General features: G+C 68.6%; 25 protein-coding genes and 4 pseudogenes. 11 read left to right on the top strand and 18 right to left on the bottom strand.

What is annotated here, in order from left to right; all coding sequences use genetic code 11:
* Both ASG51_RS25040 and ASG51_RS11545 read right to left on the bottom strand, forming a co-directional pair.
* Nucleotides 1-95, bottom strand: a pseudogene (locus tag ASG51_RS25040) (CsbD family protein); the annotation flags it as partial.
* Nucleotides 96-152: 57 nt separating this feature from the next.
* On the bottom strand, nt 153-353 hold the full coding sequence (locus ASG51_RS11545) for a CsbD family protein (protein WP_056216500.1): 201 nt from the start codon (nt 351-353) through the stop codon (nt 153-155).
* A gap of 707 nt (nt 354-1,060) precedes the next feature.
* On the opposite strand from ASG51_RS11545, the gene ASG51_RS11540 reads away from it, so the two are divergent.
* The 8 genes from ASG51_RS11540 to ASG51_RS11510 all read left to right on the top strand — a co-directional run bounded on the left by ASG51_RS11540 (nt 1,061) and on the right by ASG51_RS11510 (nt 9,668).
* A complete protein-coding gene (locus tag ASG51_RS11540; RefSeq protein ID WP_244476337.1) occupies nt 1,061-1,543 on the top strand; it encodes a sigma-70 family RNA polymerase sigma factor in 483 nt (160 codons plus the stop codon).
* An 866-nt stretch (nt 1,544-2,409) separates the two neighbouring features.
* The gene (locus ASG51_RS23395; RefSeq protein ID WP_056216496.1) at nt 2,410-2,709 is read left to right on the top strand and encodes a hypothetical protein; all 300 of its coding nucleotides are present in this window, start codon (nt 2,410-2,412) and stop codon (nt 2,707-2,709) included.
* 288 nt (nt 2,710-2,997) lie between these two features.
* Complete coding sequence (locus tag ASG51_RS11535) at nt 2,998-4,104, top strand: BMP family ABC transporter substrate-binding protein (RefSeq protein ID WP_244472525.1); 1,107 nt, start codon at nt 2,998-3,000, stop codon at nt 4,102-4,104.
* Nucleotides 4,105-4,173: 69 nt separating this feature from the next.
* Nucleotides 4,174-5,298: an ABC transporter permease gene (locus ASG51_RS11530; protein ID WP_056380950.1), complete on the top strand. Its 1,125-nt coding sequence runs from the start codon at nt 4,174-4,176 to the stop codon at nt 5,296-5,298.
* Nucleotides 5,299-5,308: 10 nt separating this feature from the next.
* On the top strand, nt 5,309-6,229 hold the full coding sequence (locus tag ASG51_RS11525; RefSeq protein ID WP_056216489.1) for an ABC transporter permease: 921 nt from the start codon (nt 5,309-5,311) through the stop codon (nt 6,227-6,229).
* A gap of 23 nt (nt 6,230-6,252) precedes the next feature.
* Nucleotides 6,253-7,281 carry a formamidase gene (locus ASG51_RS11520; RefSeq protein ID WP_056380948.1) on the top strand — a complete coding sequence of 343 codons (1,029 nt, stop codon included), beginning with the start codon at nt 6,253-6,255 and terminating at the stop codon, nt 7,279-7,281.
* Nucleotides 7,278-8,036, top strand: a complete 759-nt coding sequence (locus ASG51_RS11515) for an isochorismatase family cysteine hydrolase (RefSeq protein ID WP_082513979.1) — start codon at nt 7,278-7,280, stop codon at nt 8,034-8,036. Before ASG51_RS11520 ends, ASG51_RS11515 begins: the two co-directional genes overlap by 4 nt.
* Nucleotides 8,037-8,153: 117 nt before the next feature.
* Nucleotides 8,154-9,668 carry an ABC transporter ATP-binding protein gene (locus ASG51_RS11510; RefSeq protein ID WP_244472547.1) on the top strand — a complete coding sequence of 505 codons (1,515 nt, stop codon included), beginning with the start codon at nt 8,154-8,156 and terminating at the stop codon, nt 9,666-9,668.
* Between the two features lie 54 nt (nt 9,669-9,722).
* Here ASG51_RS11510 and ASG51_RS11505 read toward each other — a convergent pair whose 3' ends face one another.
* The 4 genes and pseudogenes from ASG51_RS11505 to ASG51_RS11490 all read right to left on the bottom strand — a co-directional run bounded on the left by ASG51_RS11505 (nt 9,723) and on the right by ASG51_RS11490 (nt 16,150).
* The gene (locus tag ASG51_RS11505) at nt 9,723-11,312 is read right to left on the bottom strand and encodes an alkaline phosphatase D family protein (protein WP_056380946.1); all 1,590 of its coding nucleotides are present in this window, start codon (nt 11,310-11,312) and stop codon (nt 9,723-9,725) included.
* A 106-nt stretch (nt 11,313-11,418) separates the two neighbouring features.
* On the bottom strand, nt 11,419-13,581 hold the full coding sequence (locus ASG51_RS11500; RefSeq protein WP_056348718.1) for a malate synthase G: 2,163 nt from the start codon (nt 13,579-13,581) through the stop codon (nt 11,419-11,421).
* 392 nt (nt 13,582-13,973) lie between these two features.
* Nucleotides 13,974-14,754, bottom strand: a pseudogene (locus ASG51_RS11495) (bifunctional allantoicase/(S)-ureidoglycine aminohydrolase).
* Between the two features lie 85 nt (nt 14,755-14,839).
* Nucleotides 14,840-16,150, bottom strand: a complete 1,311-nt coding sequence (locus tag ASG51_RS11490) for a dicarboxylate/amino acid:cation symporter (RefSeq protein ID WP_056216510.1) — start codon at nt 16,148-16,150, stop codon at nt 14,840-14,842.
* A gap of 203 nt (nt 16,151-16,353) precedes the next feature.
* On the opposite strand from ASG51_RS11490, the gene ASG51_RS11485 reads away from it, so the two are divergent.
* Nucleotides 16,354-17,232: a LysR family transcriptional regulator gene (locus ASG51_RS11485; RefSeq protein ID WP_056380944.1), complete on the top strand. Its 879-nt coding sequence runs from the start codon at nt 16,354-16,356 to the stop codon at nt 17,230-17,232.
* 254 nt (nt 17,233-17,486) lie between these two features.
* On the opposite strand, the gene ASG51_RS11480 is transcribed toward ASG51_RS11485, so the two are convergent.
* The 7 genes from ASG51_RS11480 to ASG51_RS11450 form a co-directional block, all read right to left on the bottom strand.
* Nucleotides 17,487-18,164 carry a response regulator transcription factor gene (locus ASG51_RS11480; RefSeq protein WP_244472526.1) on the bottom strand — a complete coding sequence of 226 codons (678 nt, stop codon included), beginning with the start codon at nt 18,162-18,164 and terminating at the stop codon, nt 17,487-17,489.
* Nucleotides 18,154-19,308: a sensor histidine kinase gene (locus ASG51_RS11475; RefSeq protein ID WP_244480133.1), complete on the bottom strand. Its 1,155-nt coding sequence runs from the start codon at nt 19,306-19,308 to the stop codon at nt 18,154-18,156. Before ASG51_RS11475 ends, ASG51_RS11480 begins: the two co-directional genes overlap by 11 nt.
* A gap of 16 nt (nt 19,309-19,324) precedes the next feature.
* On the bottom strand, nt 19,325-19,864 hold the full coding sequence (locus ASG51_RS11470) for a methanogen output domain 1-containing protein (protein WP_244480132.1): 540 nt from the start codon (nt 19,862-19,864) through the stop codon (nt 19,325-19,327).
* Between the two features lie 168 nt (nt 19,865-20,032).
* Entirely contained in the window at nt 20,033-21,379 is a 1,347-nt protein-coding gene (locus ASG51_RS11465; protein WP_056271948.1) for an HlyD family type I secretion periplasmic adaptor subunit, read from the bottom strand.
* Between the two features lie 24 nt (nt 21,380-21,403).
* Nucleotides 21,404-24,661 (bottom strand): cadherin-like domain-containing protein, encoded by a 3,258-nt coding sequence (locus tag ASG51_RS11460; protein WP_056348724.1) that lies wholly within the window; start codon nt 24,659-24,661, stop codon nt 21,404-21,406.
* Nucleotides 24,658-26,424 carry a type I secretion system permease/ATPase gene (locus ASG51_RS11455; RefSeq protein WP_056348727.1) on the bottom strand — a complete coding sequence of 589 codons (1,767 nt, stop codon included), beginning with the start codon at nt 26,422-26,424 and terminating at the stop codon, nt 24,658-24,660. The genes ASG51_RS11460 and ASG51_RS11455 overlap by 4 nt, the downstream gene beginning before the upstream one ends.
* A gap of 61 nt (nt 26,425-26,485) precedes the next feature.
* Nucleotides 26,486-36,349, bottom strand: coding sequence for a peroxidase family protein (locus ASG51_RS11450; protein WP_056380941.1), 9,864 nt, complete (start codon nt 36,347-36,349; stop codon nt 26,486-26,488).
* A gap of 626 nt (nt 36,350-36,975) precedes the next feature.
* Between ASG51_RS11450 and ASG51_RS11445 the strand changes: the two genes are divergently transcribed.
* On the top strand, nt 36,976-38,328 hold the full coding sequence (locus ASG51_RS11445; RefSeq protein ID WP_056216468.1) for a TAXI family TRAP transporter solute-binding subunit: 1,353 nt from the start codon (nt 36,976-36,978) through the stop codon (nt 38,326-38,328).
* Between the two features lie 68 nt (nt 38,329-38,396).
* On the opposite strand, the pseudogene ASG51_RS24110 reads toward ASG51_RS11445, so the two are convergent.
* Nucleotides 38,397-38,540: pseudogene (locus ASG51_RS24110) on the bottom strand (integrase core domain-containing protein); the annotation flags it as partial.
* Between the two features lie 276 nt (nt 38,541-38,816).
* On the opposite strand from ASG51_RS24110, the pseudogene ASG51_RS23390 reads away from it, so the two are divergent.
* Nucleotides 38,817-39,085 (top strand): annotated as a pseudogene (locus ASG51_RS23390) (IS3 family transposase); the annotation flags it as partial.
* Between the two features lie 78 nt (nt 39,086-39,163).
* Here ASG51_RS23390 and ASG51_RS11440 read toward each other — a convergent pair.
* From ASG51_RS11440 to ASG51_RS11425, 4 genes are all read right to left on the bottom strand, one after another.
* Entirely contained in the window at nt 39,164-40,552 is a 1,389-nt protein-coding gene (locus tag ASG51_RS11440; RefSeq protein WP_082501204.1) for an MFS transporter, read from the bottom strand.
* A gap of 448 nt (nt 40,553-41,000) precedes the next feature.
* The gene (locus tag ASG51_RS11435; RefSeq protein WP_056380939.1) at nt 41,001-41,927 is read right to left on the bottom strand and encodes a molybdopterin-dependent oxidoreductase; all 927 of its coding nucleotides are present in this window, start codon (nt 41,925-41,927) and stop codon (nt 41,001-41,003) included.
* Entirely contained in the window at nt 41,924-42,742 is an 819-nt protein-coding gene (locus ASG51_RS11430; RefSeq protein ID WP_056216464.1) for a cytochrome b/b6 domain-containing protein, read from the bottom strand. The genes ASG51_RS11435 and ASG51_RS11430 overlap by 4 nt, the downstream gene beginning before the upstream one ends.
* Nucleotides 42,743-42,882: 140 nt before the next feature.
* Nucleotides 42,883-43,116, bottom strand: a complete 234-nt coding sequence (locus ASG51_RS11425) for a hypothetical protein (protein WP_056216462.1) — start codon at nt 43,114-43,116, stop codon at nt 42,883-42,885.
* Between the last annotated feature and the right edge of the window lie 196 nt (nt 43,117-43,312).

Here is a 43,312-nt window from a genome sequence, read left to right as displayed (position 1 = left end):
GAGTCCCGCTTCGAGCCGGTGAGATCGCCCACCGTGCCCTGAACCTTGCCGCCGAGCTCCTTGGCGGCGCCCGTGATGCGATCCGTGTCGACCATGATGATTGTCCTTGCTGTGTTCGTGGCTGGGGTTCGTCGCGCGGCGCGCGGCCGAAGCTAGGGTTTGGGGTTGGTCTTGTCCGACTTCGGGCGGGTCTTCGGGGGACCGTCGGACAGGGGGGATTCCTGCTGGGACCGACCCTCGGCCTCGACCTGCCGGTCGCCGATCAGCTTCCCGATGGCTTCCTTGACCGAGCCCTTGACCGCGTCGGTCGAAGCGGGGGCAGAACCGGGTGCGGAGGGCTTGGTGGGACGCATGGGATCCTCAGGGATGGGATGGACGGGGCCGCGGCGGGCCAACGGGCGGGAGGGACATCGCCGCGCAGGTCGCGGCCGTTCGCTGGACCCACAGATGGTCCCGGACGAACCCCCATCAATGATGCAGGCGTACCGGTAGGCCGGGTTTATCTACCTGGATGTCGGCGTTTCAACCGGGTTGCGGCGAGCGCGACGGAGGCCGCGTTCCCCGACGAAGATCCCTGGGCCGCCACGTGTCCCCGGGCTCCAGGCCCCTTCCGGGTCGGCCCTCGTCCGTACGTGGTCCTGCGTGTCGACGCCGAGTGTCACTGGATCTCCCATGGCGCACCGCGCCGCTTTCCAAGTCCCGGTCGTAACAAGTGCGTGGGAAGGCAGTTCCGCGTCCGATCCGCGATTGTCTGGTATATCTGGATCATTGACGTGAATGTGATTGCCCAATCACAAGCCTCCAGCAGCTTCGGCTTCTTCAGCGCCGAGCACATCATCGTCTGTTCCAGACCCGAGGGCGATCATCCGTGCAGACAGATGTCAGAGTGCCGAAATCCTCTTCGGACGGTCAGGGATTGCCACGACCGATTCAGGATTTGATCGGCCGGCGATTGAACGAGATTGTTCCGTTCCCCGGTGACGTCGCGGCGGATTCCCGTCTCGGTCAGGTTCTGGTTCGGCTGCGAAGTGCGCTGTGCGCGGCGCAGGCGGACGGACAGGTGCCCGATCCGTTCCGGACCGACCTGATCGCCGCCGTTCCGCGGCTTCGCCGGTATGCTTTCTCCCAGTGCCAGAACGCCGCCGAGGCCGACGACCTCGTTCAGACCACCCTCCTGCGGGCCTGGGAGAACCGGGCCCGGTTCGAGCCGGGGACAAGGCTGATCGCCTGGCTGTTCACGATCCTGCGGAACACCTTCCTCAATCAGCGCAAGCGGCTTCGCCGCGAGGTCGAGGACGTCGACGGTGCCTTCGCGGCGACCCTGCGACTGGAGCCCGAGCAGGAGCATCGTGTCGGACTGATCGAGCTTCAGGCCGCCCTGAACGGCCTGACGGCCGAACACCGCGAGACGCTGCTCCTCGTGATGGTCGACGGATTGCTCTACGACGAGGCCGCGGTCGTCCTGGGATGTCAGACCGGCACCGTGAAGAGCCGCGTCAGCCGCGCCCGCGAACGCCTGGCCAAGGCCATGGGGGCGGCATGAGCGACTCGGACTCCTCCGCATCGCCGTTCGAACCCGACCGCATCGGCGCGCGCGCCCAGGCGGCCATCGCCCGGCCCCTCGCCTTTCGACCCGGGGCGCCGGGTCCCGCCGTCTTCGCGAGGCGCGGCGGCTCATCGGCATCATGCCTCATCCGCGGCACGAGGACAGCAAGCAATAAAACTGCATCTGACCCGGTAAAATCCGAGCAAAATGATGCATCTGCACCATTGAGCACACCGATGGCGCGCATATCTCGACGGCATCGCCGATCGTCGACGTAACAACTGTCGCGTCCCAGATATTCGCAGCGTTGTGCCGGGCCTCATGAGTCCCCCGATCAGGTTCGGCATGGCCGCAGGGCCGGGCATCGCGCCACTCCGGGCGCAAGGCCCGGCCCCAAGGTCCCGTCCGGGTTCGAGACCGCTTCCAACGCTTCGTGAAGACCGTCTTGCGGCGATCATGGGACGACCGATCATGGCAGAAGCACCGGAAGGTCGCATGGCCGATGTCGACAGGCCTCAGCGCATCCCGGACGACACCCCGCCCGCGATGCCGCCTCGTCCCGGAGGGCCGCATCGTCGGCCGCGGCCTGACGCGCGCGGCCGTCCAGGCCCGGCTGCGCGGCTCGGAGGGAACCGGTGTCTGGATTTGTCCGAACCGGTGACGGGCTCTGTCCGCGGGACGTCCCGCAGGACCGGCTGACGAGACGGTCGGCCGGCGCTGATCTGTCTTCGATCGGGATCGGCCGGATGCGCGCCCGGTCTGATCTGAGCGGAGATACAATTCGTAACATATACCAGGCTATAAGTGCGCAACCGTCGTGACGGGGCGTGTGTTTATAGGCTACCGCAACAGAGGAGATGCGAATGCGACTGAAACTTGCTGGCGCAGCCGTTCTTGCACTGGGTACGATGGCCGCGACCGTCGGTGCCGCCGAGGCTCGTGACGGGTGTGGACCCGGGGGGCATCGCGGCTACTACGGATATTGCCGTCCGAACGTAATCTATCGCCCCATCCTGGCCCGCCCCATCGTCTACGGCTACCGCCGCGTCGGCTGGTATGGCCCGCGGTGGCACCGCTGGGGCGGCTACCGCCCCGTCGGATATCACCGGCCCTGGGGCTGGCACGGCGGCTACCGCCACGTGGGCTGGCATCACCGCTGGTAAGGCGCGGTCGGCGTGAACTGGGCGCCCGGTTCGAACCGGGCGCCCTTTTCGTTCCCAAGGCCGGCGTCATCGGCATGCCCCATGGGACACGTGCCGCCGCGCTCCGCGGGGATGCGTGGGCCGCGGCCGGGTCGGCCGGGTCGCCCATCGGAGCACCGTCGCCCTGGCCCGGACGGTGGCATCCGACGTCCGACCTGATGGAAAAGTCCAGGGTCCGCGCGCCCGCACTGCGGCCCAGACCTTGCAATGGTCTCCCCCATCGCTCGCCAAACGATGGAACGAGGCCCCGTGGCTCATCAGTCGATCTCGCGCAGAACCCTCCTGGGCGGCACCGCCGTTCTCGGCCTCTCGGCCCTGGCGTCGACGGGCGCCCGGGCGGCCGGGCCGATGACCGTCGGCGTCATCTATGTCGGCCCCAAGGACGATTACGGCTACAACCAGGCCCATGCGAAGGGCGCGGCGGCCCTGAAGGGGCTGCCCGGGGTCGAGGTGGTCGAGGAGGAGAACGTCCGCGAGACCAACGACGTCCAGAAGACCATGGAGAGCATGATCAACATGGACGGGGCGAGCCTGCTCCTGCCGACCTCCTTCGGGTACTTCGATCCCCACGTGCTGATCGAGGCCAGGAAGAACCCGACGGTGCAGTTCCGCCATTGCGGCGGCCTCTGGACCGAGGCGAACCCGAAGAACGCCGGCTCCTATTTCGGCTACATCGCGCAGGGCCAGTACCTGAACGGCATCGTGGCGGCGCACGCCACGAAGTCGAAGAAGCTCGGCTTCGTGGCGGCCAAGCCGATCCCCCAAGTCCTCAACAACATCAACGGCTTCCTGCTCGGCGCCCGCAGCGTCGACCCGTCGATCACCTGCCAGGTCATCTTCACCGGCGAGTGGTCGCTGGCGGTGAAGGAGGCGGAGGCCACCAACGCGCTGATCGATGGCGGCGCCGACGTCATCACCTGCCACGTCGACAGCCCGAAGGTGACGGTGGAGACCGCCGCCCGGCGCGGCGCCTACGTCTGCGGCTACCATGCCGACCAGTCGGCCCTCGCCAAGGACCGGTACCTCACCGGCGCCGAGTGGGACTGGGCCCCGATCTACAAGGGCTTCGTCGCCGACATGCAGGCGGGCAAGGCGCCCCCGAATTTCCTGCGCGGCGGTCTGGCGGACGGTTTCGTCCGGATGAGCCCCTACGGCCCTGCCGTCTCGGAGGCGGCGCGCAAGAACGCGGATGCGGTCAAGGCCGAGATGATGAAGGGCGGGTTCGCCATCATCCGGGGGCCGCTCAAGGACAACAAGGGCAACGCGATCGCCGAGGCCGGCAAGGGTTTTGCCGAGAACGCGCCCGAACTCGAGAGCACCGGCTACCTCGTCGAGGGCGTGAAGGGCTCGGCCTGAGGGACGTGTCCGTCACGCACGCCACCAGCGGGAGGAAGAGCCGTGGTTGCCGAGACTGCTCCGTCGGACATGGTCGTGGCAGGGTCGCGCCCCTCGGCCAGCCTGCCCCTGCGGGCTTGGGGCGCGCGCCGGGCGGAGGCGCTCGCCATCCCGCTCGGGGCGCTCGCCCTCGGCTTCGGCCTGTTCAGCCTGTTCCTCCTGAGCCTCGGCAAATCGCCGGCGGCCTTCCTCGACCTCGTCTACCGGGGCGGCTTCGGGTCCGCCTTCGCCCTGCAGAACAGCCTCCAGCGCGCCGCGCCCCTGCTGTTCGCGGCCCTCTGCGTGGCCCTGCCCGCCCGCCTCGGCCTCGTGGTCATCGGCGGCGAGGGCGCGATCGTGCTCGGCGGCCTCGCCGCGGCGGCGGTGGCCGCGCCCCTGTCGGGCGCAGCCTCCGGCCTCGGCATCGCCGCCATGGCGCTGGCCGCCTTCCTGACCGGGGCGCTCTGGCTCGGGGCGGTGGGCGCCCTGCGGGCCTGGCGCGGCGTCAACGAGACCATCGCCAGCCTGCTGATGTCCTACATCGCCATCGCGCTCGCCAACCACCTGATCGAGGGCCTGCTGCGCGATCCCGGCAGCCTCAACAAGCCGTCGACCCGGACCATCGACGAGGCCTTCCGGGTCGGCCCGATGCCGGGCCTGGAGGTGCATTGGGGCCTCGGCGTCGGGGTTGTGGCCTGCCTCCTCGCCTGGCTCCTGACCGAGCGCACCACCCTGGGCTTCGCCGCCCGCATCGCCGGCGGCAACGTGCGCGCGGCCCAGATCCAGGGCCTGCCGGTCGGGCGCCTGATCGCCGGATTCACTGCCCTCGGGGGGGCGCTGGCGGCCCTGGCCGGATTCTTCGAGGTCGCGGCCGTCCACGGCAACGCCAACGCGTCGCTGATCGCCGGCTACGGCTATACCGGTATCCTCGTCGCGTTCCTGGCCCGCCAGAACCCCCTGGCGATTCCGCCCGTCGCCTTCCTGCTCGGCGGGATCGAGGCGTCGAGCGGCCTGATCCAGCGCCGCCTGCACCTGCCGGACGCCACCATCCTGCTGCTGGAGGGCCTGCTCTTCCTCCTCGTCCTCGTGGGCGAGACGCTGTACGGGCGCTTCAAGCCGTTCAGTCCGCATCTCTGGGGCGAGAAGCGCGCCGCCGCGAGCCAGACCGTGCCATGAGCGACTTTGCATGAGCGACCTCGGCCTCTGGAACGTCCTCATCGCGGTGATCGGCGGGGCCATCCGGGTCTCGACGCCGTTCCTGTTCGTCAGCCTCGGCGAGACGATCACGGAGCGCTCGGGCCGGATCAATCTCGGCCTCGAGGGCACACTCGTGTTCGGGGCGATGTCGGCCTACGCCACGGCGGTGCTGACCGGCTCGGCCTGGGCCGGCGTCGCGGTGGCGGGCGCGGCGGGGGGGCTGTTCGGCCTCGTCCATGGCTGGATCTGCCGGCTGCCGCGGGTCAACGACGTGGCGCTCGGCATCGCCCTGATGCTGTTCGGCTCGGGCCTCGCGTTCTTCTTCGGCAAGGCCTTCATCCAGCCCTCGGCGCCGCAGCTGCCGGCGATCCCCTTCGGCAACTGGTCCGACCTGCCCCAGATCCGCGCCGCCCTCCAGGTCAACGTTCTGTTCCTGATCGGGGCGGTGCTCAGCCTCGTCCTGTGGTGGGGGTTCCGCAACACCCGCACCGGCCTCGTGGTCCGCATCGTCGGCGACAGCGCCGAGGCGGCCCGGGCCATGGGCTACGACGTCGACCGTGTCCGGCTGCTGGCGACCGGAGCCGGCGGGGTGCTCGCCGGCATCGGGGGCGCCTACCTGTCGCTCTATTATCCGGGCTCGTGGAACGAGGGCATCTCCTCCGGGCAGGGCCTGATGGCCGTCGCCCTCGTGGTCTTCGCCCGCTGGAACCCCCTGGCCTGCTTCGGCGCGGCGCTGCTGTTCGGCGGGGCCGGGGCCCTCGGCCCGGCGCTCCAGTCGGTGGGGGTCTCGCAGGGCTACTACCTGTTCTACGCCGCGCCCTACGTCCTCACCCTCGGCGTCCTCATCGCCACCTCGTCACCGAACCACGCCCTGGCGGGAGCGCCGGGCGAACTCGGCCAAGCGAAGTAAACCTCAGCAATCAGGTATCTCCGATGAACGGACTTGGCGGCCTCAACAAATCCCCGAACGGCGTCGTGCTCGGGCTGGTGCAGCTGCAACTGCCGACCGTCGCCACGCCGGCGGACCTCGCCGCGCAGACGCAGCGCATCGTCGACATGGTCGGCAAGGCCCGGCGCAACCTCGCCACCATGGACCTCGTGGTCTTCCCCGAATACGCCCTCCACGGCCTGTCGATGGACACCAACCCCGACATCCTGTGCCGGATGGACGGCCCGGAGGTCGCGGCCTTCGCGAAGGCCTGCCGCGACAACCGGATCTGGGGCTGCTTCTCCCTCATGGAGGTCAACCCGCACGGAAACCCGTTCAACACCGGCATCATCATCGACGATGCCGGCGCGGTGAAGCTCTCCTACCGCAAGATGCACCCCTGGGTGCCCGTCGAGCCCTGGGAGCCCGGCGACATCGGCATCCCGGTCATCGAGGGGCCGCGCGGGGCCAAGATCGCCCTCATCATCTGCCACGACGGGATGTTCCCCGAGATGGCCCGGGAATGCGCCTACAAGGGCGCCGAGATCATGATCCGCACGGCCGGCTACACGGCGCCGATCCGCGAGTCCTGGCGCTTCACCAACCAGTCGAACGCCTTCTGCAACCTGATGGTCACCGCCAACGTCTGCCTGTGCGGTTCGGATGGCTCGTTCGACTCCATGGGCGAGGGCATGATCGTCAACTTCGACGGTCAGATCATCGCCCACGGCACCACGGGGCGCGTCGACGAGATCATCACGGCGGAGGTCCGGCCCGACCTCGTGCGCGAGGCGCGCCTGCATTGGGGCGTCGAGAACAACATCTACCAGCTCGGACACCGCGGCTACACGGCCGTGAAGGGCGGCGCCGGGGACTGCCCCTACACCTACATGCAGGACCTCGCCGCCGGCCGCTACCGCCTGCCGTGGGAGGACGGGGTCAAGGTCGTCGACGGCACCTCCTGCGGGTTCGCCGCGCCCACCCGGTCCTACGGCGCCGGACAGACCCCGGACGCCCGGGAGGCGGCGGAATGAGCGCGGCGCCCCTCACCGTGCCGGCGACGCCCCTTACCGTGCCGGCGGCGCCCCTCGCCCCGACGGCGGTGGACGCGGCGCGCTACGCCGCCGCCGAGCCCTATCCCTGGCCCTTCGACGGGGCACTGAGGCCCGACAACACCGCCCTCGTCATCATCGACATGCAGATCGATTTCTGCGGTCCCGGCGGCTACGTCGACGCCATGGGCTACGATATCGGCCTGACCCGGGCGCCGATCGAGCCGATCGGCCGCCTGCTCGCGGCGGCCCGGCGCCTCGGCTACCCCGTCATCCACACCCGCGAGGGCCACCGCCCGGACCTGGCGGACCTGCCCGAGAACAAGCGCTGGCGCTCGCGCCGGATCGGAGCCGGCATCGGTGATCCCGGGCCCTGCGGGCGCGTGCTGGTGCGGGGCGAGCCGGGCTGGGAGATCATCCCCGAACTGGCGCCCATGCCCGGTGAGCCCGTCATCGACAAGCCCGGCAAGGGCTCGTTCTGCGCCACCGACCTGACGCTGATCCTCGGGCGGCGCGGCATCCGCAACCTGATCCTCACGGGGATCACCACGGATGTCTGCGTCCACACCACGATGCGCGAGGCCAACGACCGCGGCTTCGAATGCGTGATCGTCTCCGACGCCTGCGCGGCCACCGACCGGGGCAACCACGAGGCCGCCCTCAGGATGGTGACGATGCAGGGCGGCGTCTTCGGCGCCGTGGCGACCTCCGAGGCCCTCCTGGTGGCGATGGGATGATCCGCGATGGTGCCCTTCCCGCAATCGGTTCGTAACGTGGTGCCCCGGGACGAAGACGCGGCAGCGGTGGTGCCCGAGGCCCCGCCGCCCGGTGCCATCGCGGTCGAGACCATCGGCATGTCGAAGCGCTTCGGCACCTTCGCGGCCCTCGACGACGTCTCGATGAAGATCGAGGCGGGCGGCTTCCACGCGCTGCTGGGCGAGAACGGCGCGGGCAAGTCGACCCTGGTGAAGTGCATCATGGGCTTCTACGCGCCGAGCGCGGGCAGCGTCCTGGTGGATGGCCGCGAGGTCGCGATCACCAACCCGAAGGGTGCCCAGGCCCGCGGCCTCGGCATGGTCTACCAGCACTTCACCCTGGTGCCGTCCCTGACGGGCCTCGAGAATCTCGTCATCGCCCGGCCCCGGGTGCCGGCGGTGATCGACTGGCGCGCCGAGCGTGCGGCGCTGGCCGCCTTCATGGAACGGATGCCGTTCCGGCTGAACCTCGAACGCCCGGTGGCCGAGCTCGCGGCCGGGGAGAAGCAGAAGCTCGAGATCATCAAGCAGCTCTTCCTCAAGGCCCGGTTCCTGATCCTCGACGAGCCGACCTCGGTGCTGACGCCGGCGGAGGCCGAGGAGGTGCTGGGCCTCCTGCGCGCCATGGCGGACCGGCGCGAGCTGACGGTGCTGATGATCAGCCACAAGTTCCGCGAGGTCGAGGCGTTCGCCCGCAGCGTCAGCGTCCTGCGCCGCGGCACGCTCGCGGGCGGCGGACGGGTCGGCGAACTCAGCCGGGACGACATGGCGGCGATGATGATGGGCGCCCGCCCGGTGCGCGCCGCCCCCAACCGCGTCGGTCGGCCCGACCCGGACCGGGTCGTCCTGCGCATCGCGGATCTGCGCGCCACCGATGCCTCCGGCCTGCGTCACCTCGCCGTCGACGCCCTCGCGGTGCAGGCCCGCGAGATCGTCGGCGTCGCCGGGGTCTCGGGCAATGGCCAGAAGGAACTCGCCGACGTGCTCGGCGGCCAGATCCGGGCGGCCGCTGGCCGGGTGGAGGTCGGGGGCGAGGCCTATGACGGACGGCGCGCGCAGAGCCGGGCGCGGCGGGTCCGCGTCATCCCGGAGGAGCCGCTGCGCAATGCCTGCGCGCCGCGCATGTCGGTCGCGGAGAACCTGGCCTTCCGGGCCTTCGACCGGCGCGCGGAGCGTGGCGCCTCCGAGGGGGGCGCGGTCCCGGGGCGGCCGACCGTCTGGCTCGACACCGGCGCCATGCGCCGCCGCGCCCGGGACCTCATCGCGCGCTTCGGGGTGAAGACCGCCTCCGCCGAGGCGCCGATCGCCACCCTGTCCGGCGGGAACGTGCAGCGGGCCGTGCTGGCGCGCGAACTCACCGACCCGGTCGACCTCCTCGTCGTCGCCAATCCCTGCTTCGGGCTCGACTTCACCGCCGTCGCCGAGATCCGGGCCCGGATCCTGGCGGCCCGCAACGCCGGGGCGGCGGTCCTGCTGATCAGCGAGGATCTCGACGAGATCCTGGAACTCTCGGACCGCATCGTGGTGATGTCCGACGGCCGCATCGTGCACGCGGTGAGTCGCGCCGAGGCCGACGCCCGCAGCATCGGTCGCCACATGGCGGGGCATCACTGAGGCGCGACACGGCCGTATCGGCCCGACGCTGCCGGGCGTGTCCGGTCCGGCAGGCTAGGTCCGCACGGGGTCGAGGGTCACCGACCAGAGCGCGGTATCGGCGGCGTCCTTCAGGGTGACGGTCATCTGCTCCGTCGCGCCCTCGACCGCGACATGGCCGAAGAACTGGTAGCCCGCGGCGGGCGAGAGGTTGGTCTGGCCCGGCGGGGGGGCCTTGGCGAAGCGCAGCTGGGGCCCGAAGGTGTCGTCGAGGGCGTTGGGACCGAAGGTCCCGGCATGCAGCGGGCCTGCGACGAACTCCCAGAACGGCTCGAACTGCTGAAATCGCGCCCGGTTCGGATCGTAGTAATGCGCCGCCGCGTAGTGCACGTCCGCCGTCAGCCAGACCGTGTTGCGGATGCCCGCATCCCGCAGGAAGCGCAGGAGGTCGGCGATCTCGAGTTCCCGGCCCAGCGGCGGCCCGTCGCCCTGCGCGACGGCCTCCGACCCGAAGGGCGGCTGAGAATCGTAGGGGACGACGAGCCCGATCGGCATGTCGGCCGCGATCACCTTCCAGGTCGCGCGGGAGGCGAGGAGCGCGCGCTTGAGCCAGGCGACCTGCGCCGGGCCGAGGAAGTGAGCCTCCGGTCCGTAGGTGGTCTGCCGGTTCTCGCCGTTCGGCCCGCGATAGGAGCGCATGTCGAGCAGGAACACGTCGACCAGCGGCCCATGCGAGATCTTACGGTAGACGCGGCCGGGCTCCGAGGGCGCGAAGCGCATCGGCATGTATTCGTGGAAGGCGCGCGCGGCGCGGACCTGAAGCGCCAGCACGTTCGGGTCGCGATAGGCCTTCCGCAGGTGTTCGGCCCGGGTCAGGGGCTCGCCCGGCCACCAGTTGTTGGTGACCTCGTGATCGTCCCACTGTGCGAAGATCGGGATCTCGGCGTTCATCGCCAGCACGTTCGCGTCGGTGAGGTTGTAGCGGTAGCGTCCGCGAAACTCTTCCAGGGTCTCGGCCGGCTTCGCCACCGCCTCGGTCACGCGGTTGCGCCAGAGGGTGCCGTCGGGCAGGCGCACCTCCGGTACGATCGGTCCGTCGGCGTAGATCGTGTCGCCGGAATGCAGGAAGAAGTCCGGCCGGTTGCGCAGCATGGCCGCGTAGATCGTCATCCCGCCCCGGGCCTCGTCGATGCCCCAGCCCTGGCCGGCCGTGTCGCCGGACCAGCAGAACGAGACCGAGCGGCGCTCGGCGGGCGCCGTGCGGAAGCGCCCGACCTGCGGCGCCCCGAGGATCGTCGGCGCGGCGAGATCCTGCAGGCGGACCCGGTAGAACACGTCCTGGCCCGGCGGCAGGTCCGTCAGGGCGACCTTCACGGTGCCGTCGCTCGCCGGCAGGGCATCGGCGAAGATGCCGCCGCGAATGTCCGCAAAGCTTTCCGTCGTCGACCACGCGATCATCGCCCGGCAGGGGCGGTCGGCCCGGGCCCAGACCACGGCGGAGGTGCCGTCGACGTCACCGGATTGCAGACCGTGGGTGAGGACCGGGCGGTCCGCGGCCCGGCTGAGGCCGGGCCGGACGACGCCGGTGCCGAGACCGACGAGGCCGGCGGCGGCCCCGGTCAGGAACGGACGACGGGGCAGGCTGGAACGGGACGAGGCGGACATGGCGGCGGACTCCCTTCCGGAGGCTCCGCTATGGCGCATCTGTCTGACGCCCTGACGACGCTGCCCGCGCCGTCCCTAACCCGGTTCGCGTGGATCCGATGCCGGTCTAGCGGGCCGCCTTCGCGGCGCGGCGGCGCTCGGTGAGGATCCATTCCGTGTAGCCGTTCGGCTGCGCGCGGCCCTTGAAGACGAGGTCGCTGGCTGCCTGGAAGGCCGGGCCGTCGTAGTCCGGGGCCATGGGGCGGTAGAGCGGATCGCCGGCGTTCTGGCGATCGACCACCTTCGCCATCCGCTTGAGCGCCGTCATCACCTGCTCCTCGCTGACGACGCCGTGATGGAGCCAGTTCGCGATGTGCTGCGACGAGATCCGCAAGGTCGCCCGGTCCTCCATCAGCCCGACATCATGGATGTCCGGCACCTTCGAGCAGCCCACCCCCTGGTCGATCCAGCGGACGACGTAGCCGAGGATGCCCTGGACGTTGTTGTCGATCTCCTGGGCCACGTCGTCGGGGGCGAAGTTCGACCGGGCCAGCGGGATCTCGAGGATCTCGTCGAGGGCCGAGCGCGGCCGGCGGGCGAGTTCCACCTGCCGCGCCCGCACGTCGGTCTCGTGATAGTGCAGCGCGTGCAGGGTCGCGGCGGTGGGCGACGGCACCCAGGCCGTGCTCGCGCCCGCCTTGGGGTGGGCGCCCTTCTGCATCAGCATGTCGGCCATGGCGTCGGGGGCCGCCCACATGCCCTTGCCGATCTGCGCCCGGTCGAGCAGGCCGCAGACGAGGCCGACATCGACGTTGTTCTCCTCGTAGCCCTTGATCCAGGGCGTCGCCTTCATGTCGTTCTTGCGAATGACCGGGCCGGCCTCCATCGCGGTGTGGATCTCGTCCCCCGTGCGGTCGAGGAAGCCCGTGTTGATGAACACGACCCGCTCGGCCGCGGCCGCGATGCAGGCGGCGAGGTTGACCGTGGTGCGGCGCTCCTCGTCCATGATGCCCATCTTGAGGGTGTTCGCGTCGAGACCCAGCATGGCCTCCACGCGTCCGAACAGTTCGACCGCGAAGGCGACCTCCTCGGGCCCGTGCATCTTCGGCTTGACGATGTAGACCGAACCGCGCCGGCTGTTGCGCAGGCCGGAATCCCCCTTGAGATCGTGGATCGCGATCATCGCGGTGACCGCGGCGTCGAGCATGCCCTCGGGGATCTCGCGGCCCTCGGCGTCGAGCACCGCATCGGTGTCCATGTGGTGGCCGACATTGCGCACCAGCATCAGGGAGCGGCCCGGCACCACCACCTCGCCGCCGTTCGGCGCGATGTAGTGCCGGTCGGGGTTGAGGCGCCGCTCCAGGGTGCGGCCGTCCTTGTGGAGGGAGGCCGTCAAGGTCCCGTTCATCAGGCCGAGCCAGTTGCGGTAGACAACGACCTTGTCGTCGGCATCGACCGTGGCCACGGAATCCTCGAGGTCCATGATCGTCGAGACGGCCGATTCCAGCAGGATGTCGGCGACGCCGGACGCATCGAAGCGACCGATCCGATGCGTCCGGTCGAGGACGACCTCGACGTGCAGCCCGTGGTGCCGCAGGAGCAGGGAGGCGGGCATGCTGGCCCGGCCGCGATAGCCCACGAAGAGATCCGGTCGCGCGAGCGGGACGGTCTCTCCGGTGTTCATGTTGCCGACGAGCCCGCCCTGCTCGACCGCATAGGTGACCACGTCGGCATGGCGGCCGCCGGCCAGCGGCACGAAGCGGTCGAGGTAGCTGCGGGCGCGGGTCACGACCCGGGCGCCGCGGGCGCGGTTGTAGCCGCCGCTGCGGATCGCGCCGCCCTCCTCCGAGACCGCGTCGGTGCCGTAGAGGGCATCGTAGAGCGAGCCCCAGCGGGCATTGGCGGCGTTGAGGGCGTAGCGGGCGTTCGAGACCGGCACGACGAGCTGCGGCCCGGCGATGCGGGCGATCTCGTCGTCGACGTTCTCCGTCCGCACCGCCACCGGTCCCGGATCGGGCAGCAGATAGCCGATGTCCTTCAGGTACGCCTTGTAGGCCGCCGGATCGAACGGCTTGCCGGCCCGCTCCCGGTGCCAGGCGTCGAGCTGCCCCTGGAGCGTGTCGCGCTTGGCCAGCAGGGCCCGGTTCTTCGGCGTCAGGTCGCGCACGATCGCGCCGAGGCCGCCCCAGAACACCTCGGGCGAGATGCCGGTCCCGGGCAGGGCCTCCTCCGCGACGAAATCGTACAGCACGCGGGCGACGGCGAGGCCGCCGATATCCATTCGATCCATCTTCAATCCATTCACGGAAGGTTTGCGCTGGAATGCCACCGGCCGCGGTCGTCGCCAACCCACCGATGTCGAACGCCCGGTCTCGAGTTCTCGCGCAGGGCGTCCCGAAGCCCGACGACGTCCCTGCGACCGTCGTCTCGGCGAGGGCCGCCCGCGCCGGGGTGCGGAAAGCTCCGAGCCGGTGTCCGGAGGGCCACGCAATAGACGCGCCGACCGAGATCGACAAACCCGGAGGGTTGTCGGCCCCGGGGCCTCCCGCCCGGCCCCGGGGCGCAGAGGCGCGCTCGGGGGGGCGGCGGGCGATCGTCCGGATCGCCGCACGGGCGCGCACGATGCGGGCCCGGGTCAGCCAGGGGCGGGAGGGCGCCGCGTCGCGCTCCGCCCTCCGCCGATCATCGCCGGCCCCGGAAGGGTGAGAGGGGGGCGTGCCGGTTGACGTCCTTGTAGAGGAGGTATCGGAAGGGTCCGGGTCCTCCGGCGTAGCAGGCCTGGGGGCAGTAGGCGCGCAGCCAGAGGAAGTCTCCGGCCTGGACCTCGACCCAGTCCCGGTTGAGGCGGTAGACGGCCTTGCCCTCGAGGATGAAGAGGCCGTGCTCCATGACGTGGGTCTCCTCGAAGGGGATCGAGGCGCCGGGGCGCAGGGCGACGATGTTGACGTGCATGTCGTGGCGCAGATCGTCGGGGGCGACGAAGCGGGTGGTGGCCCAGGCCCCGTCGGTGCCGGGCATGGGCACGGGGGCGACGGCGGTCTCGTGAGTGACGAAGGCGGGGGGCACCTCGAGGCCGGGCACGGGGGTGTAGGCCTTGCGGATCCAGTGGAAGCGGGTCGGTCCGGCCCCGTCGTTGCGCAGGCTCCAGGTGGTGCCGGGGGGCAGGTAGGCGTAGGCGCCGGGGGTGAGGGCGTGGACCTGTCCGTCGCGGACGAGGCGGGCCTGTCCCTCGACGACGAACAGCACGGCCTGGGCCTCGGGGTCGGGTTCGGGCCGCTCGCTGCCGCCGCCGGGGGCGAGGGTGACGAGGTACTGGGCGAAGGTCTCGGAGAAGCCCGAGAGGGGGCGACATCACGCCCCGGGGGATGACGGCGTAGGCCTCGGTGAACACGGCCCTGCCGGTCATCAGCGCGGTCTGGGGCGGCAGGCCGCCGCAGGGCGGGTTGTMGGGCGAGGCGGTCATGAAGGCGTCTCCGATGATCCGGGTTGGACTGGCGGCAGCCCGGCTTGGCAGCCGTGCCACCGCATGGGGCAGGTGTCGGGGGGCGTCAGGCCGAACGTGGTTCCGCGATCGGCGTCTCGAGGATCGCGGCCGTGTCCGTCGTACCGTGGCCATCGAGGACACGCCGGGCCTGCGCCCGGTCGATGTCGCCTTCCCATGCGGCGATCACCACCGTCGCCACGCAGTTGCCGATCAGGTTGCCGAGAGCGCGGGCGATGCCGACGAACCAATCGATCGACAGCACGAGCACCAGTCCGATGACGGGAATCTCCGGGACCGCCGACAGGGTGGCGGCCAGCACGACGATGGCCGAGCCGGGCACCCCGTGCGCGCCCTTCGAGGTCAGGAGCGCGATGCCGAGGATCAGCATCAGGTGTCCGAAGGAGAGATCCGTGTTGGTGGCCTGGGCGATGAACACCGTGGCGAGGGTCAGGTAGAGCGAGAAGGCATCGAGGTTGAACGAATATCCGGTCGGGATCACGAGGCCGACGGTCGAATCCTTGATGCCGAGGCGCTCCAGCTTGCGCATGACCTGCGGCAGCACGCAGTCCGAGGAGGCGGTGCCGGCCACGACGGTCAGTTCCTCGCGCAGGTAGGCGAGCAGCTTGAGGATGCTGAAGCCGGCCAGGCGCAGGATGCCGCCGAGCACCACGAAGACGAAGAACGCCACGCCCGCGTAGAACAGCACCACCAGCAGGCCGAGCTGCTTCAGCGAGCCGACGCCGTACTTGCCCACCGTGAAGGCGACGGCGCCGAGCACGCCGAGCGGGGCGAGCCTGACGATGAAGCCGATGATCTTGAACAGAACCTCCGTGATGCGCTCCAGGCTGTCGGCCAGCGGCTTGCCGCGCTCGCCCAGAAGGGACAGGCCGGAGCCGAACAGGATCGCGATGATGAGAACCTGCAGGATATCGCCCTTGGCGAAGGCATCGACCAACGTGGTCGGAATGAGCTTCATCAGGAAGTCGACGGTTCCCGTGACCTGACCGACCCGGTCGGTGTAGCCGGCGATCGATTTCGCGTCCAAGGTCGCCACATCGACGTTCATGCCGTGGCCGGGGGCGAACGCGTAGGCGAGGACGAGGCCGAGCACCAGGGCGAGGGTCGTCACCGCCTCGAAGTAGATCAGGGACTTGAGCCCGACGCGACCGACCTTCCGCAGGTCGCCGGCGCCGACGATGCCGTGAACGACGACGCCGAAGACCAGCGGTGCGATCGCCATCTTGATCAGCTTGATGAAGCCGTCGCCGAGGGGCTTCAGCGTGACCGCAAAGTTCGGCCAGACCATGCCCAGGACGATGCCGAGCACCAGGGCGGCGACAACCTGCCCGAACAATGACGCGAAGAACCGCTTCATCATAACGCCTGTACCTCTTCGCGCCGTTCCGTGTCCCGACACCCCGGTTCGACGCGGTGTCGTCCGCCCTGCAGGATTCGTGCTGGCATTTTCCTGCATGGTCGTTCGGGTGTCCCCGTTGCGGCGGCACCATGTTGCCAGAAAATCTAGACGTCAAATATTTGATATGTCTTGATTGAGATCTTCTCGCTATGACTGAGCGTATGGAACTCCGGCACCTCCGCTACTTCGTGGCCGTCGCCCGCCATCTCAGCTTCACCGCCGCCGCCGAGAGCCTCGGTGTCGCTCAGCCGCCCCTGAGCCAGCAGATCCGCGATCTCGAAGCGGAGATCGGCACCGCGCTGTTCGAACGGACGACGCGTCGCGTGTCGTTGACGCGGGCGGGTACCGACTTCCTCGCGCAGGCGCGCGAGATCCTGGACAAGTCCGGCGAAGCCATCGGACGCGCGCGCGCCATCGGTGCCGGCGCGGCCGGCATCGTCAATGTCGGCCTGACGGGGTCGATGCTGGCCGGCCCCCTCGGGCGCGCCATCCGCGACTTCTCGGTCACCTATCCCGACGTCGATCTGCGGATCCACGAAATGTCGCCGGACCGCCAGATCTCGATGCTGAAGGCTGGACAGACCGACATCAGTTTCCTGCGCAGCCCACCCCAGGACCTCGACCTCGCCAGCGAACGCGCCTGGTGCGAGACCGTCACCCTCGTCCTGCCGAAAGGCCACCGCCTGGCCAGGACGGCGGCGATCGACCTCGCCGATCTGAGCCGCGAGCGGTTCGTGTTCCTGCGGCTCTCGGATTCGCTGTTCGCGAAATATCTTTGGGAGTGCTGCGTCGAAGCCGGGTTCACCCCGGACATCACGCATCAGGTCGTCGAAGCCGCCTCGCTGACGAGCCTCGTCGCGACGGGGCTCGGGATCGCCATCATTCCGGAATTCGTCGCCCGCCTGGCGCACGCGGACGTCGTCTACAAACCCATCAGGGGGAAACCGATCCACGCCGACGTCTATGCCCTGTGGCCGAGGGAGAAGGCCGGGCCTCTGATCGGCAACTTCCTGGACCGTGTTCGCTCCGCCAGACCATAGTTCGCGAAGGCCGCTGCTGGCAGTATCGGGCGTGGAGAGGAAAGGTGCGGAGGACCGGGGTTCGGTCATCGGGCCCCGGCACGACACGGTCATGGCCGTGCGCCGCGCCCTGGAGGATGACGGCGTCGAATTCACCGCCGCGGCAGGTAGGAAGCCGGGAGTACGCGAGGCCCGGTCCAAGATGACCGACCCGGCCTCGAACAACCTTCAGTTTCCCACCGAGCCTGGCCGCCCCGAACGACCGTAGAACGATCTCACCGGACGGGAATCTCACCCTGCAGCCAACCTTGCAGGATGGCGAACTGGACGATCTGCGCGCGGCTGGTGATGCCCAGCTTGCAGCATGCTCGCCCCTTCTGGGCTTCGATGGCCTTCGCCGTTGCCCCGACCTGGGATCCGATCTCCTTGCTGGTGTAGCCGTAGGCCACGGATTTCAGGATCTCCCGCTCCCGTTCCGTGAGCGAGGACTTGCCCTCGTGGGCGTGGGTCCAGGCGACCGGGCTTGGGTGGGCGGAGCCGTGCCCGGGAAGGAGCGGGTCGACGTAGGTCCCGCCGGCGCGCACGGCCTCGACGGCCTGCACGATGTTCAGGAAGGCCGAGCGCTTCAGGACGTAGGCGCAGGCCCCGGCCTCGAACGCTTGGTCGACATAGACCCGGCTCTCGTACACGCTCAGGATGATCGCCCGGGTCCTGCTCCGGCGGTCGACGAGCGTGCGGATCACCGCGACGCCGTTCATGTCGGGCATGGCAAGGTCCAGGATGGCGATGTCCGGGGATAGGTCCGCGATGGCCTGCACCGCCGCCGTGCCGCCGTCCACCGACGCGACGATCTCGACGAGGCCCGTGTTGCTGAGGAGGTCGGCGACCCCGTGGCGGAAGACGGGGTGGTCGTCCGCAAGCACGATGCGGATCGGGGCGCGATCAGGCATCATGGTCGACGTCACTCCCCAGGCGTATCCGCGCGACCACGGACGTACCCTGTCCGGGCGAGGACTCGACTTGCAGGCTGCCTCCGATGAGGGCCATGCGTTCGCGCATCCCGATCAATCCGAGCTTGCCCTGGGTGACCAGCAAGTGGGACGAGGCATCGTCGGCCTCGAAGCCCGTGCCGTCGTCGTCGACCGTGAGGGTGAGGCGTCCCGGGCTGAACAGAAGGACGACCGAGACGTAGCTCGGCAGCCCCGCGTGCTTGGCCACGTTGGTGAGCGCCTCCTGCGTGATGCGATAGAGCGTGATGGCATGCTCGGCGGGCAGGTGGAATTCCTTGCCGCTGACCTGCAACTCGGTCGCGATGCGCGTGGTGCGGCTCCACTCCTCCACGAGGTAGCGAAGCGCCGTCACGAAACCGAACTCGTCGAGCGCCGCGGGTCGTAATTCCAGGGTGACGCGACGCAGAGCCTCTCCCACCTGCTGGGCTTGATCGAGGAGGCGGTCGAGTTCGGAGCGCGCATCGTCGCTGGAGAGGTAAGGCAGCAGACGTCGCAATCCGAAATTCAGGGCGACCAGATGCTGGCCCGCATGATCATGAAGGTCGCGCGCGAGCCGACGTCGCTCGTCCTGCCCGGCGCGGTACAGCCGCGTCAGCACCTCGTCGCGTTCCCGTTCGGCCCCCACGCGTGCGGCTGCGTCCGCCTCGAGCCGAGCAAGCAGGTCTTCTCGCTCCTGAAGCAACGCCTGCATTTCCCGAGTGCGCCGCCGGCGTTCCAGCATGACGCGTCGGGCATCGTAAAGCTTCGAGGCGAGGATCCCGAACCGACGGCCGAGCCCCAGCCCGTCGAGATGCAGCACGACGAGCGAGCCGCCCTCGAAACCGCCCAATCGCGCGCGCGTGCCATGGCAGGAATGGCGCTCGAGACTTCCGTCCTCGCATTGGAGGAAGAGCGTTCCGGGCAATGTGGCGGAGGAGGAGGCGCAGCGCTCGAGATAGCGACGGAACTCCACCTCGGTGGCTTTCTGAACGGGTAGGACGTCGCCGATCCGTAGACCGTCCAACGCCTCGCGCGCCGAGGCGTTGGCGGCTTGGAGCTCCCCGCCTCGCCAAACGATGAGCATTGGAGCGGGGACGAACTCGAACAAGGCCTCGAAGTCGGACCTAGACGTCACCCGTCCCGAAGTAGTCCTGTCCTCCCTCGTCGGGGGCATCAGGGTCGAGGTCAATGACGATCCGGCAGCCCGTGCCGCCGCGGGCGATGGTATCTGCAAGCGTGATTCGCCCATATCCTTGGCTCTCCGCAACCATGTGACCAAAGACGTTCGAGGTCACCATGCACATCGAGGGGGACCTCTTCACCAGGTCGCCGAACGGGCAGCGTCGGTTGCCGAGCACGATGCGCCGGGGCGTCGTCTCGATGACGTAGAAATCCCCGCCCAGGCGTCGCTTGAGGTCGATCATGGCGTCCACGGTGGCGACGAGGTCCAGCCGACGGGGGCCCGCCACCCGAAGGTATCGCGCCTTGATCTCTTCCGAGACGGCCATGCCGACCAGGGCGATGAAGCCACTGGCCTCCGACCTGCCGACGGTATCCTCCAGGGCGCCGGCGAAGGCACCGAAAACCAAGCCGAGGAAATCCTCTCGGTCGATGCCAATCGGTGCGTTCTCGAAATCCGGGATGCCAACGGCTTCTCGGCACATCGGCGGCCTCCCCCCTCCAGACTTATTGCCACCTTCGTAGCACATCGATGCAGCGAAACCACTAAGTCTTAGTCGGTAGGAATACCGAGGGATGACATATTTTCCGTCATATTCTGACTCGATTGAAGATCGAGGCGGAATATGCAGTTATCTGCATCATATGTGTTGTCATCTCTCCCGGAAGCTGCGTGTGAACTGATCCTGGATCGGCTTCACGAGGTAGGAGAGGGCCGTGCGCTCCTCGGTCGCGACGTGGACCTCCACGGGCATGCCGGGCACCAAGCGGGCTCTCTCGCCCAGACGGTTCAACTCCCCCTCATTCAGCTCGACGTACCCGACGTAGAAGGCATCGTCCTTGCCGCCTTTGGTCGTCGACGGCGAGACATAGGTCAGCTTTCCCTTGAGTTCGGGGGTCGTCCTCTGGTTGAAGGCGGTGAACCGCAGCTTGGCCGGACGGCCGACACCGATCTGGTCGATGCTCGCCGGAGAAATGCGAACCTCGATCCGGAGCATGGCGTCCGCGGGCACGACGGTCGCGAGCACGTCCGCCGGCGTAACCACGCCGCCGACGGTGAAGGCCTTCAGCTCGTGCAGGACGCCCGTGGCCGGTGCGCGGATCTCGGTCCGCGTCAGCCGATCCTCCAAGGCGATGCGCCGATTGCCCAATTCCGCGAGCTTGGCATCGACGACGCTGAGTTCCTTCTGGGCCTCGGTGCGCGCGGTATCCGTGATGGCCAGAAGCTGGACCCGGATCTCGCTCGTGCGCACCTTGGCCCGGGCGATGGAGGCTTCCAGCGACCCCTGTTCACCGGTCAGGCGGTGCCGGTCGCGGCTGATGGGCAGGAACTTCGAACTCTCGAACAGGTGCTTGTCGACGAGGCCCTGCAGCTTGCCGTGCTCGCTCGTGAGGATCGCGAGCTCGTCCCGCTTGGCATCCTTCTGCTTGACCAGGCCTGCGACCTCCTCGGCCACCTGACCGATCTGCAACTCCAACTGCTGGCGCTGGCTGTCGCGGCTGGCGAGGTTGCCACGGAACAGGCGGCTCTCGCCATCAAGGATGGCCAGCGCCTCCGCGGCGCCGTCCGATATGCTCGCGGGGAAGGCGATGTCGCGAAGCCCGTCCCGTTCGGCCAGCAGGCGCGCCTTCTTGGCCGACAACTCCACCAGTTGCCCCCGGACGATCGCCAGTTCGGCCCGTGTCTGGGCGTCGTCGATGCGGATGAGGATCTGACCGGCCGTCACGGCCTGCCCGTCTCGGACAAGGATGGCGCCGACGACCCCCCCGTCCCTGTGCTGGACCGCCTTGGCGTTCTGATCGACGGTGACCGCGCCCGGTGCCATGATGGCGCCGTTGAGGTCGGTCGTCGCGGCCCATCCTCCCACCCCGATCAGGAGGCTCACGCCCAGCGCGAACCCGAGGGCGATACGGGGGATGACGGAGAAGGAGGGGTCCGTCCCATGGTCGATCCCGTCGAGAGGCCTGGGGCGATGGACACCGATGGTTCGCGTACTCATGGTCCGGTCCCTTCGATGGATGGATCAATGGATGGGTGTGTTGGCCGGTGACGCGGCCGTCGGCTTCTCGACGAAGAGCAGGGTGTGGTGGCCGTCGAGGACGAGGGTCGTCTCGAAGGAGTCGTTCCCGTCGAGGTCGGCCGAGATGACGGTCACGTCGCCCTCGTCGAAGAGCGCGGCCCGGTAGCGGATGCCCGACACGGTGCCGTCGTTGCGGTCCATCGCCTCGGACAGCGAGTGGCCGACGACGCCCGACCCGTTCTCGAAGAAGGACCATCTCAGAAGGTCGACGTAATCCCCGACTGAGAAGTCGGTGATCTCGACGGAACGGGTTGCCTCCGAGATCCCGGAGCGCGGGTGGAACCCGTAGCCGTCGTTGCCGCCGCCGCCCGTGAGCACGACATCGTCGTCGCCGATGATGAAGCGGTCGTCACCCGATCCGGCTACGATGCGTTCAATGGAATCGACCCTGTCCTCTCCGAGCTCGGTGCCCGAAACGACATGATTGACGAGATCGACGAGCAGGTCTCCGGTCGCGCTGCTCAGGTCCAGCGTATCCGAGCCGTCATCGCCATCGACATGGTCGTCGTCGCCATCCAACGCGAGGATGATCCGATCGTCGCCGGCGCCCGCGCGTAGGGTATCACACCCGGCTCCGTCGCGGAGCGTATCGCGACCCGAGCCGCCATCGAGGAGATCGTCGCCCCCGCGTCCCGCAATAAGGTCATCCCCATCTCCGCCAATCAGGCGGTTGCTCCCGTCACTGCCGGATAGGGTATCGTCGCCGGATCCACCGATCAGCGCCTCCAGCCCATCGAGGAGGTCCCGTCCCGTCTCGGCCCCGGTCGCGATGCCTATGAGTAGGTCGGCGGAGATGCCCGCCCGCGTCCCGGAGAGGTCGAGCGTATCCAGACCAACACCGCCGTCGAACCGGTCGGCCTCCCCGTCCGACGATGCGATGAGGATGTCATCGCCGGTGCCGCCCAGCGCGATGTCGCGGCCGTCCCCGTCGAGAATCGTGTCGTCGCCGTCGCCCCCGTCGAGCCCGTCGTTTCCGGCCCCGCCCGAAACGTGGTCGCGGCCCGCGCCACCGGAGAGGGTGTTGGCGGCTGCGCTCCCCGACAGCGTGTCGGCACCAGATCCGCCCCGGACGTCCTCGATCGAGACGAGGAGGTCATGGCCAGTCTCGGCGGCCACCGAGGTACCAGCGGTGAGATCAACCGTAACACCGGATGCGGTCGTGGAAACGTCGAACGTGTCTGTCCCGTCGCCTCCATCGAAGCGGTCGGAATCTCCGTCACGCGCAGCCATGACGATATCGTCGCCTGAGCCTCCGAGAACCGTATCCGATCCCGTCCCGTCCGCGAGGGTATCGTTGTCCGCTCCGCCGTCGACGAGATCGTTGCCGGCCCCGCCCGACACCGTGTCCCGTCCGGCTCCTCCGCGGAGGACCTCGCCCACCGAGCTCCCGGTCAGGACATCGTCGCCCGATCCTGCCCGGACAACCTCGACGGACGCGACCGTGTCGCGTCCCGACCCCTGACCAATAGCCGTGCCGGCGACCAGGTCGACCACGACATCGGTATCAAGGCTCGACAGATCGAGCGTATCCGTCCCTTCGCCGCCGTCGAAACGGTCGGCCTCGCCGTCCAGGGACGCCACGAGGACGTCGTCCCCGTCTTGCCCCAAGGCTACGTCCCGCCCCTGCCCGTCGGAGAGGACGTCGTTGCCATCGCCCCCTTCCAGACGGTCGTCCCCGAGGCCGCCGGAAACGACGTCGCGCCCGGCGCCGCCGAACGCGACGTCGGCCCCCTCCGACCCGTCGAGGCGATCATCGCCCACCTCGCCGAGGAGCAAGTCGCTCCCCATCCCTCCGACGAGGATATCGCTGCCATCTCCGCCGTCGAGCAGGTCGTCCCCGGCGTCGCCCAACAGGATGTCGTCGCCCTCCTCGCCGAAGAGGCGGTCGTTGCCGTTTCCCCCCGAGACCCGATCCGCCCCCGTCCCCGCGAGCACGACGTCGTTCCCGTCGCCGCCCAGGATCACGTCGTCCCCGGCGCCGCCGACGATGTGGTCGTCCCCGGCGCCGCCATCGATGATGTCGGCCGAGGCACGGGCGTCGATGTTGTCGTTGCCACCCCGGCCGTCGATCTCGTCCGCGCACAGCGTTCCGAGCAAGAGGTCGTCGCCGTCCGTGCCGCTCATCGGCTCGTGTTCGACGACGTTGAAGACCGCCGTCTGGGTGACGGCGAGTTCGCCATCCGTGACCTCGTACGTGATGGTGACCGGACCGAGGCCATCGGCGTCGTACACCCAGCCGTCGCCGTCGCGGGCCAGCGACCCGGAGGAGACCGTGACGTTGCGGACCGAGAGGCTGTCGCCATCGGGATCCTCGACGTTTCGGAGCAGGTCGGACAGGGCGATGGGAAGCAGCGCGCAGGCGGCCATGTCGGCGAGGTAGACCGCGCCGTTGGTGGTCGGCGCACGGTTGCGCCGGCCTGCAGAGCCGTCCCCGTCATCGTTCGAGGCCGGACGAGGCGTGACGGCGCCGGCGCCGTTCCCCGCGTCGTCGCCGGACCCGGGAGGATTGTCGGCGCCGTTTCCCCTGTCCCCGCCGTTGGTCTGCTTGCCGGGGCCGGCGGTATCCTGTCCCGCGGGACGGTCCGCGTCCGACGGCGTGCCCCTGCCGCCGCCGGGAAGGTCATCGGTGTCGCCCAACCCGCCGGGCGGTCGGGTCGCGGGATTATCGAGGTTTTCGGATCCCGCTCCCTCGTCACCATTGTCCTTGTCCCGGCCCCCCCCGCCACCGCCGCCGCCGCGGACGCCGGGGGCCCGGTCGGCATTGTCGTTGATGGGGCGTGGGATGACGGGTGACGCCTTGAAGTCGTTGAGGTTCGGCTGGGGGTCGTGCCGGGCGAAATGGAGCGTATGCGCTTGGAGGTGGGTGGCATCGTACTCCGGTGAGGGCATCTCCGTTTGGGGCACGACCCCGGATGACCCCAGCAGGTGATGCTCGTCGGGTGTCTCGCCCGGATCCACGTCCGACGAGGCCATGACGACGAGCTTGGGTGCGGCCTTCGTCTCGTGTCCGGCGGCGCTGGGCTCGACCTCGGCATGAACCGAGGTGTGGAACAGGGACTTCAGGTATCCGGCCACGGCAGCGACCGCGAGGGCCAGGTAGTAGGGCGTGGTCGACGACTTGCCGGCTTCCTTCAGCGCGTACTTCTGCGCTCCGGTCTGGGAGGCTTCGCCGGTCTTCGTGCCCTTCGTCTCGATGATCATGCCGGCACCCGCTCCATGACGGAGCGCTCCCTTGCGATCTTGGCCGGATCGGCACCGGCCGATGCGTCGCGCACGGCCTTGCCGAGAATGGCTTCCTTGGGCCCGAAGGCGGTCAGCTTGCCGTCCTGGACGACCGCGATGGTGTCGACGGCCGCCAGCACGCTCGGTCGGTGCGCGATCACCACCGCGATGCCGCCGCGGGCGCGCACGCCCTGGATGGCGGCGGCCAGGGCCGCCTCGCCCTCGCCGTCGAGGTTGGAGTTCGGCTCGTCGAGCACGAGCAGGAAGGGGTTGCCGTACAACGCCCGCGCGAGGGCGATGCGCTGGCGCTGGCCGCCGGACAGGGCGGTCCCGAACGGGCCGAGTTCGGTGCGGTAGCCGTCGGGCAACCGCAGGATCATCTCGTGGACACCCGCGGCGCGGGCGGCGGCGACGACCAGGGCCGGATCGGCATCCTGCGCCAGGCGGGAGATGTTCTCCTCGACCGTCGCGTCCATCAGGCAGACCTCCTGGGGCAGGTAGCCGATGATGCGGCCGAGGCTGTCCTCGTCCCATTGCGACAGGTCGGCCCCGTCGAGGCGGATGCCGCCGCGCAGGAGGGGCCAGATGCCCGTCAGGGCCCGGCTCAGGGTGGTCTTACCGCCGCCGCTGGGGCCGATGACGCCCAGCGCCTGGCCCGCCTGGAGCTCGAACGCGACGTCCGACAGCAGCACCCGCCCCGAGCCGGGCGCCGCCACTGTGATCGACCCCACGCGGAGGGACGAGTGCGGCATCGGCAACGGCATCGGCCGGTCGAGGCCGGACAGGGCCACGAGGGTCTCCGTCAGCCGCCCGAAGGCCTTGCGGGCCACGGCGATGCCCTTCCAGTTGCCCACGGTCTGGTCGATGGGGGCCAGGGCGCGGGCCGAGGTGATGGATGCCGCGATGATGGACCCTGCGGAGAGCTCGCCGCCGATGACGAGGTAGGCCCCGAGCCCCAGCACGGCCGATTGCAGGATCATGCGCAGGACGCGAGAGATGGCGGCGAAGGTTCCGGTGATGTCCGTCGTCCGGGTCTGGAGCTCCAGGTGCTCGTTGTTGGCGAGGCGGTATCGGTCGACGGCCCGCTCCGCGAACCCCATCGCCTTCAGGACGTCGGCGTTGCGGGCGTTCGAGTCGGCGATGGCATTGCGGGCCACCACGGCCTGCTGGGTCGCCCCCGTCCACCGCCGGGTCAGCACTTCGGTGAGGATGGTGAGGAGGGTGAGGAGGGCGGCGCCGGCGACGGTGAGTGCCCCGAGCCAGGGGTGGAGCATGTAGACGAAGACGAGGAAGACCGGCGTCCAGGGCAGGTCGAAGAGCGCCACGAGCCCCGGGCTTCCCAGGAAGCCGCGGACCGTGTCGACGTCCCGGCTGCGTTCCATCGCCTCCGCGGTGGAGAAACCGAAGCGCGGCATGTCGATGGAGACACGCTGCGCCAGGGGCGCGATCCGGCGGTCGAGCTGCGCCCCGATCCGCACGAGGATCTGCTGGCGCAGGACGTCGAACAGGCCCTGGAAGACGTAGAGGCCGATGGCAAGCGTCGAGAGCCCGACGAGGGTCGGCAGGCTGCCGCTCGGCAGCGCCCGGTCGTAGACCTGGAGCATGTAGAACGACCCGGTCAGGGCGAGGATGTTGATGATGCCCGACATCGCGACGAGGAACACGAACGGCATCCCGAAATGCCGGGTCAGCGCCTCTGTGCTTCGCTTCTGGGCGAGTTGCTTCTGATCCCTGGAACGCATGTCTCAATCCCCCATGAGCGCGGTTGGGCGGGAGGGGCCCGACGCCGGGCCCTTTCCCACGTCAGAGGGCGAAGTCCGCGGCCGTCGCGGCCGGGGCTCCCTTGATGCTGAACTTGAACTCGGGGGCCGCGTCGCCGCCGGTGTTGCCCGCCACCACGGTGTAGTCCCCGTCCGCCCGGTGCTCCTGGGTGACCAGCAACTCACCGACCCCGGTGAAGGCCGCCCCAGTCGCGAGCGTGAACGCCTGGTTCCCCGCCACGCCCTGGTTCGCGTCGATGCCGCTGAGGTCGACCTTGTCGCCGGGCTGGAAGCTCGCGATGGTGTCGCCGTTCGCCGCGGCGGCCGACTCGAAGCGGTAGGTGTCGGCCCCGCGGCCGCCATCCATCACGTTCACGGCGTCGCTGGCCGTGATCGTGTCATCGCCGGAGCCGGTCACGAGGTTCTCGATGCCCCAGAGGGTATCGGACCCGGATTGGCTGCTGGCGACGCTGCCTCGCCCGGCGAGCCCCGTGCCGAGGTCGGCCGCGATGTTGGCGGTGATGGCCGACATGTCGAGGGTGTCGGCGCCGGTGCCGCCCCCAACCTCGTCGCCCCAGTAGCTGTCGCCGCCATCCCCGACCTCGGCCACGAACAGGTCGTTGCCGTCGCCGCCGATCACCGTATCGTTGCCGGCCCCGGCCGTGACGAGGTCGTTGCCGGCCCCCGCGAGGATGCGGTCCGCGCCGGCGTCGCCGTAGACCATGTCGTCGCCGCTGCCCGCGAGGATGTCGTCGTCGCCGGCCCCGCCGAAGACCACGTCGCGGCCACCGCCGGCATCGACGAAGTCGTTCCCGTCACCGCCGCGGATCACGTCGGCCCCGTCGCCGGCAAGGATGTTGTCGTCCCCGGATAGGCCGAGGAGCGTATCGGCGCCGGGCGTCCCGGACAGGACATCATCGCCGGTCGTACCGGCCACCAGGCTTGCCGGAAGCTCGGCCGGGGGTGTGGTCGTCCCACCACCGGTGGTGCCCCCGGTCGCGCCTCCGCCCGACGAACCTCCCCCCGTCCCGGGAGCGGTGGTCCCGTCGTCCGAGTCGTCCCCGTCGTCCGAGCCGCCACTGCCCGTGGTGTCGTCGTCCCCGTCGTCGGAGCCGTCCCCGCCCGCGGTGCCGTCGTCTCCGTCGTCTCCGTCGTCTCCGTCGTCGATGGGCCCGGTGCCGTCGCCCTCCCCGTCAGCCGGCCCATCGCCTCCGGCGGTCCCGTCCTCGTCGCTGACGGCGAAGATGTCCTCCTGCAGGCTGGTCAGCCCGGTGTTGCGCGCGACGATGTCGGAGAAGTTCTGGCCATCGATGATGTTCTGATAGAAGTCGAAATTGTCGAACCGGTCGGTGTAGTAGAAGCGGTCTCCTTCCTGCAGGCGGTCGAACTGCTCATGGAGCACGACCCAGAAGGTCTGGCCCACGACGCCGCCGTTGATGTGCTGCTCGGCCAGGCCGCCGACCCAGAGGTCGACCCGGTCGATGCCATTCACGTATGCGGTGCCGTCCGGCCGCTGATGGATGGCGATGTCGGGGTTTGCGGCCACGAAGGCCGCGCGCATGTCGGCCGTCGCCAGGGCCAGGTCCGGGTAGGCAGCCTTGAACTGCGCGATGACCGTGTCGCTCAGTCCGTTCCGGGCCTGGAAGTCCTCCCAGGAAGCGTAGGGCGTCAGGTCGCCCGCGAAGCCTAGCGCCTCCCGAATGTAGGGATCCGTGGATGCCATGAGGTCGGCGCGAACCTGGTTCAGCGAGCCGAGGCCGACATCGCGGCCGCGGGCAACGTTGAAGGCGAACAGGTCGGCGTTGATCCGCACCAGGTCGTTGCGCACCGCGTCGACGATGTTGAAGTCGACTTCCTCGGCCGGTTGCGTCGCGACCCCGGCGAGGATGGCGTTGGCCCCGAGCTGGGCGTAACCCGGCTGCGGCACGTAGCCGGGCGGCAGGGGCGCCGTGAAGACGTCCGGGGCGTTCGAGGGGTTCAGGAAGGCATCGAAGAGCGCGACCTGCCGCGGCGCGCCGTCGGGGCCGATGACCGTCAGGGTCTCCCCGATCAGCGAATGGCCGACGCGGTAGACGGCGGAGGCGAACTCGTGGGAGATCCGGGCGTCGACGTCCGGGTTGTAGCCGCTGTGACCGTGCGTTCCGCTGCCCTTCATGCCGCCGATGAGCTGATCCGCGAACTCGTCGAAGATCACGCGCTGGTACTCAGCCTCGTTGATCATCTTGGCGGCCTGGAACACCTCCTCCGGCGTCCCCTGGAAGCCGGACTCCACGAGGTTCTCGACGTGGAAGTTGTGGTTGCGCGCCCAGATCGTGTGCATGGCGGTGAGCGACACGTTCTCGTTCGCCCGTCCATCGCCGGCCACGTAGTGGTCGAGCAGGCTGACGAAGGGGTTCGTGTCGAGCAGCAGCGCGTTGCCGCTCCCCATGAAGTTCGAGGCGAAGGCGCTCACCGCCTCGGGATCATACGCGCCGGCCGCATTGAACAGGGAGCCGGTCTTTGTCTCGGAGATGGGGAAATTCGAGAAGTAGGTGCGGAAGCTGATCGCTCCGCCCGGGAGCGAGGGGTCGTGGAAGATCGTGTCCGCGTCCCAATGGTGCTGGATGAGGGCGCGGAGGGTCGGGAGCAGGTTGAAGGCGGGATTGGAGGGATCGGGAGCACCCGCGAGAAGGTGCGCGCCGACGCCCTGGTTGCCGTCGCTCTCGCGCAGGAACTGGCCGACGAGTTCGTGCGAGCCGTAGGCCTGGTTCTGGTCGACGTAGGGTGAGGTCTTGTTGAGGTGCTGGGGCATCCCGTCCACGATGGACGAGACCTCGCCCCGTGTCAGGTCGGCCGGGTTGTTGGTTCCGGGCGCGCGCCCCGAGCCTGGCTGGTCGATCAGGACGGTTCCGTTGGCGGCGCTCTTCGGGAGGAAGTCGAGGCCGTGGTCGAAATACTGTCCGAACGCCATGAAGAAGATGTTCGAGCCGTTGGCCTGGTGCGGCAGGGCGGCCTCCTGGGTCCCCAGCACGTTGCTGATGGCGCGCGGATCGAGGCCGGCGTAGAGCGGATTGAGGGCGTTGTTGTTGGTTGCCGGGTCGAAGGCACCGTAATGGGCGTCGGTGAGCCGAATGAACGGCTGGTCCGCGGCACCGAATTCGGGATGGTCGAGGTTGTTGCCCGCTCCGGACAGGGTGCGGACACCGGTCGCCCCCTCCGTATCGTCGTCGCCCTCGACGGCGGGACGTCCCTGGATGAGGTTCTTGATGCCGGCGAGATCCGCCGCAGTCAGGGTGAACGCTCCGCCGCCGCCCGGCTGCTCCCCGCCCTGGACTGGTGTGGTGCCGAAGGCCGGCGTACCCGAGCTTGCGTAGGTGATGGTGTGAGACCCGTTGGTCAGGGTCGTCATGCCGTTCGCCTGGGTGGCCGTGTAGTCGGCACGCGTCGTGCCGGGGGCGAGTTCGATGACGTCCTGGGGCCGCAGCGTGCCGATGATGGTGTCGTGTCCGCCGTTCGACCGGAAGACGATGCGGTGGGCCGAGGTGAGCCCGGAGATGTCCACCGTATCGTCGCCGGCAGCGCCGTCGATGGTGATGGTGCTGAAGTTCAGGCTGGTCCCGGTGAAGTTGCCCGATACCGTGACGGTGTCGTTCCCGGCGGCACCCTGGTTCAGGCCGCCCCCATCGTTGGCGGTGACGTTGAGCGTGTTCACCTGGATCTCCTCGACGTTGTCGAGCTCGGCGACCACGGTCGTCGTCGTCCCCACGGTGCGGGTGATCACGATCTCGGTCGCGGCCCCGAAGGTCGTTCCGAGCGTGGCCGCGAGCGTGGCGTTCTGCCCACCGGTGAGCGCGTAGATGCCGAACGCTTCCGCCGCTGCGACCCCGTTCAGCACGTAGGTGTCGGTCCCGGCCCCTCCGTCGACGCGGTCGCGCCCGTCGACGCTGAGTTGTGTGATCCGGTCGTTGCCGGCACGGCCATTGATGATGTCGTTGCCGCCCCGACCATCCATCGTGTCGTTGGAGAACAGGAGGGCGTTGGCACCGTTGGCGATATCGTCGCCCGCCGTGCCGACGAAGTTCAGGCCGATGAGAGGGGCACCGGTAAAGTTGTCTCCCACGATGCCGGTCGGTGCGGAGAAGACTTCTTCTGGGTTGCCCTCGCCATCGGTGAAGCTGACACGGACCCTCAGGACTGCGCCGACTTGGGCCTGGGCGGGTGTGAATCCTTGACCCGTGGCACCCGCGATGGTGTTCCAGGTCACGCCGTCGGCGGCCAGGACCTGCCATTGGAAGGCGAAGGCGCCGAGGCCGTTGGCATCCGCGATGCCGACCGTTGAGACGCTGAGGGCCTGGCCCTCGGTCGGCGACACCAGCCCGTTCGTCGGCGTGGGGTCGACGATGGCCGGAACGCCGGTCGCCGCGGTGTTGACCCTGACGGCTTCGACGTTCTTCAGCTCCGCGATCACGACGCCACCGCGGACCACCACCGACTGTGTGTCGTCGCGGAAGGTCAGGGTCGGGAACTGCGCGCGCGCGGCAGCGAGCCCGAGCTGCTGGACCGGAAGCGCGCCGTCGAGGATCCGGAAGGTGTCGGTCCCTGCGCCGCCATCGACGAAGTCGCGTCCGTCCCCGGGGCGCCACGTCACGGAATCGTTCCCGCCGCCCGCGAAGACGAGGTCGTCCCCTGCGCCGCCTGCCAGCGTCTCCGACGCGACGGTACCCACCACGATGTCGGCCCCGGCCGTCTCGGCCGCCCCGATGGCATAGACGTCGGTGTCGCCGACCTGCAGGAACTCGACCTCGGTCAGCGTATCGCGGCCGTCGCCTTCCAAGCCGAGGTTGTCGGTGACGGTGATGACGGCCCCGGTGCGCTCGAAGGCGTAGGCCTCGACCGGGCCGGTCACGATGGCCGTATCCGTGCCCGCATCGCCGTCGATGGCATCGTTGCCGTGTCCGCCCAAGAGCTGGTCGTCGCCGGCCCCGCCCCGGAGCGTGTTGTCGCCGGTCCGGCCGATGAGGACGTCGTCGCCGTCGTTGCCTCGGAGGTCGTCGTCGCCGGCCCCTCCGTCGACCCGATCATTCCCGTCGCCGCCGTCGATGATGTCGTTGCCCACATCGCCTTCGATGTCGTCGTCGCCGGCAAGACCCAGGATGACGTTCGCAGCCGTCGAACCGGGAAGATCGTCGTCGCCGGCGGTGCCGACGAAGGCCGTCTCGACGGACAGCGTTTGCTGGGACTGCGTGACGCCCGGAAGCGTGCTCGTCCAGTTCGCGACGGCCCGGACCTCGACGTTCGGATTGGCCGGCGTGAAACGGTCGCCTGAAGGGCCTCCCAGCGCGTTGCCGACGAGACCGTCCCCGGGTCCGACGTTCCGCCAGGTGCCGTTGGCGTCGAGGACTTGCCACTGGACCGTCACCGGGCGCCCGGCGACGAGGCCGGTGAACACGGCGTCGAACCGGCCGATGTCTCCATCGGATGCGACGATGTTCAAGCGGTCGAAGGGTTGGTTGAGGATGAGCGCGACGGCGACCGGCCCGTCCGCGAACTGAAGGGCTTCGATGTTGCGCAGGGTGTCCGTGCCGTCATCGACCGCCGGATCGCTCAGGGTCACGTGCCGGACCGTGAGCGTCCCCGCTTCCGCACCGGTGCCGCGGGTGATGCTGTAATTGGCCCGCGCATCGCTGAACACGGCCGTATCGACATCGGACGCGTTCGCGTCAGGCGACACGATCTCCCGCACGATGTGCATCTGGTCCGGCCGGACGTCCCGCGAGAGCAGGAGCTCGAACAGCGACTTGCCCACCCACGACGCCGGCAGGCCGTCGGTGGTGACCTGGCCCTGGGTGAAGGTGTGGCGCAGGCTGTCGACGGAGGTCAGCTGGTTGGCCTGGGTGTTGGAGGCGGACTCGATGGCCGGGGTCGAGGAATCGTCCGGCCGGGTGATGCGGATGCGGACGTTGAGCCAACGGTCGCCGTCCAGGATGTCGTTGCCGCCATTGCCCTGGAGGACGTCGCTTCCCGCGCCGCCGAGCAGGATGTTGCCGGCCTCGAAGAGCCCGTTCGAGCCGAGCGAGACGATCCGGTTCAATCCGTCGATGCGGGCGAGGCCGTCCGCGTCGAGACCGTCGTTGAAGAACACGCCCTCGTTGGCGCCCACGGTCGCGGCACCGGGTTCCTCCGCAAGCCCGTCAGCGGCGGTCCGGTCGTCGCCGATCAACGTGTCGTTGTTCTTCCACCCCGACAGGGCCTCGACCTTGTCGAAGCGGTTGCGCAGGATGTCGGCTTCCTCGGTCGTGAAGATCGGGATGCGCATGTCGGCGTGGGCGTCGCGGGCGTTGCCCTTGAAGATGGCCCAATCGAAGCCGAACATGCCCTCGTTGCGCATGACGCTCTCGCCCTGCACCATGATGTCGTCGCCGGACTCGCCGTCGAAGTCGTGTTCGTCGCCGCCGGCGAACATCACGTCGTGGCCCTTGATGGCGGAGTTGAAGAACAGCTCCGAGTTGTCGCCGGCCGTGGTGTCGAAGCCGCCGCCGGCCTCCAGCCAGTCGTCGCCCTCGTTGCCCATCAGCAGGTCGGCGCCGTCGCCGCCGATGACGAAATCGTCGCCGTCACCGGAGAACACCTCCGTGGAGTCCACGCCCACGAAGACCACGTCCTTGCCCGTGCCTCCGATCAGGATGTCGATGCCGTTCGAGTTGGCAATGACGTCGTTGCCGCCTTCGCCCTTGAGGAAGTCGCCGCTGTCGCCGGAATCGGTGATGATGTCGTCGCCGTCGCCCCCGTTGACGAGGTCGACGCCGGCACCGGACTCGATCCGGTCGTTGCCGGCATCGCCCCAGATCCCGTCGTCGCCGAAATCGGTGACGATGGTGTCGTTGCCGTTGGTGCCGCCGACGAGGACGTGCTCGCCGCCGGTGAAGCGGAGATAGTTGGCCTCGACGGCCGCGCTTCCGGGATCGTCCCGCATGACCTTGCCGAGGCCCATCGCCTCCAGGATGGCATCGGCTCCGGTCGGGTCGACACCGGGGGCGGATCCGTTCTGGTCGGATTGGTTGGCGGCGTTGACCTCAAGCTCGAAGTCGTAATCCGCGAAGGCGTCGACGCCGATGTGGCGCGGGACGATGTCGTCCCCGGTGCCGCGGATGCCGTCCGGTCCGGGCTCCGCCAGGTTCGTGTTGGCCATCATCAGCTTGGAGAAGGAGTTCTGCTCCAACTCGACCAGGAAGTTCTGCCCCTGGGTGCGGGTGAGATAGTAGAAGCGGTCCGCGTCCTGCAGGTTCTCCATCTGCGCCTCGAACACGGCGTTGAAGGTCGAACCGAGAAGGCCACCGAAGGGCATCTGCTTCTCCGCGAGGCCGCCGATCCAGAGGTCGACCGCGTTGTAGCCGGTTTCCCGGCCCGCCCAGGTCCCCCGGGAATTCAGGTAGTCGAGGCGGTCCTCCGGAGCCCCCACCCCACCCAGGACGAGCGCTAGGGCCGCGTCGCGCTTGCCGTCGAGGGTCGTCGCCGCAACCACGGACGGATGTGTCCCATAGGCCGCCACGAAGTTCACGACCGACATCGCGTTCTTGAGATTGCCGGCCATGTCCGCCCAACTGGTATAGGGCGTCAGGAAGGTCGAGCCGGTGGCCGCGAAGAGCTGCGCGCGCGCCTCGTTCAGGGTGGGCGTCCCGGTCTCGCGACCGCGGGCGATGTTGAGGGCGGCGAGGTCGAGGGGCAATCCGAGCAGGTTGTTGCGCAGGGCGTCGACCACGAATTCGTCGATCTCGCTGCCACGCTCGACCGTCATGCCCCGGATGATGGCGGCCGCGGCCTCGTCGTGGCTCAGCCTTGGTGTGCCCGTGGGCGCGAGGTCGCCGGGGCTGTCAAACAGCACGGGGTTGAGGAAGGCCTCGATCAGCCCGAGGCCATCGTCGAGGGCAGCCCCGTCCACCCCGACGCGCGGCAGGTTTTCCGTGAGCATCGAGTGTCCGAAGCGGTAGACCGTATTGGCGAACTCCGCGAAGATGGCCGGGTTGATCTCCGTCACCGCGTTGAACACGAACGGGTCGATCTGGGGCTGCACCTTCCGGGCGAACTCCTCGAAGACGAGGTGCTGGTACTGCATCTCGGTGGCGAAGCGTCCGGCCTGGAACAGGCGCTCGCCGTCCCAATCGAGGCCGTTCGCAATCGTGGTCTGCTCCAGGGCCGAAAGCTGGGCGAAGCCCGCGGGTAACCCCGCGATGTCCGTCTCCAGCCACGCGTTGATGAAGGCGAGGTCGCCCGAGCGCAGGATGGTCAGCTTGTGGGCCTCGACCTGTCGGTTGTGCTCGGAATGGAAGATGTGGTGGACGGCGGTGAGGCCGATGTTCTCGTTCCCGCGTCCGTCGCCGGTGATGAAGTGCCGGTCGAGGAGCTCGTTGTCGTAAGCCAGATTGCGCCCCTGCGCGGTCAGGCCCGTCGTGGAACCGTCCGCGTTGGCGAAGCCCAGGGCGGTGTCTCCGTCCTGGGGAAGCGCGATCCCCCGCGAGGTGGTCGGCACGGCGTCGTTGGCGATGTCGTCGAGGAAGGCGTTGAAGGTGCGGGCGGCCGCGACCGTTTCGCCCGCCTCGATGGTGTTCTGGGTGCCGTTGGGGCCCGCGAGGACCGTGCCGACCGGCAACTGGATGGCGGAGAGGGAGAGCGGCGCCGCGAGGGTGCCGCTGGCATAGACCGGCTGCCCTCCGGGCGTGATCCCGACCATGACCTGGGGCATGCCGTCGGCGCCGGGGATGAAGGCGCCGTAGGGGTCTGTGAGCAATTGGGGGACCGCCGAGACGTCGGCATCGACGAGGTTGATGCCGAGCATCGTCCGCGCCTGTTCCTTGACGTCGGCCCAGGTCGCGAGCCCGCCGTTCACGCCGCCGAGGAGGAGCCCGGTCGCGACGGGCTTCCCGTCGACCAGCGCGTACTCACGCAGGAAGACCTGGTGGGAGGCGTTGGAGGTGTAGGTCTGGTTCTGGTCGACGAAGGGCGTCGTGACGTTGCGCTGCGAGCCCTCGACGGGGGTCGAACGGGTCAGCACCATGAATTGGGTCTGCGCGGTCACCTCGTCGCCCGTGCCGGGCATTCCGTCGGGGCCCTGGGTGACGAGCGGGTCGTCCGCGGTGAGCGGGATGTAGACCGTGCCGTTGCCGCCCTTGGTGATCAGGTCGAGCCCGTGGTCGAAGAACTGCCCGAAGAACGTCATCCAGGCATTGAAGGGCTTGGACAGGCCCTCGTCCGGAGCGACGTTGAGGACATCGATGGAGCCGTTCGTGACGGTGACGCCCGTCCGCTGGAGAATGGTATCCAGCGCGGATTGCAGCTCTGCATGCTCGCCGGCGGGATCCGCCCCTTGCGCCGTCCGCAGAGCCTCGTAGGCCGCCGTGATGAGTCGCTGGTCGCCGAGGATGTCCGTGGAGCCCGCGAGCCTGAGCGCGGCCGCGATGGCCGCCGGATTGTTGAGCGAGGCGTCGACGACAAGGTTGGAGATGATGCGTGGGTCGGCGTCGGCGACGCTGCCACCGGTGCCGTAGTCGGTGCTGGTGACCGCCGGTGCCGGTCCGGGGCCGTCCGGGTCGAAGGCGTCGCCGTCCTGATCGTTCACGAAGCTTTTGTCGAGAAGCTGGGGCATGGGCTGGCCGGACGAGCCCCAGGTCTCGCGGCCGGGCACGATGTTGTTGAAGGTCCCGTCCACCGTGCGGAGCCCGTAGGGCACGTGCGGATCGGGGATGGCGCGCGGTGCGTCGGCCGCACCCAGCCAGAGGCCATCCGGGTTGTAGAGGCTGCGATCCGTCAGGATGTCGCCGGTGGCGGGGTCGACCCTGAGTTCCGTCAGGTCGATGCCGCTGGCGTGGGCCTCGGCGATCCTGATCTGCCTCAGGATGAAGGTCAGATCCTGCTGATTGAGATGAACCGCCATGACACCCTCCGCACGACATGGGCGGCGATGGCCGGCCCTGATCGGATGCGAGGAGTTCCCTTGTTTTCCGGGACGCCTCCTCCACTTCCGCGAAGGTTCCATGCCTGTGACCCTGCCGGAAGAGTTAAAAAACCCTTAAGGACATAGGAAATTTCCTCGCGTGTGGGTTTTTCCTACAGGATGCAACTTCGCGGGTACTGCTTCAGAGTTATCTTTTCCTCTTTTGTGCTTTGGTGGTCGACTTGCGTACTGCATTCGAGTCCCGTGGCACGTCAGAGAGCCCATAAAAAATCCGCGGCAATAGGGTTTGGTGCTCAGTCTATTTTTACCGACGTAACGAGGTCGAACCCCGATCCATGGAGCGATTCGTGAGCTTCGTGCCGCGGACGTGCCATCGGTCGAAACGAAGGGCGGCGGGACCCTACGGGAGTTCGTCGACCTCGGTTTCGACAGCCTGGTCTTCAAAGGACGCGGCCATCGCCTTGGCGGGGCTCCCTGCGTAAACAACCGTCTTGGATGGGCGCCCGAGTGCGTGGGCGGTCGGTCCGGTGCTGTCCTTCGAACAGGAAAGATCCTGCGATGGATTCCCGACCCGCGGGCGAAGCCGTCGGCAACGAGGAGCAGGCGTGTCCAGGATCAAAATCCCCGGTGGCCGTGAACAATGGCTCCTGGTGGGCCTGTTGGCCGTGCTCCTCCTTGTTACTCTGGCCACATATCACCTGACGCGGCCGACGACGCTGACCGTCGCGGTTGCCCCGAAAGGCGGAAGCGAGCCAGCCTTGCTGCAGGCCTACGCGGACGAGTTGGCCCGAAGAAAGCTCGGGATTCGGCTGAAGGTCATCGCCTTCGACGGCGTTCGCGAGAGCGCCGAGGCTCTGAAGGCCGGTAAGGCCGACCTTGCCGTGGTCCGGCCCGACGTCGCGTTGCCTGGGAACGCCCTGACGCTTGCCGTCCTGCGCGAACTCTCGGCCTTCGTCGCGGCGCCCTCCAACGCGGGCATCAAGGGCTTCTCGGACCTGGCCGGCAAGCGCCTCGGCATGCTCGCGAGCCGCACCGCCGACCGAACCCTCGTCGGCACGCTCGTGGCCCACCACGACCTGGAACTCCTGACGGAGCCACAGACCGGGGCCCTCCCGAAGAAGGCCGTGGCGCTCGTGCCCCTGGAGGAAGCCGACGTCGGCCCTGCCCTGCGCGAGCATCGGATCGACGCGCTGGTGATGGTCACGACACCCACCTCGCCCATCGCCAGGCGGCTTGTCGCGTTCGTCAAGGACGAGAGCGAGGACGACGAGATCGCCCTGTTCGGGGTGCCGGATTCTACGGCCGTCCTGGCGCGCTGGCCACGTCTTCAAGCGGTCACGCTCCCGGCGGCTCTGTTCGGCGGCAATCCCCGGCTCCCCGCCGAGGACGTGGTCACCGTCGGCTCGTCCTATCGGCTCGTGGCCCGGGCCGACCTGTCGCGCAGTCTCGCCGCCGAGGTGACCCAGCATTTGTTCGAGATGCGCAGCGCGCTGGCCGACACTGTGTCGGCGGCCAACGCCATCGACAATCCCGCCTACGAGGACACGGCCGACGCCACCAGCGCGCACCTCCCCATCCATCCCGGGGCGATCGACTATTACGAGCGGGAGCAGGAGACCTTCATCGAGCGCTACGAGAGCTGGATCTACCTCGTGGCCATCCTGGCCGGCGGCGTCGGCTCAACGGTAGCCTGGCTTCGCCAGCGTCTGGGCCGCATCCGGCGGGAGCGGATCGAGGTGGCGACGAGCCGCCTGCTCGAACTGCGTGGGGCGGCGCGGCAGGAGACCGACCGCGCGCGTCTGGAGGCCATGGCGGCCGAGGTGGATGATCTGGCCGCGAGCATCGCCCGACAGGCCCTCAATCGACCGACCGAGCTTCGGATGCTCGGGGCGGCCAACGTGGCCATCGACGCCACGCGTTCGACAGTCAGGCGTGCGATGGTGAGCCGACCCGATTGAAGGGGGCCGCCCTTTGGTATGGCTTTTGAGCCTGTTCGGAGTTGACTTGGTTTGTGGTCCAGAACCCATGCAAGTTCTCGGGCCGTGACAGCGTGGTTGGCGAAGGCTCGGGGCGTCAAGCCACCCAGGGCCGTGTGGGGTCAATCTTCATTGTCGTGGCACCTCCATTCCTCAATGCGCTCATGAGCATCCGCCAGCGATAGGAACCAAGAGGTGATCCTCTCTCGGTTTCACGGACACCTCCGATACGCTCGTTACGGGCGGGGAAGGTGTTTGATGGCGAAGACGAGACAGCGAGTTCAAACGCGAGGCGGTGGCCCTGCTGGACAGCAGCGGCCGGCCGCTGATGCAGACCGCGGCCGAACGCGGGATCCAACCCTCGATGCTGAGACAGTGCCGAAGGGCGCTGATCGGAGCCTCTTCCCCACCACGGGCAGCAGGATCACCAGGAGCCACGGCTGCGGGCCCGGTGACTTCCCCTCCCATCAGGCAGCCAGTACGCCGCCGAGGCCTACCGAACGCAGTTCGCCGACATGACGGCGACGCCCTCCATGAGCCGGACGGGCTGCTGCGTCGACAACGCCCCGATGGAGAGTTTCTTCCACACCCTTAAGGTCGAACTCGTCCATCAACGACGATGGGCGACCCGAGATGAGGTCCGAGGCGACTTGTTCGTCGACAGCGAGGGCTATGACATCGGCAGCGCATCCGCGCGGCACTCGGTGACATCACGCCCGAGCAGGTCGAACGGAATGCGGGCCAATCCCGTGTCCGTGAGGTCGGGGGAGGATCGCACCGACAGCTCGCTTTCAGCCGTTCCGCACTCAGACGCCCACTATGTGTGCTGAACGCGCACGGCGAGGCGCAGGAAGCTCACGGCACTCGCGACCCCGGCGAAGGCGCCGCCGAGTCCGAGCGCCAGCGCCGGCCCGCGCGCGTCCGCGATGGCGAAGCATGCCGCCACAAGGGCCGCCCCCGTCGTCTGGCCGAGGAGGCGTGCGGTGGCCACGATCCCGCTCGCGCCTCCGGAACGCGTGGGCGGGGCGCTCGTCATGATCGCGCGCAGGTTCGGCGCCTGAAAGAAGCCGAAGCCTGCGCCGCAGATCGCCATGCGCCAGGTGATGTCGAAAACGCTCGGATCCGCCGGCAGTGCTGCCAGGAGCGCCATGCCCAAAGCCAGGACGGCGAGCCCGATCCCGCCGAGCAGGCCAGGAGGATAGCGGTCGGACAGGCGACCCGCGAGGGGCGCCATCAACGCGACCACCACCGGCCACGGCGTCATCAGGAAGCCGGTCTCGACCTGCGAGCGGCCGAGCGCGTGCTGGAACAGGAACGGCAGGGAGACGAAAGCGAGGCCTTGGGCCGCGAAGGAGCAGACTGAGGTCAACGCGGACAGCGCGAAGAGCGGACGCTTCAGAAGGTCGGCTGCGAGCATCGGGGCGGGATGTCCGGCCTGTCGGCGCAGAAGCAGCGTGCCGCAGGCGAGCGCGCCGGCGAACTCCGCCAGGATGCGCCAGACCGGTCCCTCGTGGGCTGCATCCCCGAGTCCCAGGACGAGCAGAGCGAAGGCCACGGCGTTGAGGATGGCGCCGGCTCCGTCGAAGCTGTGGCCGGAGCGACCGGTTTCCGTCAGCGCTGTCCAGGCGAGGGCGAGGGCAGCGAGGCCGATCGGTACGTTGACGGCGAACAGCCACGGCCAGGGCGCGGCGACCAGGATCAGGGAAGCCACGGTCGGTCCCACGGCGAAGCCGACGCCGACGACGAAGGCATTGAGCCCGACCCCGCGCCCGAGCTGAGCGGCCGGATAGATAAAGCGGATCAGCGCGATGTTGACCGCCATCAGGGCGCTCGCGCCGACGCCCTGCAGCACACGCGCAGCCACCAGCGTCGGCAGGGACCAGGCAAGCGCGCAGACCAGGGAGGCGAGCGTGAAGAGGACGAGGCCACCGAGGTAGATCTTTCGCTGGCCGACGATCTCGCCCAGCGCCGCGATCGGCAGCAGCGTCGCCACCACGGCGAGCTGGTAGGCGTTGACGATCCAGATGGACGCGCCCGGATCGACACCGAGGTCGGCGGCGATGGTCGGCAAGGCTGTGTTGGCGATCGCGGTATCGAGGGTTGCGAGGGCGACGCCCATCAGCACTGCGATCATCGCGCGCCCGCGCTGGCCCGGCGGCAAGCCGTCGCGCGGCGGCACGTCCGGCGTGAGGATTGGCGTTGGCATCGGAAGACAATCTCGCAGAGAGGCGGGTCTGAATGCGTGCGCTGCAGGCCGATGGCAATCCCAGTTTGTGGCTGGGCTTCACAACAACACTCCGGATGTTATGCCGGTGATCGGACAGGCACCGTCGCTGCGCGCGGCCTGAAGCTTCCGAATTGAGCTTGACTGAGACGGTGGTGAGCAGCCCTTCCACCGGTTGCCTGAGCAGGTTTCGTAGCGCTCAAACACCGAACCTTCGCTCGCGAGGACGGTCCGGACCGGATTGTCCGGCGAGGTTGGGACGGGACCCATTTGTCCGTTCCACGACCGCTTCGGCTGGAGTTCTGCCCGTCCGCTCCTGGACAGAGAATGAAGCGAACAGCCATTCTCATTCGGCAAGCTTTGACCTTCCGATGGCGCCCGTCAGACGTTGATCGCGTTCACCTCCCGAAGCCGACAGCACGCGGACGGCTTAGATGCCGGCATACCAAGCGTAGCCCTGGTCTTCCCAGTAGCCGCCCTTGCCCTCGCCAAAATGGGCGAAGCTCTCGACCACCTCGATACGCATCACGTACTTGGCCTGTTTGTAGCCGAGATTGCGTTCGACCCGCAGGCGCAGCGGTGCGCCGTTGGACACCGGTAGCGCCTGCCCGTTCATGTTGTAGGCGAGGATCGTCTGCGGGTGGAACGCGTCCACGAGTTCGATGCTCTCGTAGTACCGGACCGGCGATCCGGCGCTGGCCGCAGACTCGTCCGACGCCTGCTGGCCGCCGGAATCCTTTCTGCTCTCGCGGCCGCCCGACTGCTTGGTCATGGCCGGGTTGGCGTTGCCCGCGGGCGCCGCCTCGTCCGTCTCCGCGTCGTCGCCCCCACCTTCGAGCGGATTGCCCTGGTCCATGGTGTCGGCGCAGTGGAACACCACGTAGCGTGCCTCCGGCTTGAGCTTGGCCCGGATCAGGAGGTCAGCGAGCGGCACCCCGGTCCACTTGCCAATGGCGCTCCAGCCCTCGACGCAATCGTGCCGCGTGATCTGAGTGCGGGCGGGAAGCGTGCGGAGGTCCGCCAGGGACAGCCGGAAGGGTGCCTCCACGAGACCGCCGACCTCCAGGTGGTACTTGGCGAACTTGCTCGTCGCCAGGGCCTTGTACGCCCTGTCCGGCGGATCCTCGGTGCCGTTCGGCTTGAACCACGGGGAGATGTCGGCCTCGGCATATTCCGGTGCCAGCGCTTGGTCGGTGAGGAGCAGGCGTTGGACGAACAGGTTGGCATCCTCGCCGGTCTTGAGCATGCGCTGGAACCACGCCGCGTTGCCGAGGCGGTCGCATCCGCCGAGCATGGCCGCAGCGGCCGTCGCGGACGCCCCCGTCAGGAGGGTGCGTCGGCTGGGAAAAGGGCTCATGCCCGACGCTCCTCCGGGGCGCCGGTCGGTTCGATTTGGCGCTCGATGACGAACCAACCGGTGAGCATGCCGCGCATGTTGTTCCAGAAGCCCGAGAGCAGGACCAGGGCGACGTGCATGACGACGAACAGGACCAGCAGTGCCGCCACGACGAAGTGCACCGTGCGGGCCGATTGGCGCCCGTCGAACACCGTCAGCAGGAACGGGAAGGCCGCGTTCATCGCCGGCGACATCGCGAGGCCGGCCAGGACCTGCACCGGCAGGAGCACGAACAGAACGACGAGATAGGTGAGCTTCTGAATGACGTTGTAGCGCTTGGCCTCGTTCCCTTGCGGGAAGCGCAATGTCAGGTGCTCCCACACCGACGCGCCGAAGTGCCGAACCTGATCGCGCGACGGGATCAGGCGGAATCGAAGCTGTCCGCTGACCAGCCCGTAGAGCAGATAGGCGAGGCCGTTCAGGACGAAGGCCCAGGCGAAGAAGAAATGCCAGCTTCGGCCGCCCGTCAGATCCTGGTCGCTCGGCAAGGTCGCCCAGGCGGGAAATCCACGGTCGGCCGGCTCGCCGTTGGAGCCCGTCGATGAGCCGAGCCAGCCCGTCGTTTCGAAGCCTTGTCCGAAGACCGTCGTCACCCCTTTGGGCGGATCGTCCTCCGTCGACGCCATTGCCATCAGCGGTGTGTCGAAGGTCGAGACGTTGCCCCAGTACAGGGCCGGGTGAGCGTTGAAGATCTGCAAGCCGCTCATGAGCAGGACCAGGAGGCACACCGCATTGACCCAATGCGTGATGCGGATGGCTACGGGATGCCTGAACATCCATCGGCGACGCTCGACCTCACAGATCTCGGGCGTAGAGCGGATCGGGTCAGTGCGCGCCAAATGGTCTTCCTCGAAGTCGTCGCCGTCAGGGTGGAGGCCCCTGCGTCGGGACCTCCGGAAGCGTCAACGGCTTGAAATCACATGCCGCGGTTCATCATGCGCTTCTTCATCATGCGGCGCTTCATCATCTGCTTCCGCATCATGCGCTTCTTCATCATCATCCGCTCACTGCGGTCCATGCGGACCTGGGTGACGCCGCTCTCGGACTGAAGGCCGTTGACGGACATCGGGGCGGCCATGGCCGAACCGGCGGCGAGGGCGATGCCGCCGAGGGCGGTCAAGGCGGTCAGCGCAAGCGTGAACTTCTTCATGTGGAATCTCCTGTAGAGGTGAACATCATATCCAACCCACAGGGCAACAGTATGATTATGTCGTTGTTCCTCGAAAAATAAAGAATTACTTTTATATATGTCTGTCGTCAGATGATTTGGGACATTCAGCGGTGTTCAGGAGCGGAGGCTCTGGTCCATCTGGGGTAAGAGGTTAGGCAGCCTGCGCGTGATGGCG

This window comes from Methylobacterium sp. Leaf465 (assembly GCF_001424705.1).
GTDB lineage: Bacteria > Pseudomonadota > Alphaproteobacteria > Rhizobiales > Beijerinckiaceae > Methylobacterium.
This window is presented reverse-complemented; position numbering and strand designations above follow the sequence as displayed.

What these genes read in the sequence shown, in the direction of transcription:
- ASG51_RS11505 (WP_056380946.1), bottom strand. Translation starts at nt 11,312, where the DNA reads ATGTCCGCCTCGTCCCGTTCCAGCCTGCCCCGTCGTCCGTTCCTGACC.
- ASG51_RS11510 (WP_244472547.1), top strand. Translation starts at nt 8,154, where the DNA reads ATGTCGAAGCGCTTCGGCACCTTCGCGGCCCTCGACGACGTCTCGATG.
- ASG51_RS11520 (WP_056380948.1), top strand. Translation starts at nt 6,253, where the DNA reads ATGAACGGACTTGGCGGCCTCAACAAATCCCCGAACGGCGTCGTGCTC.
- ASG51_RS11435 (WP_056380939.1), bottom strand. Translation starts at nt 41,927, where the DNA reads ATGAGCCCTTTTCCCAGCCGACGCACCCTCCTGACGGGGGCGTCCGCG.
- ASG51_RS11470 (WP_244480132.1), bottom strand. Translation starts at nt 19,864, where the DNA reads ATGTGCCGAGAAGCCGTTGGCATCCCGGATTTCGAGAACGCACCGATT.
- ASG51_RS11480 (WP_244472526.1), bottom strand. Translation starts at nt 18,164, where the DNA reads ATGATGCCTGATCGCGCCCCGATCCGCATCGTGCTTGCGGACGACCAC.
- ASG51_RS11455 (WP_056348727.1), bottom strand. Translation starts at nt 26,424, where the DNA reads ATGCGTTCCAGGGATCAGAAGCAACTCGCCCAGAAGCGAAGCACAGAG.
- ASG51_RS11450 (WP_056380941.1), bottom strand. Translation starts at nt 36,349, where the DNA reads ATGGCGGTTCATCTCAATCAGCAGGATCTGACCTTCATCCTGAGGCAG.
- ASG51_RS11515 (WP_082513979.1), top strand. Translation starts at nt 7,278, where the DNA reads ATGAGCGCGGCGCCCCTCACCGTGCCGGCGACGCCCCTTACCGTGCCG.
- ASG51_RS11430 (WP_056216464.1), bottom strand. Translation starts at nt 42,742, where the DNA reads ATGTTCAGGCATCCCGTAGCCATCCGCATCACGCATTGGGTCAATGCG.
- ASG51_RS11530 (WP_056380950.1), top strand. Translation starts at nt 4,174, where the DNA reads ATGGTCGTGGCAGGGTCGCGCCCCTCGGCCAGCCTGCCCCTGCGGGCT.
- ASG51_RS11500 (WP_056348718.1), bottom strand. Translation starts at nt 13,581, where the DNA reads ATGGATCGAATGGATATCGGCGGCCTCGCCGTCGCCCGCGTGCTGTAC.
- ASG51_RS11440 (WP_082501204.1), bottom strand. Translation starts at nt 40,552, where the DNA reads ATGCCAACGCCAATCCTCACGCCGGACGTGCCGCCGCGCGACGGCTTG.
- ASG51_RS11425 (WP_056216462.1), bottom strand. Translation starts at nt 43,116, where the DNA reads ATGAAGAAGTTCACGCTTGCGCTGACCGCCTTGACCGCCCTCGGCGGC.
- ASG51_RS11465 (WP_056271948.1), bottom strand. Translation starts at nt 21,379, where the DNA reads ATGAGTACGCGAACCATCGGTGTCCATCGCCCCAGGCCTCTCGACGGG.
- ASG51_RS11525 (WP_056216489.1), top strand. Translation starts at nt 5,309, where the DNA reads ATGAGCGACCTCGGCCTCTGGAACGTCCTCATCGCGGTGATCGGCGGG.
- ASG51_RS11485 (WP_056380944.1), top strand. Translation starts at nt 16,354, where the DNA reads ATGGAACTCCGGCACCTCCGCTACTTCGTGGCCGTCGCCCGCCATCTC.
- ASG51_RS11490 (WP_056216510.1), bottom strand. Translation starts at nt 16,150, where the DNA reads ATGAAGCGGTTCTTCGCGTCATTGTTCGGGCAGGTTGTCGCCGCCCTG.
- ASG51_RS11460 (WP_056348724.1), bottom strand. Translation starts at nt 24,661, where the DNA reads ATGATCATCGAGACGAAGGGCACGAAGACCGGCGAAGCCTCCCAGACC.
- ASG51_RS23395 (WP_056216496.1), top strand. Translation starts at nt 2,410, where the DNA reads ATGCGACTGAAACTTGCTGGCGCAGCCGTTCTTGCACTGGGTACGATG.
- ASG51_RS11545 (WP_056216500.1), bottom strand. Translation starts at nt 353, where the DNA reads ATGCGTCCCACCAAGCCCTCCGCACCCGGTTCTGCCCCCGCTTCGACC.